Source organism: Brevibacillus sp. NSP2.1 (genome assembly GCF_000470975.2).
In the GTDB taxonomy this organism is placed as follows: Bacteria; Bacillota; Bacilli; order Brevibacillales; family Brevibacillaceae; genus Brevibacillus; species Brevibacillus agri.
Map to the genome: position 1 here is coordinate 1,855,043 of NZ_CP048274.1, position 57,671 is coordinate 1,912,713.

Annotated in this window: 64 protein-coding genes and 4 pseudogenes (2 of these 68 running past the window's edge); 66 read left to right on the forward strand and 2 right to left on the reverse strand. The window is 49.0% G+C overall.

Going from position 1 to position 57,671, the window contains the following annotated elements:
- The 54 genes from M655_RS09230 to M655_RS09490 all read left to right on the forward strand — a co-directional run.
- Positions 1-384: the final stretch of a hypothetical protein gene (locus tag M655_RS09230; RefSeq protein WP_026557479.1), read on the forward strand. 552 nt of this gene lie to the left of the window's left edge; only the last 384 of its 936 coding nucleotides appear in the window; its start codon lies beyond the left edge, outside the window; its stop codon occupies positions 382-384.
- The gene (locus M655_RS09235) at positions 384-2,531 is read left to right on the forward strand and encodes an AAA family ATPase (RefSeq protein ID WP_035422763.1); all 2,148 of its coding nucleotides are present in this window, start codon (positions 384-386) and stop codon (positions 2,529-2,531) included. Before M655_RS09230 ends, M655_RS09235 begins: the two co-directional genes overlap by 1 nt.
- Positions 2,521-4,395, forward strand: a complete 1,875-nt coding sequence (locus M655_RS09240; protein WP_051353896.1) for an ATP-dependent helicase — start codon at positions 2,521-2,523, stop codon at positions 4,393-4,395. The genes M655_RS09235 and M655_RS09240 overlap by 11 nt, the downstream gene beginning before the upstream one ends.
- Positions 4,392-4,556 (forward strand): DUF6906 family protein, encoded by a 165-nt coding sequence (locus M655_RS09245; RefSeq protein WP_286085992.1) that lies wholly within the window; start codon positions 4,392-4,394, stop codon positions 4,554-4,556. Before M655_RS09240 ends, M655_RS09245 begins: the two co-directional genes overlap by 4 nt.
- Before the next feature lie 208 nt (positions 4,557-4,764).
- The gene (locus M655_RS09250) at positions 4,765-5,613 is read left to right on the forward strand and encodes a DnaD domain-containing protein (RefSeq protein WP_051353895.1); all 849 of its coding nucleotides are present in this window, start codon (positions 4,765-4,767) and stop codon (positions 5,611-5,613) included.
- Entirely contained in the window at positions 5,498-6,247 is a 750-nt protein-coding gene (locus M655_RS09255; RefSeq protein ID WP_035422761.1) for a DnaA ATPase domain-containing protein, read from the forward strand. The genes M655_RS09250 and M655_RS09255 overlap by 116 nt, the downstream gene beginning before the upstream one ends.
- Positions 6,248-6,252: 5 nt before the next feature.
- Positions 6,253-7,632 (forward strand): replicative DNA helicase, encoded by a 1,380-nt coding sequence (dnaB, locus tag M655_RS09260; protein ID WP_026557475.1) that lies wholly within the window; start codon positions 6,253-6,255, stop codon positions 7,630-7,632.
- A 12-nt stretch (positions 7,633-7,644) separates the two neighbouring features.
- Complete coding sequence (locus M655_RS09265; RefSeq protein WP_157797593.1) at positions 7,645-7,794, forward strand: hypothetical protein; 150 nt, start codon at positions 7,645-7,647, stop codon at positions 7,792-7,794.
- 11 nt (positions 7,795-7,805) lie between these two features.
- Complete coding sequence (locus M655_RS09270) at positions 7,806-8,237, forward strand: RusA family crossover junction endodeoxyribonuclease (protein ID WP_005836831.1); 432 nt, start codon at positions 7,806-7,808, stop codon at positions 8,235-8,237.
- A 66-nt stretch (positions 8,238-8,303) separates the two neighbouring features.
- Positions 8,304-9,254 carry a hypothetical protein gene (locus tag M655_RS09275; protein WP_286085993.1) on the forward strand — a complete coding sequence of 317 codons (951 nt, stop codon included), beginning with the start codon at positions 8,304-8,306 and terminating at the stop codon, positions 9,252-9,254.
- A 228-nt stretch (positions 9,255-9,482) separates the two neighbouring features.
- Positions 9,483-9,713: a hypothetical protein gene (locus M655_RS09280; RefSeq protein WP_152344098.1), complete on the forward strand. Its 231-nt coding sequence runs from the start codon at positions 9,483-9,485 to the stop codon at positions 9,711-9,713.
- A gap of 36 nt (positions 9,714-9,749) precedes the next feature.
- Positions 9,750-10,223 (forward strand): DNA N-6-adenine-methyltransferase, encoded by a 474-nt coding sequence (locus M655_RS09285; RefSeq protein ID WP_081414710.1) that lies wholly within the window; start codon positions 9,750-9,752, stop codon positions 10,221-10,223.
- Between the two features lie 103 nt (positions 10,224-10,326).
- Entirely contained in the window at positions 10,327-10,713 is a 387-nt protein-coding gene (locus tag M655_RS09290) for an ArpU family phage packaging/lysis transcriptional regulator (RefSeq protein WP_005836816.1), read from the forward strand.
- A 699-nt stretch (positions 10,714-11,412) separates the two neighbouring features.
- Entirely contained in the window at positions 11,413-11,940 is a 528-nt protein-coding gene (locus tag M655_RS09295; protein WP_026557471.1) for a hypothetical protein, read from the forward strand.
- A 41-nt stretch (positions 11,941-11,981) separates the two neighbouring features.
- The gene (locus M655_RS09300) at positions 11,982-12,476 is read left to right on the forward strand and encodes a hypothetical protein (protein ID WP_026557470.1); all 495 of its coding nucleotides are present in this window, start codon (positions 11,982-11,984) and stop codon (positions 12,474-12,476) included.
- A 218-nt stretch (positions 12,477-12,694) separates the two neighbouring features.
- Entirely contained in the window at positions 12,695-13,258 is a 564-nt protein-coding gene (locus M655_RS09305; RefSeq protein WP_026557469.1) for a ParB N-terminal domain-containing protein, read from the forward strand.
- Between the two features lie 88 nt (positions 13,259-13,346).
- Positions 13,347-14,282 (forward strand): DNA cytosine methyltransferase, encoded by a 936-nt coding sequence (locus M655_RS09310; protein ID WP_026557468.1) that lies wholly within the window; start codon positions 13,347-13,349, stop codon positions 14,280-14,282.
- 135 nt (positions 14,283-14,417) lie between these two features.
- Positions 14,418-14,654 carry a hypothetical protein gene (locus tag M655_RS09315; RefSeq protein WP_026557467.1) on the forward strand — a complete coding sequence of 79 codons (237 nt, stop codon included), beginning with the start codon at positions 14,418-14,420 and terminating at the stop codon, positions 14,652-14,654.
- Positions 14,655-15,312: 658 nt separating this feature from the next.
- Entirely contained in the window at positions 15,313-16,095 is a 783-nt protein-coding gene (gene terS / locus M655_RS09320) for a phage terminase small subunit (RefSeq protein WP_035422758.1), read from the forward strand.
- On the forward strand, positions 16,076-17,479 hold the full coding sequence (locus tag M655_RS09325) for a terminase large subunit domain-containing protein (protein ID WP_026557466.1): 1,404 nt from the start codon (positions 16,076-16,078) through the stop codon (positions 17,477-17,479). Before terS ends, M655_RS09325 begins: the two co-directional genes overlap by 20 nt.
- A gap of 15 nt (positions 17,480-17,494) precedes the next feature.
- On the forward strand, positions 17,495-17,842 hold the full coding sequence (locus tag M655_RS28305) for a phage portal protein (RefSeq protein WP_502708197.1): 348 nt from the start codon (positions 17,495-17,497) through the stop codon (positions 17,840-17,842).
- Positions 17,806-19,047 (forward strand): phage portal protein, encoded by a 1,242-nt coding sequence (locus M655_RS09330; protein WP_502708198.1) that lies wholly within the window; start codon positions 17,806-17,808, stop codon positions 19,045-19,047. Before M655_RS28305 ends, M655_RS09330 begins: the two co-directional genes overlap by 37 nt.
- Positions 19,044-19,955, forward strand: a complete 912-nt coding sequence (locus M655_RS09335) for a minor capsid protein (protein WP_026557465.1) — start codon at positions 19,044-19,046, stop codon at positions 19,953-19,955. Before M655_RS09330 ends, M655_RS09335 begins: the two co-directional genes overlap by 4 nt.
- Positions 19,956-20,009: 54 nt before the next feature.
- The gene (locus M655_RS09340; protein WP_026557464.1) at positions 20,010-20,243 is read left to right on the forward strand and encodes a ribosomal-processing cysteine protease Prp; all 234 of its coding nucleotides are present in this window, start codon (positions 20,010-20,012) and stop codon (positions 20,241-20,243) included.
- Entirely contained in the window at positions 20,218-20,913 is a 696-nt protein-coding gene (locus M655_RS09345; protein WP_026557463.1) for a hypothetical protein, read from the forward strand. Before M655_RS09340 ends, M655_RS09345 begins: the two co-directional genes overlap by 26 nt.
- 14 nt (positions 20,914-20,927) lie before the next feature.
- The gene (locus M655_RS09350; protein WP_026557462.1) at positions 20,928-21,914 is read left to right on the forward strand and encodes a phage major capsid protein; all 987 of its coding nucleotides are present in this window, start codon (positions 20,928-20,930) and stop codon (positions 21,912-21,914) included.
- 30 nt (positions 21,915-21,944) lie between these two features.
- Entirely contained in the window at positions 21,945-22,118 is a 174-nt protein-coding gene (locus M655_RS09355; protein WP_005836794.1) for a hypothetical protein, read from the forward strand.
- The gene (locus M655_RS09360) at positions 22,102-22,419 is read left to right on the forward strand and encodes a head-tail connector protein (protein ID WP_026557461.1); all 318 of its coding nucleotides are present in this window, start codon (positions 22,102-22,104) and stop codon (positions 22,417-22,419) included. The genes M655_RS09355 and M655_RS09360 overlap by 17 nt, the downstream gene beginning before the upstream one ends.
- Positions 22,407-22,793 (forward strand): hypothetical protein, encoded by a 387-nt coding sequence (locus M655_RS09365; RefSeq protein ID WP_026557460.1) that lies wholly within the window; start codon positions 22,407-22,409, stop codon positions 22,791-22,793. The genes M655_RS09360 and M655_RS09365 overlap by 13 nt, the downstream gene beginning before the upstream one ends.
- Positions 22,793-23,338, forward strand: a complete 546-nt coding sequence (locus M655_RS09370) for an HK97 gp10 family phage protein (RefSeq protein ID WP_026557459.1) — start codon at positions 22,793-22,795, stop codon at positions 23,336-23,338. Before M655_RS09365 ends, M655_RS09370 begins: the two co-directional genes overlap by 1 nt.
- Positions 23,331-23,798 (forward strand): hypothetical protein, encoded by a 468-nt coding sequence (locus tag M655_RS09375; protein WP_026557458.1) that lies wholly within the window; start codon positions 23,331-23,333, stop codon positions 23,796-23,798. Before M655_RS09370 ends, M655_RS09375 begins: the two co-directional genes overlap by 8 nt.
- Positions 23,788-23,991, forward strand: coding sequence for a YqzN/YkzM domain-containing protein (locus M655_RS09380; RefSeq protein WP_026557457.1), 204 nt, complete (start codon positions 23,788-23,790; stop codon positions 23,989-23,991). The genes M655_RS09375 and M655_RS09380 overlap by 11 nt, the downstream gene beginning before the upstream one ends.
- Positions 23,992-25,404, forward strand: a complete 1,413-nt coding sequence (locus M655_RS09385; protein ID WP_026557456.1) for a phage tail sheath N-terminal beta-sandwich domain-containing protein — start codon at positions 23,992-23,994, stop codon at positions 25,402-25,404.
- Between the two features lie 11 nt (positions 25,405-25,415).
- Positions 25,416-25,829, forward strand: a complete 414-nt coding sequence (locus tag M655_RS09390) for a phage tail tube protein (protein WP_005836779.1) — start codon at positions 25,416-25,418, stop codon at positions 25,827-25,829.
- Positions 25,830-25,856: 27 nt separating this feature from the next.
- On the forward strand, positions 25,857-26,288 hold the full coding sequence (locus M655_RS09395; protein WP_026557455.1) for a phage tail assembly chaperone: 432 nt from the start codon (positions 25,857-25,859) through the stop codon (positions 26,286-26,288).
- A 203-nt stretch (positions 26,289-26,491) separates the two neighbouring features.
- Positions 26,492-28,834, forward strand: a complete 2,343-nt coding sequence (locus M655_RS09400) for a phage tail tape measure protein (RefSeq protein ID WP_026557454.1) — start codon at positions 26,492-26,494, stop codon at positions 28,832-28,834.
- A gap of 58 nt (positions 28,835-28,892) precedes the next feature.
- Complete coding sequence (locus M655_RS09405) at positions 28,893-29,174, forward strand: heavy metal-binding domain-containing protein (RefSeq protein WP_035422757.1); 282 nt, start codon at positions 28,893-28,895, stop codon at positions 29,172-29,174.
- Between the two features lie 54 nt (positions 29,175-29,228).
- Positions 29,229-29,801 carry a cupin domain-containing protein gene (locus M655_RS09410; protein ID WP_026557453.1) on the forward strand — a complete coding sequence of 191 codons (573 nt, stop codon included), beginning with the start codon at positions 29,229-29,231 and terminating at the stop codon, positions 29,799-29,801.
- 10 nt (positions 29,802-29,811) lie between these two features.
- Entirely contained in the window at positions 29,812-30,801 is a 990-nt protein-coding gene (locus M655_RS09415; protein ID WP_026557452.1) for an XkdQ/YqbQ family protein, read from the forward strand.
- Positions 30,798-31,223, forward strand: coding sequence for a DUF2577 domain-containing protein (locus tag M655_RS09420; RefSeq protein WP_026557451.1), 426 nt, complete (start codon positions 30,798-30,800; stop codon positions 31,221-31,223). The genes M655_RS09415 and M655_RS09420 overlap by 4 nt, the downstream gene beginning before the upstream one ends.
- The gene (locus M655_RS09425) at positions 31,220-31,660 is read left to right on the forward strand and encodes a DUF2634 domain-containing protein (protein ID WP_026557450.1); all 441 of its coding nucleotides are present in this window, start codon (positions 31,220-31,222) and stop codon (positions 31,658-31,660) included. Before M655_RS09420 ends, M655_RS09425 begins: the two co-directional genes overlap by 4 nt.
- Positions 31,657-32,766 carry a baseplate J/gp47 family protein gene (locus tag M655_RS09430; protein ID WP_026557449.1) on the forward strand — a complete coding sequence of 370 codons (1,110 nt, stop codon included), beginning with the start codon at positions 31,657-31,659 and terminating at the stop codon, positions 32,764-32,766. Before M655_RS09425 ends, M655_RS09430 begins: the two co-directional genes overlap by 4 nt.
- Positions 32,763-33,410, forward strand: coding sequence for a putative phage tail protein (locus M655_RS09435; RefSeq protein ID WP_051353894.1), 648 nt, complete (start codon positions 32,763-32,765; stop codon positions 33,408-33,410). Before M655_RS09430 ends, M655_RS09435 begins: the two co-directional genes overlap by 4 nt.
- A gap of 3 nt (positions 33,411-33,413) precedes the next feature.
- The gene (locus M655_RS09440) at positions 33,414-33,734 is read left to right on the forward strand and encodes a hypothetical protein (RefSeq protein ID WP_286085994.1); all 321 of its coding nucleotides are present in this window, start codon (positions 33,414-33,416) and stop codon (positions 33,732-33,734) included.
- Positions 33,731-34,726: a hypothetical protein gene (locus M655_RS09445; protein WP_051353893.1), complete on the forward strand. Its 996-nt coding sequence runs from the start codon at positions 33,731-33,733 to the stop codon at positions 34,724-34,726. Before M655_RS09440 ends, M655_RS09445 begins: the two co-directional genes overlap by 4 nt.
- A gap of 14 nt (positions 34,727-34,740) precedes the next feature.
- Positions 34,741-36,261 (forward strand): hypothetical protein, encoded by a 1,521-nt coding sequence (locus M655_RS09450; protein ID WP_026557447.1) that lies wholly within the window; start codon positions 34,741-34,743, stop codon positions 36,259-36,261.
- Positions 36,262-36,269: 8 nt separating this feature from the next.
- A complete protein-coding gene (locus tag M655_RS09455; RefSeq protein WP_026557446.1) occupies positions 36,270-37,670 on the forward strand; it encodes a hypothetical protein in 1,401 nt (466 codons plus the stop codon).
- Positions 37,671-37,683: 13 nt separating this feature from the next.
- Positions 37,684-38,361, forward strand: a complete 678-nt coding sequence (locus M655_RS09460; protein ID WP_026557445.1) for a hypothetical protein — start codon at positions 37,684-37,686, stop codon at positions 38,359-38,361.
- 12 nt (positions 38,362-38,373) lie between these two features.
- The gene (locus M655_RS09465; protein ID WP_026557444.1) at positions 38,374-38,853 is read left to right on the forward strand and encodes a C40 family peptidase; all 480 of its coding nucleotides are present in this window, start codon (positions 38,374-38,376) and stop codon (positions 38,851-38,853) included.
- Positions 38,854-38,949: 96 nt separating this feature from the next.
- On the forward strand, positions 38,950-39,414 hold the full coding sequence (locus tag M655_RS09470; protein WP_026557443.1) for a phage holin family protein: 465 nt from the start codon (positions 38,950-38,952) through the stop codon (positions 39,412-39,414).
- Position 39,415: 1 nt separating this feature from the next.
- Positions 39,416-40,276, forward strand: a complete 861-nt coding sequence (locus M655_RS09475; protein WP_026557442.1) for an N-acetylmuramoyl-L-alanine amidase — start codon at positions 39,416-39,418, stop codon at positions 40,274-40,276.
- Positions 40,273-40,590 (forward strand): hypothetical protein, encoded by a 318-nt coding sequence (locus tag M655_RS09480; RefSeq protein ID WP_286085995.1) that lies wholly within the window; start codon positions 40,273-40,275, stop codon positions 40,588-40,590. Before M655_RS09475 ends, M655_RS09480 begins: the two co-directional genes overlap by 4 nt.
- A gap of 187 nt (positions 40,591-40,777) precedes the next feature.
- The gene (locus M655_RS09485) at positions 40,778-41,827 is read left to right on the forward strand and encodes a DNA cytosine methyltransferase (RefSeq protein ID WP_026557440.1); all 1,050 of its coding nucleotides are present in this window, start codon (positions 40,778-40,780) and stop codon (positions 41,825-41,827) included.
- On the forward strand, positions 41,817-43,793 hold the full coding sequence (locus tag M655_RS09490; RefSeq protein WP_026557439.1) for a BbrUII/HgiDII family restriction enzyme: 1,977 nt from the start codon (positions 41,817-41,819) through the stop codon (positions 43,791-43,793). The genes M655_RS09485 and M655_RS09490 overlap by 11 nt, the downstream gene beginning before the upstream one ends.
- Here the strand turns inward: M655_RS09490 and M655_RS09495 are convergent.
- Positions 43,785-44,168 carry a hypothetical protein gene (locus M655_RS09495; protein ID WP_026557438.1) on the reverse strand — a complete coding sequence of 128 codons (384 nt, stop codon included), beginning with the start codon at positions 44,166-44,168 and terminating at the stop codon, positions 43,785-43,787. The genes M655_RS09490 and M655_RS09495 overlap by 9 nt on opposite strands.
- 466 nt (positions 44,169-44,634) lie before the next feature.
- On the reverse strand, positions 44,635-45,228 hold the full coding sequence (locus M655_RS09500; protein WP_242507477.1) for a site-specific integrase: 594 nt from the start codon (positions 45,226-45,228) through the stop codon (positions 44,635-44,637).
- A gap of 87 nt (positions 45,229-45,315) precedes the next feature.
- Between M655_RS09500 and M655_RS09505 the strand changes: the two are divergent.
- The 12 genes and pseudogenes from M655_RS09505 to M655_RS09560 form a co-directional block, all read left to right on the forward strand.
- Positions 45,316-45,705: pseudogene (locus M655_RS09505) on the forward strand (P-loop NTPase family protein); the annotation flags it as partial.
- A 230-nt stretch (positions 45,706-45,935) separates the two neighbouring features.
- Positions 45,936-46,637, forward strand: coding sequence for a response regulator transcription factor (locus tag M655_RS09510; protein ID WP_005829184.1), 702 nt, complete (start codon positions 45,936-45,938; stop codon positions 46,635-46,637).
- On the forward strand, positions 46,634-48,106 hold the full coding sequence (locus tag M655_RS09515; RefSeq protein WP_026557437.1) for a HAMP domain-containing sensor histidine kinase: 1,473 nt from the start codon (positions 46,634-46,636) through the stop codon (positions 48,104-48,106). The genes M655_RS09510 and M655_RS09515 overlap by 4 nt, the downstream gene beginning before the upstream one ends.
- Positions 48,103-49,215 (forward strand): LolA family protein, encoded by a 1,113-nt coding sequence (locus tag M655_RS09520; RefSeq protein WP_026557436.1) that lies wholly within the window; start codon positions 48,103-48,105, stop codon positions 49,213-49,215. Before M655_RS09515 ends, M655_RS09520 begins: the two co-directional genes overlap by 4 nt.
- Positions 49,216-49,219: 4 nt before the next feature.
- Positions 49,220-50,941 carry a M56 family metallopeptidase gene (locus M655_RS09525; RefSeq protein WP_005829177.1) on the forward strand — a complete coding sequence of 574 codons (1,722 nt, stop codon included), beginning with the start codon at positions 49,220-49,222 and terminating at the stop codon, positions 50,939-50,941.
- A 448-nt stretch (positions 50,942-51,389) separates the two neighbouring features.
- A pseudogene (locus M655_RS09530) lies at positions 51,390-52,138 on the forward strand (transposase); the annotation flags it as partial.
- A gap of 284 nt (positions 52,139-52,422) precedes the next feature.
- On the forward strand, positions 52,423-53,556 hold the full coding sequence (locus M655_RS09535; protein ID WP_005829175.1) for a DUF6155 family protein: 1,134 nt from the start codon (positions 52,423-52,425) through the stop codon (positions 53,554-53,556).
- Positions 53,557-53,569: 13 nt separating this feature from the next.
- Positions 53,570-53,662, forward strand: a pseudogene (locus M655_RS09540) (helix-turn-helix transcriptional regulator); the annotation flags it as partial.
- A gap of 235 nt (positions 53,663-53,897) precedes the next feature.
- A pseudogene (cas1c, locus tag M655_RS09545) lies at positions 53,898-54,995 on the forward strand (type I-C CRISPR-associated endonuclease Cas1c).
- Positions 54,877-55,167: a CRISPR-associated endonuclease Cas2 gene (cas2, locus tag M655_RS09550; RefSeq protein ID WP_025846424.1), complete on the forward strand. Its 291-nt coding sequence runs from the start codon at positions 54,877-54,879 to the stop codon at positions 55,165-55,167. The pseudogene cas1c and the gene cas2 overlap by 119 nt, the downstream one beginning before the upstream one ends.
- 1,051 nt (positions 55,168-56,218) lie before the next feature.
- On the forward strand, positions 56,219-56,410 hold the full coding sequence (locus tag M655_RS09555) for a hypothetical protein (protein WP_026557434.1): 192 nt from the start codon (positions 56,219-56,221) through the stop codon (positions 56,408-56,410).
- A gap of 277 nt (positions 56,411-56,687) precedes the next feature.
- On the forward strand, positions 56,688-57,671 hold the 5' portion of the coding sequence (locus M655_RS09560) for a Wadjet anti-phage system protein JetD domain-containing protein (protein WP_005829162.1). The gene runs 69 nt beyond the window's last position; only the first 984 of its 1,053 coding nucleotides appear in the window; it begins with the start codon at positions 56,688-56,690; the stop codon falls past the right edge of the window.

A 57,671-nucleotide genomic window follows, 5' to 3' on the forward strand; every position in this document is an offset into this window, starting at 1 on the left:
ACTTTCATCAATAAAAAGCAATTTGCTGAGCGGAATGCTCAAACCATTTGTGAGCGCTTGGTGATGTCCAAGCACCCCGCGCTGGCTTATCCATATGTCGAAGTAAGCGGACCGGAAAAAAATCGTGTAGCAGCCGTTACAGTGGTCGGGTACGTGAACGAGTTTGATCGCAAACAGCTGTTGGAGATTGCATCCCAAGCCGAACGTGGCGAAGAGGTCAAAGTGAACGGCCAACGTGCTGAGATCATCGAAACTACTGCCGAAGCCACTACCGAAGATATGATTATCGATCAGGAAGAAGATGAGTTTTCCGTATCCTCCGGGCATCAGGGCGATCTGTTCAGCCGCGCTGCTTCCGCTGGTGAAGGCGAGGTGAAGTTCTGATGAGCAAAATCCAAGCGATCACCATGCAGAATCTGAAAGGAACGACGGACAAGCAGCCTCTGACCGGAAAAGACATCTTCATTGGCCGGAACGGATCGGGTAAGACCACCCGCCTCCAAGCGTTGCAAATGTCCATGCTCGGTTATGTGCCAGGGAACGGCAAGCGAGCGCTGGATAATTACAAATTCTCTTCTGACGAAAATGTGATGAGCGTAGGGCTAGAGCTCGAGGGATTCAAGTTCACCCGAACATTTGAGCGAACCACCAAGCTTACAAAGGGCATACCGAACGTCACCATTTCCGAATCGATTACCGTCTCGCCAGCACGCGGGGAACGGACTGAAACCGACCGAAAGGCTCGTGTTGCCGCAGAGGTTGGAAACTTCCCAGTGATGTTGGATTTCAACGAATTTCTCACCCTTTCCGATGCTAAACGCCGTGATTTCATCTATGGCCTAAGCGCCGGCATCGAAGGTGGATGGAACAAAGAACGAGTGGCGCAGTATCTGGAGGAACGGCTGCTGACGATGGAGATTGAGGTCAATTCTCCTGATCTTCATCAGGCATTAACGGAGATCATCGCTGCAGTCTTGTCCGAATACAAGGACGGCATGTCGATTGATGAGGGTCTGCTCGCAATGCGCGGGTATGTCTCCCGAGAATGGTCCACGTGGAAAGAGAAGGCCAAGAATGCAGAAGGCGCCATTAAGCAGCTGGCTGAGCAAAAAAATAAGATGGCCGAAACGGATCGGAACATTGAGGCAAACAAGCAGGAGCTGGCCGAGATTCGTGAGCAGCTGGTGCAGGTTGAAGCTCAGTTGGCAAGGGATACGGAGAAGAAAAAGGCAATTGATCGCAGGCTCTCCAGACTGCAAGAACTGGCAACGCTGATTGAACGCCTATCTTCTCAGACGCCAGAATCTACAGACTGGATTGATCAGCAAATCGAGGCGTTGGAAGCTCAGATGACACATATTGCCGACACTACCGAATTCGATGCCCTTTCCATAGAAAGAGCCAACCTGCAAAAAGAAGTCAACAATATTCAGCAACACGAAATCACTCAATTGAATCAGGACATTGCCCGCCTTACCGCGGAAAAAGCCTCCATACAGCAAACATTGGATACCATCAACAAAACAAAAGGGGTCTGCGTGATTCAGAGTCAGATCGCTTGCAACAAAGATTTTTCAGCATACATCCAATACGCTGCTTCGGAGATTGCCCAAAAAGACGAAGCGATAAACAGGCATCATGAATACTTGAACACCGCTGAGAAAGCCATTCAGCAACGGCGTGAACGGATTATGGAGATCGAGCAGCGGTTGTCGCTCATTATGCAGCAGACAAACCGATATCAGCAGGAAAATGCGGAACGAGCCAAATCCATCAAAAACCTACAAGCACAGAAATCGGCCATACTGGGCGCGGAGCAAAATCGACTTGATGACCTGAAGCGTGCCCAGGAAGAACGGGACAAGCTGCAAAATGAGCCAGTCGAAGCCATTGCTCCCCTTGATTTGTTGGAGACCCGTCGGAACGGTCTGCGTGACCAAATCACTCAACTGCAGGCAAAGGTTGAGGAGCAGGAAAAGGTACGGAATCAGATGGCTACTCTCCGCACCTCCATGCTGGCGAACAAAGAGGCGCAATTCAAATCAGAGGCTTTCAAAATGCTGGATCAAGCGCTTGGAGCAAAAGGGATTCAGGGAGAGATCGTCAAGACAATGCTGGAGCCCATGAGGGAAGATATTGAGTCCAATCTGCGAGTGTTGGGGATCAATTACCCTGTTTTCTTCCAAACGGAATCGGACACCGGGCAGGAAATCTTCCAGTTTGGCTGGGAGGACAGCAGCCAGCGTCGTAACTTCGATGCGCTGTCTACTGGTCAGCAGATGATCTTCCTGATCGCCTTCCTGGTGGCTGTGTTGGATCGGGCGAAACCTCCGATCAAGGTGCTTGCGTTGGATAACATCGAGAACCTCGATGAAACGAACCTGAGAAACGTCCTGCACGGTTTGGACAAGCTCTCTGACAAACTGGACAACATCCTGATTGCTGGCGTGGTTGACCCGCATGATATTGTCCCAGTCGGGTGGAGGGTGCATCCCCTCGGCTTGAAGGAGGCAGCAGAAGATGTCGCTTAACCTTCTTCAGGGATTAAACGAGGAACAAGCAGCTGCTGTCACATCGAAGGAGCCGGTCATTCTATGTTTGGCTGGTGCCGGTACAGGTAAGACAAAGACGCTTACGACGCGCATTTCCTATCTGCATGAGGAGAAGAGGGTGGGGACCAGCAATATGCTGGCACTCACCTTCACCCGCCTGGCAGGGCTGGAAATGAAGGAACGGATTGCTCACCTCATCGGTGAAGAACAGGCAAAGAAACTCTTCTGCAATACCTTTCACTCCTTCTGCGTCAGCGTGCTGCGTGAATGGGGCCATCGGGTTGGACTGGAACCCAACTTCTCGATTTATGACCAGGAGGACCAAGAGGCCATCATTGCGGCCATCCTCGATGAGTTCAGATACGATGCGAAGGTGCGGCAAGTATTGGACGATATTGCCCTGCTGGTTCGTGGCGGAGAAGGGAAATTCCGCTCTTACGAATCGGAGCAAGCAGCGCGGGAATATCTTTTCAGGTTAAAACAGAGCAATGCCATCAGCTTGGATGATTTGCTTACCAAAACCTTGGAACTGATGAGACAAGACGACATCGCTACATACTATCGAAATCAGTACAAGTACGTATATGTGGACGAGTTTCAGGACACCGACAATGTGCAGATGGACATTATCCGGGCAATGGCTCCAGAGAATCTGTTCGTTGTAGGTGACGATTATCAAGCGATTTACGGATTTCGCGGGGCTAATGTGCAGAACATACTGGACTTCCCCAAACAGTATCCCAATTGTGAAGTGATCAAGCTAGAACGGAATTATCGATCAACGGCTCCAATCGTGGAAGCCGCCAACACTCTAATTAAACATAACGAGAACCGAACGGATAAAAGGCTTGTGAACGAACGAGACGGTCAACCGATCGAGCTGGTGGAAGCACCGCTTACGGTGGAGGAAGAGGCCCATTATGTGGTGTCAACAGCTTACTTCCATGTCCAGAAAGGCGGGAAGCTCTCGGATATCGCAGTGCTGGCGCGGACGAATGGACAGCTTGAAATCTTAAAGGACAAGCTTGCCGAGGCTAAGATGGCAGCGGTGGTCGTGAACAAGGACGCTGATCCGCTTAAACGGACGGACATCAAAAAACTAATCAGCTTCATGTCCCTGGTGGTCAACCCAAAGGATGAAAAGGCGCTCTGGTCCTGCATCAACTTCCCAACAAACCGGATGACGGACCTTGAACGGGCGACTTTGCTCTCCAAACCAAGTTGGTCAAGCGAGCGGCCATTGGATGTATTGCGGGCGGAAGGAAGCCCAAAAGTGCAGGATTTCGCCCGAATCGTTGATACATTACGAAACTTTGATGAGATCCGGTTCTTTGACCTCGATGCTTACGAGGCGATGAGACAAGCTGGGTACGCGATCGGCTTAAAAGCTTATTACGAAGAGAAGGGCTTGCAGAACCGCATCGACGATATGCTGGCAGCTCTTCGATACGTCAAGCGTTGGTGCGTGCAACAGGAGGCTGCCGGCGAGCGGAATAACATCGAAGCGTTTCTGAAATGGCTTCGAATCCGAGACATACAGGATTACTTCCGCAAAGACGAGGACGCCGTTCAGCTGCTCACCGTCCACGGTTCCAAAGGTCTTGAATTCGACACGGTGATCCTGGTCGGGATGAATCAGGGCACATTTCCATCCAAGAGAACGGTCGACATGGAAGAGGAACGGCGCCTGATGTATGTGGCCGTTACGCGGGCAAAAAGAAGGCTCATTCTCACCCGGCCACGCGAAATCGCTTTATACGGTAAAAAGTTCTTCCAGCCTGGTGCCAGCCAGTTCATCAGGGAAATGGGCCTCATGCCCGCTGTGGAGGAGGTGGGACTGTGAAACGGAGGAGCTTGCAGCTGAAAGAAAAGATTCTGCTCAAACAACTCGCACCGAATTTGCAACCGGACAACTGGTTGATCATTAAGAAGCTTCCAACAGCTTGGCACTTGCAGCATAAAGGATCAGGCAAGGTAAAAGTCGTTGAGCTGAGGGCCTCTTAACCGGGGTGATCGTGATGATTGGACAAGTCTATGAGCTCCGTACACTGCGCTGGAAGGTCACTAAAACCTTCTGGCGCAACGGAGAAGAGTTTGCAGTCCTAAAGTGTGTAAATAAACGCAAAAAGCAGCCATGGGAGGTGCCAATCATCTTCCTCAGCATGATGGATCATCGAAAAGTATCCTGACGAGAGAAAGCGGGTGAAAACAAGTGAACTATTTGCAAGTGCTTAACGCATTCTATGATCGGCTCGAAACAAACCCATTATCTTCATCGGCAATAGCTTTGTGGCACTCACTGGTACACACAAACTATAAGGCTGGATGGATAGACGAGTTTGCGGTGGCTGCATCGGTGCTCTGCGTTAAGTCGGGATTAAAAGACAGCATGTTTAAAAAAGCCCGCAATGAACTCGCTCAAAAAGGGTACATCACTTTTCAATCTAGGAAAGGGAATCAATCAGCAGTCTACCGTTTAAATCATTTGTGGTCACATAGTGACCGCAATGGTGTCCACAATGGTAGCCACAATGGTGTCCGCAACGGTAGCCACAACGGTGTCCCATTATTCTTCTATGATAATCTTCTTCTTCCTCAGCATGATAACGCGCGCGAAGAGATCGACCCCTTTACTGCTTATCAGCAAGAAATCGGTCCGCTTACGGAGATCATCAAGGACAACATGCTGGACTGGTTGGAAGGTGGTTACTTCGATGAGCCCGAGTTGATTGTCCTTGAAGCCATACGTGAATCTGCCATTCACGAAAAGCGCTCATGGGCCTATATAGACAGAGTCTTACGCCGTTGCCTGCAGGAAAATGTCAAAACTGTGGATCAAATGCGGCAGAAGAAGGCGGAGTTTGAAAAAGCAAAAATGGCAAAGGTAACGCCAATTAGAGGGGGGGACGCTGGTGCAGGCAATCAGCGCAGAAGAGCTCAAACAGATGTTCCAAAACCTATCACAAAAGGCGAAGCAGGACGCCTCAACAAGCCGGACAACTACAACGAGCGCATGCTCCAAGTGCATGGACAAGGGTGGCTTCCTGACGACGTCATCTGACGGCCATGAGGTGTGGCGGGTTTGCGAGTGCCAGGAGCAAGCGAAAATTGAGCGATTGTTCCGCGCAAGCCAAATCACTCCCGGCTTTCAGCATATGGGATTCAAAAACTTCGATTTGGATCGGCCACAAGTAGTACTGGATGCTTACGTGGCAGCGACGGATTATTACAAGGCATTTCACGAGATCCGGAAGACAAGACAAAACAGCATCGCACTTCTGGGGGCTGTCGGTAGCGGAAAAACACATTTGTTGATGGCGATCGCAAACAACCTCATCAAGCAGCGTATCCCTGTGATGTACTTCCCGTGGGTGGAAGGGTTCAACAACATCAAGGACGACCTGGACAGGCTGGATGAGAAGGTGACGAAGCTGCAGCAGGTCGATGTGCTCTACATCGATGATCTTTTCAAAGGCCGAACGACTCCTACTGCGTTCCAGCTCGAGCAACTATTCGCAATCGTCAATTTCCGGTACTTGAACAATCTGCCGATGCTCGTTTCCTCGGAGCGAGACATTGACGAGATATCGGATATCGACGATGCAATTGGCTCTCGGATTTACGAGATGACCAGAGACTTCAACGTGACCCTGCGCGGCGAAGGTTTGAACTATCGCTTGGAAGGGAGGGCATAGGAGCCATGTTCGATCGATTACCACCTCAGAACATTGAGGCAGAGCAGTCCGTCCTGGGCGCCATCTTCCTCAGCAAGCAAGCGATGGAAACAGCATCTGAACGGCTGACTGCCGAGGATTTCTATCCGGCCAATCATCAACGAATATTCAGCGTCATGCTGGAGCTCTACGATGCGGACAAGCCTATCGACCTGGTTACCGTGACTGCTGAGCTGCAAGACAAAAAACTGCTTGAAGAAGTCGGAGGGATCGCGTACCTGACCAATCTGGCCAGCTCGGTACCTACCGCGGCCAACGTGGGTTATTACGCGGACATCGTGGCGGAAAAAGCGTACCGCAGGCGTGTGATTGAGGCCAACACAAAGGCCATCAACCAAGCATACGAGAGCGAAACCGTTGAGGAATTGATTGCAGAGCAAGAACGCATTGCCATGGACTTGGGGGAAAAACGGAAAAGCAGCTCCGATTTCGTTCCCATCAAGGATGCCATGATGGATGCCTATGAGGAGATCGACCGCCTGAGTACCCGCAAGACGGAGATCACCGGTGTACCTTCTGGCTATCCAGACTTGGACGCAATGACCGGCGGTTTCCAGCGATCAGATTTGATTATCCTGGCTGCTCGGCCTTCCGTTGGGAAAACCGCCTTCGCATTGAATATCGCCCAAAACATCGGCATCAAGACAGGGGAAACGGTCGCCATCTTCTCGCTTGAGATGAGCACCCTGCAGCTGGTCAAGCGGATGATTTGTGCGGAAGGAAACATCGATGCTTCCAAGATGCGGAATGGCGGCTTTGAGGGCGACGATTGGGAGCGAATGACCAGAGCAATCGGAAACTTGGCGAAAGCGAAAATTTTCATTGATGACTCCCCTGGTCTGACGGTTCAGGAGATTCGGAGAAAGGCGAGAAAGCTCAAACAGCAGCATGGACTAGGAATGATCTTGATCGATTACCTGCAGCTCGTTCACTGCGTTTCTAAGGGGAACAGACAAGAGCAAGTATCCGAGGTTTCCCGCATGCTTAAAGCGATCGCCCGGGAACTGGACGTACCGGTGATTGCACTGTCGCAGCTCAGTCGCTCAGTCGAGCAGCGGCAAGACAAACGACCGATGATGTCTGATATCCGTGAATCCGGATCCATTGAGCAAGACGCCGATATCGTTGCCTTCCTGTATCGTGACGACTATTACGACAAGGAATCAGCCAACAAGAACGTCGTCGAGGTCATCATTGCCAAGCAACGGAATGGCCCGACCGGAACGGTGGAGCTCGCATTCCTGAAAGAGCATAACAAGTTCGTCAGCATCGATCACCGATACGATAGGCCAACACCTGCAGACAAGCCGGCAGATGATGATGAAAAGGACAGAACATGGAGATAGGGGAGATGACGCATGAACTTACTACGTGAAGTGCTGCTTGCCAATCTGATCAAACACGGCATTACAGAGGCATGCGGCAAACCGGTGGAAGAAGCCACGTTAGCCGAATTGCAGGATGAATGGGGACGTTTTGAACTGCAGCGCAATCGGACTCCGGCGTGAGGAGGGGTATGATGCAGACACTTGATAAGCAGTTAATTCGATTTACGGTTTACGGCGAACCAGTTGCTCAGGGACGGCCGCGCGCAGCAAATATTGCTGGTCATATCCGAATGTACGACCCGCAGAAGTCACGTGATTACAAAGATTTCGTGAAACTGGTAGCAAGCGAATATGCACCGGATAAGCTTGTCGAAGGACCATTGCGACTACAGGTGAAGGTATACCGTCCAATTCCGAAATCCTTCAGCAAGAAAAAGGCATCTTTAGCGGAAGCCGGAGGAATACGCCCCACATCCAAACCGGACGCTGACAACTATCTTAAGGGAGTAAAGGACGCTCTTAAAAATATCATCTGGAAGGACGATTCGCAGGTGGTTGAGGTAATGGTTGGCAAATGGTACAGCGATCGGCCGCGGGTCGAGATCAGCATTCAAGAAATCTAATACCAAGGGAGGGTGTGGAAGATGAGCTGTCCCCCCTCACCATTCCAAATATGGGAGGAATATAGAATGCCGTACATTGATTTCAAATCTGTTGTCAAGAAAGTGAATTTGAAACCGGGTGGCAAGAAAGAAATCGTGTTGGAGGTATCGGATAACGGCCTGGACGGAAAGCTCGACAGCCTCTCCGAGATGATCGATTGCAAGGTTGACGTGTCGATGGAATCCCTGATTGTTAACTACAACGTCACGATTAATGCGAAGACAAATGAGCCCCTGAAAACGTACAAAGTGGATGATAAGGGCGTTGTTTCGGAAGTTAAGCCACAAGGGGAACAAATTGAAGCAGAACTGGGCCTGCCCCCAGAAAAGGTACCTACCAAAGAACAAACAGAGCAGGCCGAATTGGAAGTTATTGATGACTTTATTACCAGCGGTATGTCACCTAGCTATGAAGACCTGCCATATGACTTCCAAAGCATCATCAAGCGTAAATACGATGGCGAAACCTACATGAAGATGGCAAGTGAGCTTGGTATCTCCAGCGGGAAGATTGTCGAACTGGTCGATGAGTATCGGAAGCGTGTCGCCCCACTTGCAATGAAATGGAATGAGTGGAGACAAGGGAAAGACAAAGCAGAGCCTCAAGGTGGTAAAGCCGAGGCAACTGGTAACAATCCTGAACCCGAAGCGAAGCAGGAAAACGACAGCGATTCTGAACAGGGCGACAATTCACAAACCACAGGTGGATCAGATGATTCCGAAGAGCCTGCTGCTTCCGTTGATAAAGAGGCACTTGAGCAGTTTATTTTGAGCGGACAAGCCCCTGTTTTTGCAGATATCCCCTTCGACTTCCCGAGCCTGTTAAAACGCAAGTTGGCCGGAGAAACATGGATGCAGATCGCGAACTCGATCGGTGAGTCGTCGACGAAAATGCAGAGTGCCTGGTCCAAATACAAAAAGCTGGTCGCTGAGCATATGACAAAATCCAACAACGACGGGGAACAAGGGGCAGCGTAATGCTGCTCCCTTCCTGAAAGGTGGGGAAATGTATGCCAGCAGTAAAACCGAAACCAAACCATCCCTGGAGACGATCCTGCATTCTCCGGCGGGATGTGAACGAATTTATCAAGCAATCAGGCACCAACTCATGGGTGAATAACTACAAAATTGGTGGCGGCATGCAGCCTTGGAACGGGAGGATTTAAGGGACGGTTATTCGATGAGATCAGTGCATTGAGGAAAAAGGTGAAGGAGCTGGAAGATGAGCTGAGATACGGCGGAAATAAGGGTGAACAGCTAGCTCTAATCAAAGAAGCTGCCGAAAAAGCAGGTATTAATACCAATCGCAGATGGTGGCCGGACGATGTTGTACAAATGCTTGGACAAGGCATGCACCCCGATATGAAACATGCGATTGAGCGGATCAAGAGAGAAGTTGACGTGGTGACGAAATTGGTCCAGGTATCCAGGCAGTAAGCACGTGTTAACAAAACGGTAAGGGTGAGAAGAGCAGTGATAAAAACATCCGACAATATCATTAACAAGGCGATGTTCAAATCTGAACGTGAGGAATGGGAAACCCCACAAGAGTTTTTTGACAAGCTCAATGATGAGTTTGGCTTTCAACTAGACGTGTGCGCTTTACCAACAAACGCGAAATGTGAAAGATACTTCACACCAGATGATGACGGTTTACATCAAGAGTGGACAGGTGTTTGCTGGATGAATCCACCATACGGCAGAGAGATCGGTAAATGGGTCAAGAAAGCCTACGAGTCTGCCAAGCAAGGAGCGACTGTTGTGTGCTTGCTACCAGCTCGTACTGATGTGAAGTGGTGGCATGACTACTGCATGAAGGCTGAGATCAGACTGGTACGAGGTCGTATGAAGTTTGTTGGAGCTGACAATATGGCACCTTTTCCAAACGCGGTTGTGATTTTCAGCCCAGCATCGGCTGGTTGCTCATATAAAGCGATTGATAAGTGATAAACACCAAGACGCTGATAAAAAATAGCCCCCTTCTCCGGGAGCCCAAGGTATTTCGGCCAAGAAAATTATACCATTGGAACCGGACAAGGGGGAATGGGAGATGAGCGCTCCAGAGCAATTATCCTTTCTGCAACCAGTGAACGAAAGAGAGGTCCGTAAAGCTGTTGTAAAAGAGCTGAAGGCATACAAAGCCCTCCGTGTCGCCGTACAAAACAAACAAGAGCAGACCGAGAAGGGGATTGATCAGCTGTTTCCACGGTTGCATCAGTCAGAAACAAAAAACGACCTGAAAGCGAGACAGATCGAGCGGGCACTCCAATATTCGCTGGATGAAATAGAGAGGAAGATCATCGAGGAGAAGTATCTCAGCCCGGCCAGAGTGAACGACATTAACGTATACCTGGACTTGGGACTGACGAAAGACCAATACTATATCAAAAAGCGAGAGGCGATATTCCAGCTTGCGACGGCACTCAGGATCATTTGAGTGCCGTTTTTTCATATCTCGAAAAAAAGTCCGACAAAAAGTAGGACAAAACCCGGAGAAAATTATGGACAAAATGCTGGACGTTTTTCTTTGGTCGGATCGGTACCCTTGAGTTAAGAGTTTTGCTCTTGGGAGATACCGTATCCTCCCTTATCAACGACGGTACTCGGGGCGATACGTAGGGGCGATGAGTGTTGCAGTCGAACGGGCAGAGCAACAGGAGTCCTATATGCGCGCATGACGACAAGAGCATGCACACTCCAAAAGGGTGTAAGGTGCGGCGGGCGCTACGGAGGATGCAGATTTTTATGTATCTTTTGTTCTGCGTTTTTTGTGTCTGTCGCGCTCGCGAATCACATCGACTCCCGTCTGCCTGGGTGATCGTTGAGTGATAAAAATTAGGGGGATGTAGTGGACAGGGAATATTCTTGCGAGGGTAGGCCACCGCGCTCCTCGATCCCTGTCCAGTACCTCTCATATCCGATACGCCGATCCTCCCCAAGAGTGCAGTGGACGTGTCATTGCCGGCAAGCAAGGGGCAAACTTGCTGGTTCGGGCTTGCAGGCCCAGCTGCACCACCTCCAACAGTCTGTGACCGCAGCAGGCATAAGGATCGGCTCGCGGCGGAGACCCCTGCCGTAGTAAGTGGGGGTAGACAAATTTTAATCCTATCATCAAAATAGGAATGGGAGGTATGAAATGGAGAAAAAGAAGAATTTTCCCGAAACGAAAGACTTTATTTATTGGATGCTTATATTAATAATCTTCATTGTTGTTATTTCCGTGTGGAAGACAAATGAACCCAAAGTTTTAAACGACCAATTATCATTAGGAGCAACCATCTTTTCAATTTTATTGGCGGTAGTGGCTGTCATATTACCTTATATTCAAGCAAATGAAACTGCAAGGCAGCATTCACAAGTGCTATCCGAGATGAATAAAATTTCGGAAAATATAATTGCTTTAAATAACATGAAGCATGAGCTCAGCGAAAATATTAAGCTGCAGGCAGCTATTGCCGACGATGTAGCTAAGTCTCTTGAAAAGATGAAGAGCGCAACTTCTGATGCTGAAACAAAGGAACGAGCTGATGAAGGACTTATTATTTGGAGTAAGACTAGAAATCGGATGGAAGAAATGCAAAATCAAAGTATTCTTCCATCGCAAATTATAGTCACAAATAGCAAAGACAAAGACATTTTGAAGTGGAATAAGACCGATACATAAGCACCCAAGCGGTGCTTTTTTATGGAGGTGGGTGAGATGTAGTGAGACAATTCGTTGACCCAGAAACCGGTGAAGTTTTCTACGAGGAGCAAATCCTCCGGCGCCCTGACGAGATCGTCAAAGTTTTCCGTCCAGCAGGGCGCAGCGCAAAATTCGTTAAGATCAAAGCCAGCCAGAAGGCAAAGCGACGGCTTAGGAAGCTATCACTCGCTGAGGCTGGTTTTTTGCTGAAGATCATCCCTTATGCCAGCGAGGGGACGAATCTTCTTGAAGGAGACAATGAGCGTGGCCAGAAAGGAATACCGCTCACCGTCAAGGACCTCGCCAGAGTTGCCGACTGCTCCTATCCGCAGGCACGAAAGATCGTCAAGTTATTCATCGAGCAGCGGATTCTCCGTCGCGTCGAGACTGACGGCAGGACGGCACTGGCAATCAACCCGCTATTCTCGCTTAACGGGAAAGCAGCGGAAACATCTCTCCTGCAGCTATTCAGACGGGAGATCACGGAGGCCGGGGAAGACCCGAATTCCGAATAGGGGGTCGCCGGAAGCACAAAGGCTCAGAAGCCTTGGCACTCTAAGCACGACCGTAGATTTTGGTAGTGATACAAAACGTATACTTTTTCGCTCGAAAAGTAGTCGATTCGTAGCTCTCAAAAAAACGATGTCAGCCCTTTCCTCTCAAGGCATTCAGCCGTTTTCGGGCTGGCAATATTCTTTATTCTTACTACTATTGCCAGAAGGAGCAGAAAAGCATGGATATACGAAAAATACCTGTCTCTTTGATCAACCCAGCTCCGTACAATCCAAGGATTGATCTGCAGCCTGGTGATCCCGATTACGAAAAACTGAAACGCTCTATCGAGGATTTTGGCTACGTTGAGCCGATCGTTTGGAATGAACGAACAGGCAACCTCGTAGGCGGGCATCAGCGATACAAGATTCTTGTCAACGAACAGGGCGCCACTGAGGTAGAGGTATCAGTTGTCGATTTGGACGAGACCAGGGAGAAGGCACTCAATCTCGCTTTGAACAAAATCAGTGGCGATTGGGATGACGAGAAGCTTGCTCAAGTGCTTGCAGAGCTGAGGGATGAACTTGACGTCACGCTTACCGGTTTTGACACGGAAGAAGCCGACAAGTTGATCGAACAGTATACGTTCAAGACCGATGCAGACGCGGAGTTCACCAACAAGGAGCTCGACCTGGACGATTTCGCAGAGGACAAATTTGATTGCCAGTGCCCGCGCTGCGGATTCGTCTTTAATCCCAAAGACACGATCCCTGTTGAAGAAGGGCATGACGATGATGAAGCGTGAATGGGATTGGAGCCTGGCCGATCTACCCAGCGTCCCTAAGAATGGGCGCAAAGTTTTCTCCTGCTTCTCCTGCGGTGGAGGATCGACCATGGGGTACAAGTTGGCTGGATATGAAATGCTGGGAAATGTTGAAATCGACCCGCAAATGATGGCTCTCTACAAGCGGAATCACAAACCACGTTTTCCGTTTCAGATGCCGATTCAGGAGTTTAAGGAAATTCCTGATGACCAGCTGCCGGCGGAACTGTTCGACCTCGATATCCTGGATGGCTCCCCTCCATGCAGCGTTTTCTCGACAGCAGGTAAGCGCGAGAAGAAATGGGGCAAGGAACATCATTTTCGGGAAGGTCAGGCAAAACAAAAGCTGGATGATCTGTTCTTTGATTTTCTGGATGTCGTTGAGAAGCTTCGCCCGCGGGTAGTCGTAGCGGAAAACGTCAGGGGAATGATCATTGGGCTGGCAAAGGGATATGTCTCATTGGTAAAGCGGAGATTTGAAGAGTTGGGCTATCGAGCTCAGCTTTTTTTGTTGAACTCAGCAACGATGGGTGTCCCTCAGAAGCGAGAACGCATTTTTTTCATTGCTCATCGACGGGATCTGCAGCTTCCAAAGCTTTCCCTACAATTTCAGGAACGGCCTGTGCTATACAAAGAGGTTCGATCCGGTAGAGGGCGACCGCTTGATCCAAACAGCTTGACGTACAAGAGGTGGTTAAAACGGCGACCTCGTGACGACAGCTTTGGGGATATCACGGAACGCATTGAGGGCAAGGTCAGGAATTTTAACTCGATTTTGGTTAAGGATGACCGTGTCCCCAATACGATCGCGAGCCATTCTTGCTTTATCCGCTATGATGAGCCCTATTTTATCAGCGACATGGACATCATTCGCATTCAGACATTCCCTCGTGATTATGATTTCATGGGTGCAGATGTTCAATATGTGTGCGGCATGTCTGTCCCTCCATTGATGATGAAAGGGATCGCGAGCGCAATCTACGATCAGTGGCTTTCCAGAGTGTAAATGAAAAGGGAGGACGCTCCAACGCCCTCCCAGATCCACCGAGATACCCCGGCAGAGATAGCGAAACCCTGCGGCCGCAGATTCCTGAACTCGCTATCTCGTTTTCCATTTTACAGGAAAGCTGAGGGTGTCTCAATGAAAAAAGCAAACGAATGTTCTCCTTCTGTTCCTGACGACCTGCTTCTACAGCATGAAATTGAAGTGTTGGAAAGCATCTTGGAATCAAAGGCGCAGTACAGGAAAGTCGTCAAAGCTGCCATCGGCAAATGGGTCAAAGACTTCCAATCCGGTCACATCGAGATCAAAACGGTTGACGATTTGAAGAAGCTGATTGAACTTGACATTGAGCTGCAGAAGGATGGATTTTTTTAAAGGAAATGTTTTACTCCTGTCGAAATATGCAGACAGGAGGGATTGAAAATGAATGCACAAACACTTACTTGCCCTAGCCCGAATTGTAGTTCTGCAGACTATGGTATCGTGAATTCACAAAAAGTTAGGCATCCTCAATATGGATTGCTAGTAATTGAATTAAGACAATGTTTAAAATGTGGCCGACGATATGGAATCGCAAATAACGGAGTAACTGAGTTTCATTGGCCTTTACCGTAGTACCTCATAAATACTTTCGTTTTATTAAACAAATTTATTTAAATTGTATGGAGGATGTTTCCGAAAGATATTTATTTGTTGAAGGACTTACAATGACCAAACTATTAGTATAGGGGGTAATTTTTGATGACTGGAAATGTTACCTGTTCCAATTGTAAAGCAATCAACAATATTTTTTGGGAATATAAAAGTGCGCAAAGGGATTCGTATAGTATTCCGTGCCAATGGTGTGGTTGGACATTGGAATATGTAAGTGACTCAACGGATGAATATGGGAGTAAATTGATAACTGAGGGAGTTGAAGAGAAAAAGAAACCGAATTTAAGAGGAGGAAAATCTTGGCTTCCATAGGTGGAGCCTTTTTCTTTTTTGAAAACAACACAACACAAAATCGAGTCCGGAGGTGGGGTGAGATGTAATGCCGAGGGAAAGAAATCCCAATCGTGATAAAGCATACAAGATTTGGCTTGAACACAACGGAGACATAACAAATCGCCAGATCGCGGAAATGCTTGGAGAGAATGAAAAGGTCATTGCTGTGTGGAAGCAGCGTGACAAATGGAATGTTGTACAACAATCACCTGATGAAAGTTGTACAACAAAGAAACGGGGCGCGCCGAAAGGCAACAAGAACGCCGTAGGAAACGGCGGGGGCGCTCCCCCCGGGAACAAAAATGCTGTCGGAAACAGCGGCGGGGCTCCGCCACGAAACACCAATGCGGTGAGGACAGGGGAACATCAATCAATATGGATGGACGCTCTGACTCCTGAGCAGGCGGAAGTGCTTGATCGCATCGACCTCAATCCTGTCAGCCAAGCAGATGATGAAATTCGTTTGCTGGCTTGGCGTGAACGCGAGATGATGATGCGCATTCGCAAACTGACTGAAGGACTGACCGAGAAGCAACGGCGTGTCCTCCAGGAGAGATTGACCATCAAAGAGCCGGTGCAAGTTCATGACGAGAAATCCGGGGAAACGAAAACCTTCATCCGTTCCCGCGACGAGCTGGTCACAACGGAGATCGAGGAGACCGAGTACCGAGCAATCGAGGATATTCTCGCTTTGGAAGAAGCCTTGACCCGCGTCCAGGACAAAAAATTAAAGGCCATTCAATTGAAGGCGCAGTTGGTCAACAATGGCGGTGGTCCTGAGAAGGAAATCATCGTGCGGAGGTGGTCACGTGACAAGCCTAATGCTTGATCCTTTCACGGATTGGACTCCTCATGCAAAACAGATTGAGGTCATGGAGTGCGACGCTCGAAATGTGGTCATGAACTGCGGTCGTCGTGGTGGAAAGACCAACGTAGGGGCACGCAAATTCTTCGATAACATCCTGGCTGACATTGAGTCAGGAAAGGGACTGCCGTATAAGCCTCCACGTAACCTGAAAGTCATGAAAAAGCCGAAGCCGCGGCTGGAATACTGGTGCGTATCGCCGACCTACTCCATGTCGGAAATTCAGCAGGAAGAGCTGGCAGCGGTAATCCCGGAAGAGATGATTGAGAATTGGGACGCGTCAAAAAACCGCATCTGGTTGAAAGGGTACATTCTCATTCAGTTCAAGTCCGCCGACAGACCGAAAACACTCGTTGGTAAAGGTTTGAGTGGGGTGTGGCTGGACGAGGCGTCGAAAATGAAGGCCGATACTTGGAGTGGTTATCTCTCCTATGCTCTCGCTGATAAAGGCGGATGGAGCGTTTGGACGACCACGCCGGAGGGAATGAATTGGTTCTATCATGAAATTGTCTTGAACGGTCAACACACGCCAGCTGGAGGGCATTTGGAAGAGTACCGAAACGATCCTGAGTGGCGAAATTTCTACTGGACCAGCAAAGACAATCCACTGCCTGAGCTGCAGCGGAATATACAGCGCATGATCGAGACCATGCCGAAGCGTTATGTTGACCGGGAGATTTTCGCCCGGTTCGATGTGTTTTTTGGGCAGGTGTATGAAGAGTTTGACCGCTCTGTTCACGTTGTCCCGCAATCCCTCTGCCGACAGAAGTTTGAAAACGGCGACTTTGTTTTGGTTGAGGCCGGTAAGGACTGGGGCTTTACAAATCCCGGTGTGACATTGGTTGGTGCCATGACAGCCAACGGGGAACTGTGGATCGTCGATGCCATCTATAAGCGTCAGATGGAAATCCTCATTCCGGGTGATCCGAATTGCTGGGTGGCTCAGGATAAAGAGCTGATGAAAAAGTGGAAGATCAGATTGTTTTGGTGTGACGAGGAGGACCCGAGTAACATCAAGACCTATCAGACGAACGGCCTGCCGGCTAAAGCGGCCAAGAAGCATCTAAAGCCTGGTATCCGTGCCGTTGCATCGCTGTTTACGGTGAAAACGGACAACGGACGGCCAAACATCTTTATCAGCGATCACCTGAAAGATGTGATTCAGGAGCTGACAAACTACCGGTATCCAGAAGGAGCGTCTGGGGAAAAAGCGGAGATTCCTCTCAAGGAAAACGATCACTCTATGGACGCCCTGAGGTACCTCGTATGGAACAGCAAGACATTCCATCAGTTACTGATAGCCCGGTTCAAAGTGATTCCGTGGAAAGTTGCCGACGATGCGGCGTAAAGGGGGTGAAAAAGCATGCAAACAACGCTGCTTGAGCAGTTTTACGAGGAGAACAAAGCCAACAATACTTGGCGCTGGGTATCCGATCTGATTTCCAAACACAAGCAAAAGGACTACTCCCTGATGAGGAAGTACGTGGATGGTGATCATGACATCCTGAAGCAGCCAGAGGAAAAGGGCAAGCCGAACAACCGAATTGTGATAAATTTCGCTCGCAAGATCATCGACTTTGGGACTGCCTACATCGCCAGCAATCCGATCCGTTATACGCCAACGTCGAAGAAGATGGCATCGATGAGTATACGGAAAAGCTGCAGGCGGTTCTGGTGGACAACGATGAAGAGAGTTTGTCCTACGAATTGATAGAGGACGGCTCTATCGATGGAGAAGTCTTTGAATACTATTATTTTGACGAAGATGGCCAAATTTGTATGACCGAGTTCAAAGCGGATGAGTGCATTGCTGTTTATGACACAACAGTGAAGGCCAAGCTGATCGCGGTCATCCGCTATTATTATCTGACCGACATGCAACGAAATGAAAAATCGCTTATCGTCGAGGTGTACGACGAAAACGAAATTACCTATCTTCGGCAGGAGGGCGCCGCGCTCGTACTGGATACGAGTAGAGAGGTCAATCCGGTCGCACATCAGGTGACTGTATTAGCCAAGGACCAAGACGGCAAGCTCCAGCAGAAACCGGTTGTGCCCTGGACACATTACGTGAACCGGCGGCGTAAACACCAACAATACCGTGATGATGGTTTGATTGAAGGCATGGGTGATCTGGCCGATCTGAAAAACCTCATGGATGCGATAAATAAAGCGGTAACCGGAAAGGTGAACGTCCAGGAATACTTCAAAAATCCGAAGGTGCTGTTTGAAGATCTCGATTTGGACGAGTTACTGCTTTATGACGAAGAGGGAAATCTGATCACCGACACGGAGAGGAAAAAGCAGTATCTTGCGAAAATGTGGGCAACCTCTCAAATCCTCATCGGAGGTAAGGCGGTGCCTATCACGTGGGACCTTCAAGATACCCATGAGGAAAATACCATCAACCGGCTGATTGAATCCCTTCTCGATCAATCGGGAACGCCGCATCTTCGGCCTGATCAAGTTGGCTCTGCGCCTTCTGGCATTGCCTTAAAGATCATCTTCTACCATGCTGACATCAAAGCTGGCCTGAAAATGCGTCAATACGGAAAAGGATTCAGAAACCGCATCCGCATCCTGACGGGCATGCTGAATGCCAAGTACAAGAAACAATGGGACTACCAAGACATCGATATCCGGTTCAGCAAAAACATGCCTGTCAATCTGGTAGAGATGGTAGATATCGTGACCAAGCTTGTCGGTCAGGTGTCGCATGAAGAGCGGTTGGCTCTCCTGCCATTCATTGATGATCCGAAAGCTTCCCGTGACAAGGTTCTGGCGGAACAGGAAGAGGAGTCCAAGCGTCGTATGGCGTTGCTTGATCCTATGGCTGTAGATGAAGAGGATGATGCTGACGGTGACGGCGGCGAAAATGATGATGGCGGGAATGACCCGCCGGGTGATGCTACATGAGCAGAGAGGAACGCTACCAAGAGGAGCTAGAAGCGCGGATTGCAAAGCATGGCATGCGGCTCAAAAAGCTGTTTGGGAAAGCGAACACCAGTATCGTCAAAGAGATTACAGACTTGTATGCCCGCTATAACGAAAGCGGTCAGGATCTCGTCTCGTTGATTTACAATGCCTCGCGGCTGGATCAAATCATGGACAGCATTCGCACCATTCTGTACAGCCTCCGTGACGAAGAGGAGCAGCAACTCCGCATTGTGTGGAGCGAAGAATACAAGCGAAGCGTTTACCACCACCTGTATTTTCTTGAACAAGATTTTGAAATCGGTGTGGTGCTTCCGCAAGTAAACTCGCAAATGATCTTTGCAGCCATCGAAAAGCCGTGGGAGGGCAGGCACTTCTCGAAGCGGATTCGATTGCGCACTGATTTATTGGCGGCGTCGATGGAAGATGTCATCACGCAAGCCGCGGTTCAGGGATGGGGCGTTACGAGGGCAGCCAAAGAAATCACGCTGCGGACGTCAGAGAGCTGGTCAAATGCTCTCCGGCTGGCACGCACCGAGTTGAACAGAGCAGCAGCACAGGGGCAGTCCACCGCCTATCAAGCGAATTCAGACATCATTGGCGAGAAAGAATTTTGTGCCACACTGGATAAGAGGACTTCCTCCCAATGTCGAAAGGCTGACGGGAAAAGATATCCGCTTGATTACGACACGCCAGAGAACCCCGGACGTGAGGGCGAGCGCATCCCCAATCATCCAAACTGCCGATCGTACTGGAGACCTGTCATCAAGTCGGCTGTGCTTGAGAAGCTGCAGCGCGAGCGATCCTATCGTATTGGCAAGGAAGAGCGAGGCTATACACCAGCTCGCAACTACGAAGAATGGGCAAAAGCAAAGGGAATAGCAACCTAAACGCACCTATTTATCAGGTGTTTTTTTGTTGCTTGGAAAGGAGGGGGCATCGATGTGATCAAGGTCAAAGCGTACCTGGATAATGGCGAAATGAAGATTCATGCCGTGGGCCATGCGGGTTATGCAGAGCATGGGAAAGACATCGTCTGTGCTGCAATCTCCACAATCATGCAGACAGCATTGCTGGGCATCCAAGCTGTAGCACAGCAATACCCCGAATACGTTTCTTTGGAAATTCAATCTGAGGAAGGAGATAGTCAAAATGAAAAAGACGCAATGGAGTTTTAAATTTCAACGATTCAACGAAGGAGGTGGTGCTACCGGCGGTGACGGCGGGAATGGAGGTGGTCAAGGTGGACAGGCCGGGAACAATGGTGGTGGTGGTACCGGAGCAGCTGCTGGTTCCAATGGAGGAGGCGGTCAAGCTGCTGCAGGAGGCGATAAGGGAGGGGAAGGCAGTAAACCTGCGGTAGCCTTTTCCTCAAAAGAGGAATACGATTCCGCTCTGCAAGGAGCAGTCAGCGATTTCCTGAAAGGCTTGGGCATTGAGAAAGCGGATGATCTGAAAGGGATTGTTGATGCCCATAAACAACAGCTGGAAGCACAAAAAACGGCGGAGCAAAAGCTGACAGAACGGGAAACCGACCTGAAAAATGCCAACAGTACCATTCAATCCCTCCGCATTGAAAATTCCTTTATCGTGGAAGCCATTAAACAAGGCGTCGATCCTGACAAACTGGCTGATGCGATTCGCTTGGCTGATCTGTCTAAAATCGAAGTCACCGATGGCGGAAAGATCAAGAACATCGACAAGCATGTGTCTGAGTTGATCACGTCAAAACCTTGGCTCAAATCAGATGGTACGCCGCGGGGCACCACGCCACAGACCAAACCGTCAACGCAACAAAAACCAACGATTCCAAACATTACTGACCTGCGAAAAATGCAGCGTATCTAAGGAGGAACCTATCCATGATGAAAAAACAAATGAGCGTAATGCCGGTAATGGCTATGGCCGCAGCCTTTTCGTTTGACATTCAAAAATTTGCAGAAGGGGCTACCCTCAGCACGGAACTGACCGGCTTGATTCCTGATGAAACCGCAGCGGACATCGTCAAGGACGTGGTTCGCGGCTCTGCGATCATGAAGCTTGCAGATTTGGAACCAATGACCACAGCCACAAAGAAGATTCCCGTCCTGCTCGATGGCCCGGGTGCCTACTGGGTCGGTGAAGGAGAGCGGATCAAAACATCCAAAGCAACCTGGGCACAAGTAACACTGCAGGCGAAAAAATTGGGTGTCATCATTCCGATGTCGAAGGAAGCACTCAACCGCCCGCGTATTGACGTTTTCGAGGAATTGAAGCCTTACATCGCCGAAGCGTTCTACACCAAGTTGGATGCAGCTGCCTTCATCGGTACGGAATCGCCGTTTGCAACCAACATCCTGACTGCGGCGGTCAACTCCGGCAACACCTTTACCCGCGGATCGGTAGCAGGACAAAACCTTGCAGATGATGTGAACAGCGTTATGGCCTTGATTGAAGCTGATGATCAAGAGCCACGCGCCTTCGCTGCCCACTTCGGGTTGAAATCTTCTCTGCGCGGTCTGAAAAACAGCCAGGGCGATCCGCTCTATCTGACTTCCGTCCGCGAAGGGGTTGCTGAAGATTCTCTGTACGCTCTTCCGATCGAATACTGCCGCAATGGTGCATGGGACAAAACAAAAGCCGATCTCATTGCTGGCGACTACAAAAAGTCCAAGGTCGGGATTCTGCAACAAATTGAATACGAAATCCTGAAAGAGGCTACCTTGCAAAGCGTCAATGCTGCAGATGGTAAGCCTCTTTCTCTTGCTGAACAGGACATGGTTGCGTTGAAAGCTACGTTCCAAGTGGCATTCCTGGTAGTCAAGGAAGCTGCATTTGGCGTGCTGCGTCCTGCCGGCTTCGTAGGTTAATCAATTCAGTGAGAAAGGAGTTGCCCCACAATGAAAAAGCCAAATGACATCCTTGTGATCAGCAAGGGTAAAGAAAAACTGAAAGTCAGTCGCAAGGCATATGAGGTCATCTACTCCCAGCATGAATACAAGATTGTGGATGACCCATCCGGGGATGACGAAGGCGGCAGTCAGGCTGTGACGACCGATGACAATCCTCAGTAACGAGCAGCTGCTGGCTCATTTTCCTGAACTGGCTTTTTTGTCGCCTGACAAGCTGAGCTCCGTTGTTCTGAATGCAAACATCTATGTGCTGGGTCAGGTGAATCTTCCTGACCCGGTGCCTGACGAATTGCGATTGGCTACGGCCATGGTTGCGAAGGATATGGCGCAGGAAAAGCGTGTAACCAGCGTGAAACAAGGGGACTATCAGGAGTCTATTTCCTACTCGTCAAACGATCCGAAGGTGCAGGATATTCTCTTGAAATACAGTAAGAAACGGGGGCAGAAGCTGTGGATGATTTGACCGAATACAAACGGCTTCTGTGCCACTCATTTACCCTTCTGGATGTCGGGGGGGAGACTGACCCCTTCACCGGAGGAAAAGACCGCTCGGAATGGCGCACAGTGGCCCAGAACGTGCCTTGCAGGGTATCTGGTTCCCCCGGTCGCATTCAGCAGCTTACAGGGCGGCAGGCAACGTCGCAGGACTTCCTCCTTCATACCCTTCATGGTGGGATCAAAGCTGGCATGCGAATTCAACTTGAACAGCCTGAATTTTCGGGACTTGTCTATCAAGTCGGATTACCTTATCCCGTTTACGGAGCTGCTGGCCTGCATCACTACGAGGTTGTGGTCAGCCTGATCGATGCAGCAACGGGAGAGGAGCCTGAAATCTAATGGCTACCGTCAACAAAAAGGACTTGGAGCGCCAGTATCGCCGCCTGAAAAAGCAAAGCAAACGGGAAATCGAAGCTGCAATGGATCGGATAGCCAGAAAGGCAGGGTTTCAAGTTTTGAGGGGCGCGCAGGATCGTGCTCCGGTTCGGGACGGTGTCCTCCGTGAATCGCTTATGATCGGGAATCCAGACAACATTTTCGACCTGATTCTTCGGGGGACGAAAGCGGAAATCACTGTCGGGACACATCTTGAATACGCCCGATACGTGGAAGAAGGCTTTACACAGCGGAAAGGGCAATTCGTCCCCGGGCATTGGGATAACGAAAAATTCATCTACGATCCGAAAGCCTATGTGCAGTTTCTTTATGATCAGGCAGCAGGCAAGAACCCAAACATCTGGGATTACGGCATGATATTAACGGGCAAACGCATTCCTGGCGTTCATTATTTGGCTCGGTCGGAAGCTGAGGTTGAATCCATCATGGATGAACTGGTGCAAGAAGAGCTCGATGAGTTGGCAAGGAGGTTGTTCCCCAATGGCTGATGATGTGCTTTCCATTCGGCACTGGCTGTATTCCTTGACCAACATCGGAGCAGAGGAACTTCCGACGCCCAAGGACTTTACACGGCCAACATGGTTTGTGGAAGAGCCTATGCGTGTTCCAGATCCAAGAAGGCCCGATGCTTACCGCGAAAGAGTCACGCTGAATGCGGTATTTCTGGCAAAGGACGTCGGCCAACGGAAGGATATTGTGCAACGAGTGAGGCAGGACCTCGCTGATAGACGTTGGATTCTTCCGCTTTACGATACGAACCGCCAGCAGGTTGGATTCATCAGGGAGTGTCGGCTGACTTTTAGCAAACCAGACGGCCTTGATCAATCAATGGAGCTGAAATATCTGGTTTATATCCCGTACACGCCGATCGAATACGACCCGTTGGAAGTGATTCATAATCGATATGATCCTACCTTGAAGAAAGGAGGGAAACCAAGTGGCACGTAGAACAGGCGCTGACCAAGATGGAGACCAACAAGCAGTGAAATATGCGAAGGAACAAATCATGAAGGTGGCAGAGCAGAAGTTCGGCTTGAATCGGACGGAAGCAATCGCTGCCTTTTTTGATGCCCTTGACGAGATGACAGTCGAGGAGGCGGAAGAGTTTGTAAAGCAGTTCAAGGAAAGGACGGTGGAATAGATGTCTGGTAAATACCAACCGGGGGAAGAGAAGGTGCTTTCCGGCGCCTACTCTTTTCTCAAATCGTTTATTGAGGAGCAGACCACAGCCGGGTTGCGTGGAAAATTCGCGCTGCCGATCGTTGCTGATTGGGGCCCGATCGGAGAGTTTATCACGGTCCGAAATAAAACCGCCGCGGAGAAGAAGTTCGGCCAGGTCGATGATTTCGACTTGGTATGGGCGGCAGACCCGCAGCCGACTGAGGTGCTCCTTTATCGTGTGGCGGGAGAAAGCGCGAAGGTTGCGAGTGCTACGTTGAAAAGCGGCGCGACTGACGTCCTGAAAATCGAGGCCAAGTATAAAGGCGCGCTTGGCAACAGCCTGAAAGTCGTAGTGCAGCCCAACCTTTTGGACAATACCAAGCGCGATTTGTTGGTTTATAAAGACGCGGAACTGGTTGACAGTCAGACAGGCGGTACAGTGGATGAACTGGTCGCTGCGTATGCTTTCAGCGATTACATCGTTCTGACCAAACTGGCGGATCAGCTGCCCGATTCAACCGCGGGGACGAATTTAACCGGTGGAGACAGCGGGAAGATTGTGGAAGCCACCAAATATACCGCTTATCAAAACGCTCTGGCTACCCAAAAAGGAAAGTTTGGCGTCTTCACATTGGGGATTGCCGATGCGGCATTGAATGCTGCCGCTCAGGATTGGGCGGATCAGCAGAACGTGCTCGGGAATTACATCAAGTTTGTTTTCGGCGGAGACTCTACGCGTGATCAGGACAAAGCGGCAATCAAAAAGGCCTCCACAGATGCAAACAACATGGTTGTGGTGAATGTCGGTAGCGGCTTCAAGTGGAAGGGCAAAACCTACCCAAGTGCCAAAACAGCGGTGTTTATTGGCTCGCTTATGGCTGCTATGCCTCTTAACTACACAATGGCCCTCTATGTGACCAAGTTTGAAGCACTCACCAAAGAGTGGGATGAAACTGATCTGATCGAACTGGTACAGTCCGGCACGCTGATGCTCAACATGGACAATGGCAAGGTAATCATTCAGGAGCCGGTAAATACGCTCACCACTCCGGGACCCGATCAATCCAAGGACTTCGGGAAAATCCGCGTGGTGGATACCTTCCATTCGATCATGTATGCGGAAGAAGAGGCGGGCAAGGAGTGGGTACGCCAGCAGCCGAACAGCAACAGTCCGGCGCGCCGCGCGGCATTCTGCCAGATGATCAAGAAGGAAGTATTGCGACCTCTTGCAGCACTGGAGGTTATTGCAGCTGACTATGAATACATCGAAGACCCTGAGTATCACGGACCAGATCCGATTTACACGCCGGCAAGAAACGCAGGGCACTTCATCGCTGGCTTCCGTCATCAGGATGCACTCGAGAAGATTTACACCTACAACAAAGCGAAATGAGGTGACTGATAATGTCAAAGGACGCACAAACCTACTCCGGTACCCACGGACATTTCTACGACCAGAACGGGAACGAATTGACCGAGTGCATTGGTTTTGAATTGACCGAGGAGTTTGACAAGGCCGAAAGCAAGCGAGCTGGTAAGCTGCGAAAGGGGCACCGTGTCGTTTCGTCATCCGTGAGCATGACGGCCACATTTGAAAGGACATCCAATGTCCAAAAGCTCATCATGGAGCTCGCCAAAAACCCTGAGGGGAAAGTGAATTTCATTGGTGAGCTTGATGACCCGATCGCCGGTAAATACCGCGTTGCGGTTATCGGATTCTCTCCTGACTCGTTGTCCATTGCCAAATGGAGTCACGGTGAGCTGGACGAGGATACATCGCTTGAAGGAACTGTGGACGATTACGATCCAATCGATTAATCCCAATTTGACTAGGAGGCGTTATACATGAGCGAATTTCTCACGATGGAAGAATTTCTGGGCATGAACACCCAGGTCGATGCAAAAGGGGAATGGGAGTGGAAGAGAAAAGGCGTGAAGCTCCCAATCCGTGCTGTCCCGGGAGACGTGTACTACAAAGCCCGCAAAGCAGCATTGAAGGTTTCTGTCTCCGGTAAAAAGAGCAAGGCAGAGCGGAAGGTTGAATTCGATGATCTGCGATTCAAGGCAGAAATCATCATTGCCGGCATTGATACCGATCGTACAAATTTCCGAATCGATTCCCAACAGGTACTGGCTAAGTATGGGAAACTGGCAGCTCACGAGGTGGTGCCTTGCATCTTTCCTTCACCGAAAGAGATCGATTCGTTGTATGAAGAGATCGCTGCAATCAGTGATTTTGCAGACGATGAGGAGGCCGAGGAAGAGGTAAAAAACTAATTAAGGAGAGCCCGGAACTGGCTCTCTATTCTTATATCTGGCAAGAAAAAAACCGCCTTCCTTCGGAAATTCTGAATCTCCCTGAACGGGAAAAGCAATTCGTCATGGTTTCCACAGTCATGGAGATGGAGCGCAAATCCGAGCAGGCAAAGAAAATGGAGCGGATTAAAAGCCGCAGGCGAAGAGGAAGGGGGAGATAGGTAATGGCTTTAACGACAACGCTTGTGTTTCAAGAGAAGATGTCCAAGCAGCTCTCCTCCCTTCTGAAACACCTTGGTGATGTTCTGGACATTTTCGACGATGTTGAAGATGCTGCAACCGATGTGGAAGATGCGTTGGATAGTATCGATCATGCTGGAATAACCCAATTGGACAATGCGATGGACGACGCCCATCGGCAAGCTACAAAGCTGGCTCGCGAAATAGCCGATGTGGATCACGAAGCGGATTCGGTCGATGATAAGCATATCACTCGATTGGAAAGAGCACTTCGGGCTGCTTCCAAGGCCGGGGATGAGGCGGCAGAATCACTCGAGTATGTTGATAAAGCAGCCGGGCACATGGAGGAAGTAGCAGGTCTTGCTGCTGCAGGTGGAGCTGTTGTAACGGCTGGCTTGTCAGCTGCAGCAGTCTCTGCCTACAACATGGATCAGGCGCTTGGAATTCTTCAAGCGAATGTTGGTGCGACAGATGAAGAGATGACAAGCATTTCGGGAACAGTGAAGGACTTGTTTACATCGGGTTTCGTGGAAACCCCATTAGAGGCAGCGGAGGCGTATGGTCGACTGCGCCAGTTGCTTGATGGAACAGATGAAGAGATTGGAAAGGTTGCTGAAGGTGCTCTGGCGCTTGAAAAGGCATCGTTTGGGAAGCTGGATCAGGAAGGGATCGCTAAGGCAATCGACATGATGCAGGGGCAATGGGCCACAGACCCCATTAAAGGGCTGGACATGATCACGGCAGCCTACCAAAGGGTCGGTGACAAAGCAGATGACTTGCTTGATACCATTTGGGAATATTCCCCTCAGTTCAAAGAAGCCGGAATCAGTGCTGAAAGAATGTTAGGAATGTTTGTGGCTGGGGCTAAGGCAGGAGCATTCAACTTTGACAAGTTAGGGGATGCATTCAAGGAAGGCTTTGGTATAAACCTGAATAAAGCTCTGGATGAGTCAGCTCTTGCTGCGCTTGAGCCTCTATTTGGCAAAGATAAGCTATTTAAGTTGATTGATCAGCTCAAGGCAGGTGGGAAAGAAGCTGAAAGTGCTATTGCAACAATCATGACTGGAATAGCTTCTGTTCAGGACAAAGCAAATCAAGACGAAGCAATGGCTGCTATTTTTAAGGGGCCCTACGAAGATGTTGGACGGCAAGCTTTGGACGCCATGCTTAATGCTGGACCCCTTGAAGACTTTGCGGGCACGACAAGCGAAATAGTAGGTCAGGTAACAAATGAGTGGCAGGCTATGGCTAACGAAATGCAACTTGCCATCGAACCAGTAGGTGAATCGGTACTGGATGTAGTAAAGCCGATTGTAAGCTCCCTTGCTTGGATCGCTAAAGGAATTGGCAATTTTACCAAGGAGCATCCCTTTATCACGAAAGTTGCGGTGTCATTTCTGATGCTTGTAACTGCGGTAACTTTACTGGTAGCCCCCTTAATATTATTGATGGGGATATATCCCACTTTGGTAGCTGGAGTCACGACTTTAAGTGGTGTCATGAGTGGATTCGGATTGGCGTCCCTAAGTGCATTATGGCCGATCCTATTGGTAATAGCAGCGGTCATTGCATTGATTGCTGTCGGCTGGTGGCTTTACGAGAACTGGGACATGGTTAGCGCCTATCTGGTAGCTGGGTGGGAATGGGTAAAGAACGCAGGAGTTGCAGTGTGGGAAGGCATATCAGCCTACCTCAATACCGTGATTGCTTTCTGGAAAGGCATCTTTACTGCTTTCACTCAGTTCATTACGGGTAACTGGTCTGGGGCATGGGAGACCATCAAGACCACCTTCTTGAACGCATTCACAACGATCGACGGTTGGTTTGGTGGATGGATCAGCGGCTTATTTGAGAGCGGACAGAAAATCATCACCACGATTGTGGATGGGATATTGTCCGTGAAGGATAAAGTCGCCGACGCCATCTCCAAAGTGTTTGAATGGGCTGACCAGTTCCTCCCTCACTCAGACGCAGATTTGGGACCGTTCTCCAGACTCACAGACAGCGGTATGGCTATTCCCGAGACGATGGCGATCGGTGTTGAGGCTTCGGGCGATTCCCTTGCGACTGCTATGGAAGATTCATTTAGCAAGGTGCCAAGCTATACACCTTCTCTCGCAAATACAGGAGTTGCTCAGGCAGCAGTTGGAGAGCAAAATGCCGGTTCAACATACGTTGATTTCCGACCGACTATTCAAGTTACATTACAAACCTCCAACATAAACAGTAAAGAGGATCTGGATGCTCTTTCCGAGAAAATTGCGGATACTCTTGCCGAAAAGGTACAGCATGTGTTGGTCGGAATCGGTACGGTTGTACTCGAGTAGAAGGGTTTTATTCCCATCAAGTAGAATATTTCTCCAGACACATTTGGAGGTGTTTTGCTTGGGTATTTTTGGGGGCAAAAAGGAAGCGGTAGATCAGGCCATAGACATGTTGATAACCACGATCGAAACAATTGACAAGCCTTTTGAGCCGATCGGGCTGGTGACCGCAACGATAATCAAGGCTCATGATCCTAACCCCGAGGTAATTGCCAAGGAACTTGCAAAGAAAGCCAAAGAAATGGGCGCCGATGCAATTCTCGGATTCCGATATGACGTTAGGATAAACGCAATAAACTGGACTGATCAGGTTGGTTACGGCACCGCAGTAAAATTCAAATAATCAGGAGGACGCTCTACACAATGTAGGGCGTCTTTTCTATTGGGGGTAGGTGAGATGAAATCCAAACATCTTGAGTTCTGGTTGACCTGGAACAATAACGCAGAGAAACTCCGTTTGCCTGTCCTGCCGCCAAAGATATCCGTGAAGATTGGTCATTCCTATACCGACATCGAGCTGGTCACGGTTGGCGAAGCGACGATCATCGGCGACCCGCAACTGGACGAGTATTCTTTCTCTACCATCTGGCCGGAAACATACGACCCTGGGATATGTGACTATGATGGATTCCCTTCCCCGGAGGAGTTTGTCGAGACGATCAAACGATGGAAGAACTCAGGCTATCCGATCCGCTTTACAGTCACCGGAAGCTCCATTAACACTCCGGCCACCATACGAGACTTTTCTCACGAGTGGGATGGGTTTGACATAGAATTCAGTCTGACGTTGAAGGAATACCGCTTTATTACGTTGGAAAGCACCAATGTGAATATTTCCTTCCAGACAGTGAACGGTGGGAAAATACGCCCCGATACTCGGTCAGCGAAGGTATCGTCCACAAAGGATAAAGAAAAAGAGAGCTTGGTTGACCAATACCTTTCCCGTGGGAAGCCAAAGCTGAAGAAGTGAGGTGTCCGCCATGCAGCCCAATTATCGATACGAGATTCGCATTCAAAAGCCCGGTAAAACGGCTCAACGAATTCCTTTCACTGAAGCCACATGGTCGGGCAGTCGGCAAGAAGCAAAGCGGACATTGGCGGTGAAAACAAACAGGGGAAGGGATAGGTTCTGGCCGAAGATTGATGTTGAAGAAGGCGACTTGATGGAACTGATCTCCTATTTTTCTGGCGCGCCTCGCTCACTTTTTGCTGGCATGATTGTAGATCTCGGGAAAACATCAAAGGGTGATATCAATCCCGTCGCGTATGATCTCGGCTTTTACCTTCTGAATAACGACGTGGTGGAGGTCACAACCGGGGAAAGATCCGATGTGCTGCTGACAAGGATGTTCCAGCAAGTGGGCATCCCAATCGGTCAAATCGGCCAGATGCCATACGTTGAGAAACAGGTCATCCGAAAAAGCCTTTGGGATGCGGTGGTGGACATCTTAAATCAGGTGTATCGCAGCAGCGGAATTCGCTACTGGTGCTGGCTTGAGCAAGGGAAAGTGTTCGTGGGAACCCAAAGGGGCCAGACAAAGCAGTGGAAGATCAGTCAGGGCACCAGCCTACTTGATGCTAGCCGTAAACGCTCCATCAGCGAAATGAGAACGGCGGTCAGGGTGGTGGGCAGTGACAACGAGAGCAGCGCGATTTTGTATGAGCTGGTGGATCAGACCAACGCCAAGCGGTACGGCAAAATGGTTAAAGTGATCGAGGTTCAGGATGAGAAAAAGGGGACAGCCTCCTCTCTTGCAAAGCAGGAATTGAGCAACCTGAACAAGATAAAAGACGAAGCTTCCATCAGTTCGCTGGGAATCGACGATATCATTGCTGGTACAAAGATCGAGGTGTTTGAGGAAATCACGCAGTTGAACGGGATTTATACTGTTTGGGGCGATAGCCATACGATTCGCCCAGGCTATCATGAAATGAAGTTGCAGCTGCAGATGGAGGTGAGTGGTGCGTGAACGGGTTTCAAAAACTTGCCCGTGTGCTTGGAGGGCCGAACAAGACAGATGCAAATTCAGTCCCGAAAGAAATGCGCCTTGAATTGGCTACCGTGCAGACCCCGCCCCCCAACCTGTCAATCCTTATCGATGGCATAAACAAACCATTCGGTAAGGATTTTCTTATGATCGCTGAGCACCTTACAAGGCATTCGCGGATCGTCACCATCATTCATGAAGAGCAGAAAGAGCGTAATCTGGGGGACAAGACGGAAAAGGACCTTCTGGATACGGATGACGATTCGCCATCACCTGAGCTCACAAAATTCTCCTACAACTTTGTGGAGTTGAAGTTTGAGGATGTCCTTAAAAAAGGGGACAGGGTGCTTGTTGCATCGGTCGGTTCGCGTTATTACATCATTGATAGGGTGGTGCGGCCATGAGCATTTTCCCTGAAATTATCGATCAGGTTGTACAACCGCAAGCAACAGAAGCTAAGCAGCAACCCTCTCTACGTACTTACGCATTTGACATTGAGCAGGGAGAATTTCTCTTACACCCGAACGGTAAACCGATCATTATCGATGGAGTAGAGGCTCTCAAACAAAATGCACAGAAGGCGCTGAGCACAGATCGCTACACCTATCCTATTTATACTTCCGCTTACGGCCATGAATTAAAGGAGTTGATCAGGGGCGAAGGTACTCGGGAATGGAAACAGGTAGAAGCAAAGCGCCTTGTTCGGGAAGCCGTGGAGTTTCTGTATGGTATCGATCGATGTGAGGGCTTCTCATTTGAATGGATTGGAGCTGGCCTGAAAATCGGCTATTTGCTTGTCACAGATCAGGGGGCGATCCCGCAGGAGGTGATAATCGAATGATGACAATTCCAACCGAAGACGAAATTTTTAACAGGCTTGTGGCAAAGTACTTGTCTATCGCTGGGCCTATGAATGTGGAGGAAGGGAGCATCCCGTATGACTTCCTCAAAGTAGACGCCATGGAACACGCCGAAGGTTATCGATTTATTCGAGCGCTGTATTACGCGCTTTGGGTGGAATATGCAGAGGGCGAGAACCTTGACCTTGCGGTAAGCACGCAAGGCATTACACGGAAGCTCGCAACAAAGGCAAGGCTCCCCACGCCACAATTAAAACTGACGGGGATTCCCGGAGATAAGATTTCTTCCGGATCTCGTTTCATGACAGAGGGAGCCGCCCCTCTGTTTTTTGTTGTCCTGGAGGATATAAATCTGGATGGCTCGGGCGTTGGAATGGGATTGCTGCAGGCAGAGGAAACAGGCCAGAAAGGCAATTTGAAAGCTGGAACGAAGCTCCTGCCTGTACAAACCATTAACGGATTGCAATCGGTTGAGCTCCTCGCTGATTTGGAAGGCGGTGCGGATGACGAGTCCGATCCAGACCTTAGGAGCCGATACTGGCAAAAGGTGCGGCGCCGGGCGACATCAGGGAATGCGGCTCACTACATTGAATGGGCTTTGGAGGTTCCGGGGGTTGCCGGAGCGCGGGTTTTTGAAAACCTCGATGGTCCAAACACCGTTCGCGTGGTGCTGCTCGGCCAGAATGGTACCTCTCCGGACGATACGATTGTGGAAGCAGCTCGAGCACATATCCAAGCGAATCGTCCGCTTGGTCCTGGTGATGATGGAATCTTCGTGGTTGCTGCAACGCCCAAAACATTCAATTTCTACGCCAAGGCTAAGCTTGCAAAGAATTTCGACCTTGCTACCGTGACTACGGCTTATCAAGCTACACTGGCCGAGTATCTGTTGGACCTTCTTGAATCGACAGATGCCGAGGAAACAATACGTCCGGTCGTTTGGACAAAAACAGGCGCTCTCCTCTTAGGGATTAAGGGTGTCGATGACTATGACGGGTTGACAATAAATGGAGTGGCAGGGAACAGCACTTTCGGGCCCGATGAGGTGCCTGTTCTTGGTTCCGTGACGCTTGAGGTGATGGCATGAGTCAGCGGCTCATTTTCCTCATTCCGCCTTATTACAGGAAGTCGAAAATTACCAATGGCATTTTGGGTGCGATCGAGAGTGAGTCGGATCGATGTGTTGACTTTGCACTGGACGTCATCAAGCAAGGGAATCCCACCCTTGCTACGTGGGGGCTGTCGAATTGGGAGAATCAATTAAAACTCCCTCCGGTACCCGAAGGAACTGCCATTGAGACTCGACGGGCAAGGGTTTTGTCTCGGCTGAATATACCTCCGCTTATCACACCAAAGGAAATGGAGAAGATAGCAGGGGAATTCACGAAATCAAAGCAAGCAACTGTTGTGGAGTATGGACGTGAGAAGCGTTTCGACGTGGTCGTTGATATCGACGATCTTCTCGATTATGAACGGCTTGCTGAGTCTGTTTTCGAAATGCGGCCAAAGCATTTGAGTTTTTCGGTTTTGGCTAAGACAAAGCCTGAAGCGATCACTGTATCAGTTTCATCTCGTTCCTTCGAAGTTGAATATCCGATTTGCGGGCAGTTTTATGCCGAGGATGACCTGGAAGGGCGCATTTATAAAGAGAGCGTAATGGTGGGAGAAGCAGCCCGGACGAATACTGTGGACTACCCTCTGACCAACACGTTCTACTCTGTTCCTGAATAGGGGGTGAGAGCATTGGCAATTGTTCAAAATCGGCTGTTGGAGCTTCTGCGAGACGATCTTAGCAATCATGTTGCGAATGCGCTGATCAATGTCGATGGTCAACTGAAGACCTATCCAATCTTTAAAACAAGCATCAGCGGCATGAAGGTCACCAAATATATCTATTTGGACGATGTGCAATCTCAAGGACAGATTCAAGCTGCATCATTGGTTGACAGCAGCGGCAATGCATTGGCAGTAAAGCCATTAAGCATCACAAAGGGCGACAGCGGACTGCTGATTGCCTTTGAATTTGAGGTCAAAGTTGAGGTGAGCACTACATGAGCTACCAAAAAAACACTTGGGTCGATCATATTGTAGATCCCGGTACCGGAGAAATCGTTCAACAAGGGACCAAGTTTACGGCCACCCGGGCAAATAACATGGAATCAGGAATCGAAAAAGCTCATCAGCTAGTCGAAGGGTTGGCTCAAAATATTCTGGGAAGTTCCGTGATTTCGGGACTGAATTTCACGACCAATGGGTTAACGGCCAACTATACTGCTGGGTCTGCTTATGTCAACGGGGTCAAATTTGATGTTGCTGCAGGTAGCATTCAATTGAACCCTACTCAGGGCCAATATATTTATCTGGACTCGGATGGTTCGGTGAAAAAAACGACAAGCCAGGCAACTGCAGATGCTAAATGTAGGCTTTGGTACTATGCCACCGATGCTATTACAGTCATAACTTCAACTGACAACAGAAACATCGTGTCTAAAGATAGTTTTGTTAAACAAACGGAAGTGGCAGCAAATGGGGCGAACAAAATCCCTCGGCTGGATGCGCAAGGAAAGGGTGCCTTTAGCATCACTGGAGATGCTGCAACGATTGGAGGAAAAGCCACGAGCGATATTGTTCTTCAGACGGAAGTCGCAGCAAGCGGAGCCAATAAGGTTCCTCGACTGGATGGCACCGGCAAGGGGGCGTTCAGTATCACTGGCGACGCTGCCACAGTCGATGGGAAATCGGTAGGAACAGGCGCAAATCAGATTCCTACCCGCGATGCCAACGGCAAACTGGTGGCGGATCAACTCGCCCGGCTGAAGATCACAAAGAGCGGGAAGGACGCTAACGGCAAATTCACACAGGTTGACTATAAGCGGGAGTCTGATAACAGCCTGTTCATGCGCTCTGTCCTCTCAAATCCTGACGCAAATGGCAACTATCAAACGGACACCTGGACGTATTACAAGGCGGATGGGACGACGGTCGCTGAAACGAAAATATGGACGATCACATATGACGCAGATGGAGACGTCACCGGCGTTGCATAGGGAGGGATGAGAGCATGGATGTAATGCAAGTCTTGGGAGCGCATGGCATTGGTGCAGGAGGCAAAGTGAACGCCGAAAAAGCCGACGAAGTGACGTTTAACTATACGGTCGCAGCCAATTCCGGCCCGATCAATTACGGGACGCTAGTAGATCTGGTAAACGGGTCTCAAGTAAGGGATTCCGTCATATCCGGAAATGGTATCGTTACGCCACTAGCTGTACTTATTGGTCAAACACCAGCGCAGACGGGGAGAGACAATGGGCAGATCAGATTAAAGGAGATCAGCCCGAATAAGTGGCTTATGTCCTTTTATGACGCTACTGCGGGCGTAGGTAAAGTAACTTTGGTTGTCTTACAAGAGGTAAACGGCGTCCTTACCCTGGGTACGCCATTTGTGACGGCAGCTTCGTCCTACAGGTACGCAATAGACCTTCTTTCCCCTACGCAGGGTCTGATTATGTATAACGGCGGGTCGGGAGTTATCCGGGCAGTAGAGATCCTTATCAATGGGACGACGATTACGACGGGTCGTACTAGTGATTCTCCTGCCCAATCGAACAACCAGGCTGACCCTGTAGCTCTGCTGCATATGGGTAACGGCTTATTCATTTGGACTTCGACGGGCGGGACGTATTCATTTGGCTATTACGGCACTCTGCTAATGACCGACACAAGCTTTACCTGGGGAAGCCCTGGTACATTCTCCAGCGAACAAGGAACTACCCAGTCTGGACTTTACAAGTTGAATAGTACCGACTTCGCGCTGCTGGGGTCTTGGAACGTAAACGGTGTCGGGGAGACTTTCCGCCTGCTGATCGGGCAAATCGACTGGTCCCAGAACAAGATTATAAACACTGTACAGAAAGACCTATTATCCGCTGCGCTTAACCGAATGTCGTTCGACCTGCATCCAGTAGACGATTCGACACTGGTAATTATGTCGGGGAGCATGTACGGAGGTAACGGGCTGACGGGGCATGTCGTTACAGTAAATCGAGATAGTACGGGAAAAGCGACCAGCATTACCGTTGTACTTAATGGGCAGCAGTTTACTGGCGACCCTGGGTACGGCATCCGAATCGTCCCATATACATCCACTCGTTTGGCGGTCTTATGTGCAACTGGAACCGGAGGCCAAATCAAAGCATACGGTTTCAACGTAAAAAGCGACGGAACGCTGGCGGCAGATGCCCCAGTAGTTTTGGGAGCTTCGGATACCAGTACAGTAGCCGCGGCAAAATCCGGTAGCGGGCATATTGTCCTTTTCGGCGACAGCGCCGATTCTTACAAGATTAAAGGGCTTGTACACCGAATTACGAACGTCGTGGGCGTAGCAATGACAGCGGCAGCTCCTGGGCAGCCTGTAAAAGTTCTACTTCGGGGATTCGTAAAAGGCCTAACCGGATTACTGCCAAATCGAACCTATTATGCAGATGCAAATGGCAATCTATCCACAACAGCAAGCGCTACCAAGCTTGGCGTAGCGATCAGCGCTACGGAATTACTTATTAAGAAAGCCTTCTGGGAAAGGTAGGTGACAATATGGCAGGGGAAAACATTAAACGGATTTACCCCATACGAGGTACAGCGACTCCAGGTCGCGCCGTTCAGTTGCTGGACACCGGAGAAATTACAAACTTACCGCTGCGAGCAATTGGACCACAGTACAACTCGCAAAAACGCCTGGTATCTAGCAGCAGCGGAAACACGCTGTACTATCCGCGCGCGCTCAAAGTAGACGATAACCGTATCTTGTACGTCTGGAACCAGGTAAGCAGTACGTATTACGTCTACGCTTCAGTCGTAACCATCGACGCTAACGAAAACTTCGTAGCGACGACGCCCGTACTGATTACTTCGGGGTCGGGAGCCGCCTACGCCGTCCAACACATGGCCGATATGGGAAACGGAAAAGCCGCCCTGTTACTAAGCACGATGCTTATTATCCTCCAAGTAAACGCGGATAACACGATTACCGTAGGTACGGGGGTAGGCATTTCCGCAGGCCAGGGCTGGGGGACTCATTCCATAATTGCGATCGACAGCAATACGGTTATGGCGGCATACACGGGGACCAACGGGAATGGAATCGCCCAACTTTTCACCGTAACAGGCGTAACCATTACCGCCGGTACACCTATTACCCATTCGACGAGTACAGCGACGTCCTATACGGCCCTGGTCCAGCTAGACGCTACCAGAGTATTTATTTCCTACTACGATAACAACGCATACCGCTTTAAGGTGTTTACCGTAAACGCCGCAGCCCGGACGTTCACGCAGGGGGCCGATTTTCTGAAATCGACGACGGGCCTGGGTCGCTGCGCGGCTACGAAAACGGCGACCGACCGGGTACTGGTCGTAATCACGAATAGCGCGAACTCAGCTTCGGCTTTCCTGTTCAAGATTACAGGCAGTACCGTATCCATCGTCCAGGATACGACCACCTTTTCGACTAGCGTAACCTTTATGCACCATGACCTTATCACGCTGGCCGAACAAGGGAAGGCCGTCTGCGCCTGGCAGAATGGAACGAACGGTGCGACTATGTATGTAACGACGATTTCTCTTGGGCTGGATTCGTTTACCGTCGATACGCCAAACGGCACTAATGTCGGAGCGATCGAGAGTTACCAATGGGTGGATTTGCTTCTCATGGATGGTGCAAACGTCGATAACCAACGGTACATTCTGATTCCTGCAGGCGGTAACGCCGTCATGGGTAAATATGGGTATCGAACAGGAAAGCTACTGGGCTACCTGGAGAACGCTCAAGGAAGCGTCGTATTGAAAGGACGAGTTAAAGGTCTGTCAAATCTGGAAGTAGGCCGACGCTACGGCGCAGACGCACAAACCGGACAGATAAACACAGTAGCCGGGTATAAGCTGGGGGTAGCTATATCTGATACCGAACTGCTCATACCTGATTACTTAATAGACTAAGGGGGTAAAACGCATGTATATCATTGCACGAAAAGAAGATAGTGCAGTCCTTTTTGTAAGCGAGAAGGCAGATTTAACGCCAGTTGGGCTAGTCCTGGACGACGTTATCGTAGCAGACGCCAACGCCGTGGAAGTTATCCCGTTTGATGGGACGCTTCCGGTAGACTTCGAAAGCGGAAAATATAAGTGCGAGGACGGGGCGCTTGTACCAAACCCAGACTTTTCGGTGTTTCTGCCAGCGGAAGAACAGCTTAAATTGCTCCAATTGGAAACAAAAGTGGATGTGGCGCAAGCGAAAAGAGAACAGGACATCAGGGATAGGATTGCTGCCGGTGAAATCACCGCAACCACTTATACATCTCTCTCAGCCGAAGAGCAGGAGTTGGTGACGCTGGTCCTGTTCAAAGATTACTCACCAGCGAAAGAAGAAGTCCCGAAAGCACTGTCAGCCGTTGAATTCGGTCTGGTGGTGCTTTTTAAATTGCTGGGCAAGGCGATCGATCGCAGCAAGCTTTCCACCGAAGAACAGCAATATCTGGACGCGATGCTCACGACCATCAACCTGAACGACATGCCGATCGACGATATCACAGATTGGCGCTATCAATACTTCCATCAGCAGTTTGAAAAGACACAGCAAAACCGCCAGGATTATTACAACGCAAAGATGGCTGTAACTGGCACCTGGTAGGGGGCGGGGCGTGTGAAACTTCAACGCTTCGATCTCCTTTTTTACAAGGGGGATTCATGGATAGGAAAGATCATCAGGGGGGTCACCGACTCCCCTTATTCTCATGTTGCAATCGTCTTGGACGAGCTCCACCTCGCGGAGACCGATTGGCGATATCCTTTTCAGATTCGTCATATGGAATACCGGCCAGACGAATATGATGTTTTCCGTCTCAAAGAGACCTTATCTGATTTGCAAAAACAGCGGATGCAGCAATTTATCAATGAGCATTTGCGGACGCCTTATGACCTGATGCAATCGCTCAGCAATGGCTTGTTTATTCTTTCACAAGGCAGAATTCATGTCATGGATGCCGCAAACAAGATGAATTGCTGCGAGTCGGCTTACAAGATGTATCAGACAGCGTGTATTGAGCTTCTTTCAGAGAGACCAAAAAATTTTCTGCCGCCTGGACTACTGGCTTCATCAGAGAAACTTTCCAAGGTTGCATAGGGGTAGCTGCCCCTCTTCATCACGACTGATAGCCTGCCCCGAACCGATCGGAGCTTTATTTTTTTGCCCCGAGGGGGTGAGGAGGAAGATGAATACATGAAATTTATCCAGAGCCTAGAGAATGTAGCGACCCCATCAAACGGCATCGCGGCTGCTATTGGGGCGGTGCTGGCACCTATTTTTCAATATTTTTACGGCACTGGCCGAACAGATATCATGGTTGTGCTTTTGCTATGTATCGCATTGGATTGGATCACTGGTATCCAAGCAGCAAAGAAAAAGGACAAAACCTATTCATCCGAGTATGGGCTGAGTCGAATTCCTCGGACATTGTTTCTCTTGACCCTTCCAGCGGTCGCCAATTTGCTTGATCGGGTCATGGCGACGCCTGGGTTCCTCTTTTACGGTGTCACATTTGGGCTAATTTATCATACATGGAACAGCCTGACGGCAAATGCTCATCGAGCAGGATGGCCGGTACCAAAGGCTATTGTCAATATGGTGGCTACTGAGATCAAAGCCAAGTCTGAACGTGCAATTAAGCAGAAGGAAGGGAAGTAACATGCAAATTACGGATATGCTTTTGACCAATAGAAATGCGCGCCCCGGGACCAGAATCACACCCCGGGGCCTTGTTATTCACTGGACGGCCAACGAAGGAAAAGGAGCCAACGCCGTGGCCAACCGCAACTACTTCAACAAACCTACTACCGAAGCCAGCGCCCACTATATTGTTGATGACAAGCAAATTGTACGCTGCCTTCCAGAAACAGAGATGGGCTACCACGTCGGTGCGAAATCGTACAAGCCCGATGCCCTGAAGCAGTTGAGTAGCTATCCGAACAACTGCACGATTGGGATCGAGATGTGTGTCAACTCGGATGGCGACTTCAAAGCGATGTACCAGCGAACGGTGGAGCTGGCAGCCGACATCCTGAAGCGGTATTGCTGGGGAGTGGATCGCCTGTGGAGGCATTTCGACATCACAGGAAAAAACTGCCCAGCCTATTTTGTTTCTGACGACTTCGCCCGCCGATTTACCTGCCTGACAGCGGCGCAGGCGTGGGGCAAATTTAAAGCAGATGTGCAGAAGTTACTCACATCAAATCCACAGCCAACCCCAAAGCCTGTGGACAAGGTTTTCATTGAGATCAACGGCGTTCACTTGAAAGCCGATGGCTACCTTAAGGATGAGGTTTCCATGCTCCCAGTCAGAGCGGTTGCAGAAGCGTTGGGGATGACACCGGTGTACGATCCTGCCACCAAACAGGTGACGGTCAACGGCCACGACTTGACGGAGACCATCGAGGTCGGCGTATCCTACGCCCCGGCCCGGGAGTTGGCCGCAGCGCTCGGCCTGCAAGTCGAATGGGATGGAACGACCAAAACAGTAAAACTGTCGAAAGGATGTGTTTGCAAATGATGTTTGATCAAGTGATAGGGTTTGTTCAGGAGTGGGGCGCGCTGATCGCTTTGCTCCTATTTATTTTGCTCTTTATGGCAGCCGATCTTTTCCCGCGCATCTTCGGGTTTATTGCTCAAATCGAGAGCCTCTATCCTGGATTCGAGTTGTACGTGCTGACCAAGGAACAAGAGCTCATCGATCGATACGAATATCTGCCTGTTCGCATACAGTATGGGTTCAAACTTTTCGGCGGGAAGATAGCGTGGGCGTGGTTGGTGACTTGGATGTATCGGTATTTGCGTACCCGAATGAAAAAGCTGAATAGCGAATGAATTGAGTAACATGGGCCCTCTGGTGGAGCAATCCATCGGAGGGTTGTTGGTTTCCCGAAATGTAAAAAATGCTTGACTAATCTCTTAGATATCAATAAAATACCCTATTCATGATATTATTCTTAAGTTATTATCTCATTATACGAGATCGAATTTAGTAAGTATTTCTAGAATTGTGGTGAAAAAAGTGAGCATTTCAGCAATAGATTTATTCTGTGGAATCGGTGGATTGACACATGGTGCAATTAGATCGGGAATAAGAGTAATTGCAGGTATTGATATTGACGAAACCTGTAGATTTGCGTATGAGAAAAATAACAACTCGATTTTTATTAACAAGAACATAAATGAAGTTTCTGGAGAAGAAATAAATGCAATGTATCCACCAGATGACATAAGAGTACTTTTGGGTTGCGCTCCGTGCCAACCTTTCTCAAACTATACTAATAAATTAAAAAATCGAACAGAAGATGAGAAATGGGGGTTACTCTACTCATTCTCAAGGATTATTAAGGAGAGCATGCCCGAGATCATATCTATGGAAAATGTGCCTCAACTACAGTCGAAACAAATCTTTTCGGATTTTGTCAAGACGTTAGAGGAACTAGGTTATTTCGTTTCATGGAAAAGTGTATACTGCCCTGATTATGGGATTCCTCAAAGTAGAAGAAGGCTGGTTCTACTGGCATCAAAATTCGGGAATATCCAAATCATCCCCCCAACTCATACACCAGAAAATTACGTAACCGTGCGTGATGTAATAGGGAACTTAGAAAAAATAGTAGACGGGGAAGTTTCTGTAAAAGATACTATTCATAGAGCAAGAAAATTTACCGAGATCAATAAGAAAAGGATTAAACAATCAAAACCTGGTGGTACGTGGATGGATTGGGATCCGGAATTATTGGCAGCCTGCCATAGAAAAGATTCCGGTAAATCTTTTAAATCGGTTTATGCAAGAATGGAATGGGATAAACCCTCCCCCACAATAACAACCCAGTTTTATGGTTACGGAAACGGGCGTTTTGGTCATCCAGAACAAGATAGAGCATTGTCATTGAGAGAGGGGGCGCTTCTACAAACCTTTCCAATTGATTATGATTTTGCTGACCCGAATCGAGTTATTTCTTTTGATGTTCTTGGTAGACATATTGGTAATGCTGTTCCAGTGAAGCTTGGGGAAGTAATAGGGATAAGTATCCAAAAGCATTTGGAGGAGATAAATCGTGGACAATAAATTTGAAATGACAATGAGTCTTAACGTCCTTCAACATTTGGGGATTAATTTATACAGTAATATACCAGCTGTTCTGTCGGAAGTAGTTGCAAATGCTTGGGATGCAGACGCAGAAGAAGTACACATTCATATAGCTGATGATAAAATAACCATCCAGGATAATGGCTCCGGGATGACTGTTGATGACATTAACCAAAAATTTCTTAATGTTGGATACCAAAAAAGAGAACACGGAAACTCAATAACACCAAAATTTAAACGCAAAGTAATGGGCAGAAAGGGAATTGGCAAGCTTTCATTATTTTCGATTGCTCATAATATTGAGGTTCATACTTGCAAATATGGTGTAAAGAGTGGTTTTAAAATTTCAACAGACGCATTGGAGAAAAAAATTAAAGAGGGTGAATCTACTTATTTTCCTGATGAAATCGAGTTAGATAAGATTCAAATAGAGAAAGATGGCACGCTGATTATACTTACAGATTTGAAAAAGAGGACTAGCAACGCGGCTTCTTTTTTACGGAAAAGACTCGCTCGGAGGTTTAGTATTGTTGGTGCAGAGTACAATTTCCAAATTTATATTGATAACTCTCCAATTGAGGTCACCGATAGAGAGTATTTTCATAAAATAAAGCACTTATGGACTTATACCGATGAAGAGCATGATGTAGATTATAAAAAGTATTGTAGAGAAAAGCTTGCTTTTTGTGATGATCAAAGACCGACAGTGATAGAAGGGACCCCTTATAAAGTTCATGGATGGATTGGGGCAGTGGAGTTTTCAGGCGACTTAAAGGACGAGAATGACAATTTAAATAAAATCGTTGTAATGGTCCGGGGGAAATTGGCACAGGAGGATATATTAGAAGACTTTTCTGAAGGTGGGTTATACACTAAGTATCTTATCGGAGAACTTCATGCTGACTTTTTGGATTTAGATGAGGAAGCCGATATTGCAACTAGCAACAGACAGAGAATTATCGAAGACGACCCTAGGTACATCTATTTGAAAGAATTTCTGAAAAAAGAATTAAGACATATCGCTAATCACTGGACAAAACTTAGGAACGAAGAGGGGAAGGATCAAGCATTAAAAATTCCAGCAATAAAAAACTGGTTTAGTGAGCTTGGGAGTGATCATAGAAAAAAAGCAGAATCTTTGTTTGGTAAAATTAACCAACTGACTTTAGATCCTGATGCAAAGAAAGATTTGTTCAAACATAGCGTGTTGGCTTTTGAAAGTTTTAGATATAAAGAGAATCTGGAGCAGTTTGACAAAATATCACCTGAAAACATTCAACTGATAGCCAAGGTAATTGATAACTTTGATGATATTGAAGCAACCTTGTATCATCAAATTGTAAATGAAAGATTAAAAGTAATAGAGTTACTTCAAGAAAAAGTTGATGATGATGCTCTTGAAAGAGTGTTGCAAGAACATTTATATACCCACCTATGGCTACTTGATCCATCATGGGATCGTGCAACCGAAACACCATATATGGAACAGTCAATTGCCAAGGAATTTGAAAAAGTGAATGCTGATTTTTCTGAGGAAGAGCGAAAAGCGCGATACGATATAAGATATAAAAAAGTTTCTGGAAAACATGTAATTATTGAATTGAAAAGAGCTAGCGTAACAACTAATACTTTCAAACTAATGGAGCAGGTTACTAAATATCGTGACGCTCTTAGAAAGGTACTAATTGAAACTGGTAAAGAATATGAACCGATTGAGATTATCTGTATAGTCGGCAAACAATTATCTGATTGGACAAATGAATCAAAGAGAGAAGAGTCTGCTCGAGCATTAGCTTCCTATAACGCCAGGGTGGTGTTGTACAAACAACTTATTGATGATTCCTATAATTCATATCAAAGTTTCTTGGAAGTCAACAAGGAAGCTGGAAGAGTATCTAGGTTGATCCAAGAAATTGATAATGACATGAGTCATTTATTAAGTTGATTTAACTTCTATGAGGTTATGATTGTCGACTATCCAGCTATCATTTTCCTCGTAAGTTAAGCCATCGCATCTAACGATCACTGGTCGACCACCACAAGCAGGTGCGTAACATTTGATATAATATTCCGCACTTAAATCAATCTTTGGAGGCTTCCCTGTTAAAATTGGATAGCCAAGACTACGGTTTGTTCTGAATTTTTTTCGATTTTCCATTTGCCCATTGAATGAGTGATATGGAAAATCTTTTTTATTTATTACAAGCCAAGCACTGATGTTCGTGTTTATACCGAGATCTTCCATCGCAGACTCATCAATTTTAATATATAATTCCTCATTTCCTGTTTCGGGACGATGACTTGCTATAAGGATTCTCATATTAAACCCTCCCCGTAACGATGAGTAACCAGAATGATACACTTTATTTTAGTGTCTGAGAGAATATGCCTTCTTGTAACGAGTATATCTATATTTTAATCAAATTAGGCATTCCCTAAACACCATTTGTTCTCACCATTTATCGACAGGAGAATAATTGCAAACAAAACTGCAAACGCACTGTTTGCAAAAGGCGGAAATGTAATGAAGTGTTAAGGCGATATATTAGATAAGAATCCGCATAAGAGGAAGCATATTGCACCATTTAGAAAAGGATGGAAATACAGGACTTCTTGTTGACAGGGTGGGGGTCGCTGGTTCGAACCCAGTCCGGATCACCATATAATGAATGCTGAAACCCTTGGTAATCAAGGGTTTTTCTTATGTCCTCGACCATCCACCCTGACAACATAGTGCCTCCACGTTGTCGCTTGACAACATTTTGACAACCTTTATTCGACTAAAGTCATTTTGAGCGTTTCTGCTTCATCATTTTTTCGAAGTTGTCAGCCGCATCTTTTTGCATGTCCGGCATGACATGACTGTACACGTCCATTGTGATCCCCACACGGCTGTGGCCCAGGCGTTCTGATACGACCTTGGGATGCTCCCCCATCTGCAGCAACATGGTTGCATGCGTATGGCGCAGATCGTGGAAGCGGATGGGAGGCAGGCCGCTTTTCTTGGTGATCCGCTCGTAATGCCTGAGCAGGTTTCGCGGGTCTTGTGGGCGCCCGTCATCGTAACAGACAACCAGATCGTGGTCCTGATAGCCCTCACCGTACTCGAAACGTAATTTGTTCTGTCGAGCTTTATGCCGCTTCAACTCCTGGAGCACAAATTGCGGAATAGCAATCCGTCGCTTCGCGCTTTTTGTTTTGGGCTCCTGAAAGATAATTCCCTGGTTGGACGGGCGGTAAAGCGTCTGCTGCACGCTGATTTTCGCTTGGTCAAAGTCAATGTCCTTCCAACGTAAACCAAGGATCTCTCCGCGACGCATCCCTGTATAAATGGCGAGTACAAAAGCGATGTAATACTTGTCCTTTTCAGCGACAGACAAGAAGTGATTCGCCTGATCTGCTTACGCTTGCCAGTCTCTGGATCAGTTCCTAACGTGATAGCAAAGGACCAGGTTGATCCCCGCTTTGTATGGGAGGCGGCCAGACGAGCCCGGTTTGATGGGTTCATCCGCGAGCAGGAGCAGGGCATGGACACGGTAATCGGAGAGAGAGGGATGAAGCTGTCCGGCGAGAAGAACTAGTGGCTGGCGTGCCTGCATGTTCTTGAAGAACTCGCAGGTTCTGATTCTGGACGAAGCGACCTCGACGCTCAATATCAAGACGGAGTGGTCGATCCAACAGTAGCTGGCCGAACTCGCGGCGGGTCACATCATGCTGGTCATTGCCCATCGTTTGGCGATGATCAAGGACGCTGACTGGATCGTAGTGGTGACGTAGGGGGAATCGCTGAACAGGGGGAGCATGAGGAGCAACTGGCGCTAGGCGGCGTTTACAGTCGCAATTTGTATAAGCCCTGAAAATGAAAAGTAGTCCTCCCGCCAGATGTTTGCCCATAACTTGCTGAAAAAGGCGGCGGTGGATTAAAAATAATGGTGTTAAAAACGCGCACGACATCAAACGGAGGCCGCTTGTATACATTTTACGCGGTTAGGGAAATTTCGGACATACGGATTAATTATAAAGAAAGTATATAATTTGCGATGATCAAAACCTGATATGTTACATTGGGACACAGGAGGGAGCATTCATGAAGGGCAGCCTGCTGCTGGTAGAAGACGATCCGGAAATCGCCCGCGTTGTTCGCGATACGTTAAGGAGGGAAAACTATCATGTGACGTGGTCGACTAGCGGTCTGGAAGGGTGGGAAGATTTTTTAAAGCAATCTTACGATCTTGTGCTCGTCGATCTGATGCTGCCGGAGATGGACGGCTTTGACCTTTGCAAAAATATTCGCTGGAAAAGCGACGTCCCGATCCTGATCATCAGCGCACGCAAAGAAGACGAAGTCAAGGTGAAGGGCCTTCATCTCGGCGCAGACGACTATTTGACGAAACCGTTTAGCCTGGCGGAACTTAAAGCCCGCGTGGAGTCGCTGCTTCGCCGGTGGCGGCGTTACAAAGGGCAACCGGTGCCGGAGAACGAAACCGAATACATGGGCGGCCTGACCTTGTATTGGGATCGGCAGAAGGCTGAACTGGACGGCTTCGAAATTGCTTTGACGGCCAAAGAATTCGATTTGCTGAGCGTGCTGGCGCAGCATCCCGAAACGGTCTTTTCCAAAAGAGAATTGTACCAGCACGTTTGGCAGCAAGCGGACGCGGCAGGATTGCATACCGTCACGGTCCACATTAAATCGCTTCGGGAAAAGCTTGCCGACCCGGTGAAAAATCCGCGGTTTATCCAGACCGTGTGGGGAAAAGGCTACCGGTTTATCGGTGAACCGCTATGAAAATCAAAACGTGGCTGTTGCTGTCCTATTTTATCGTCATGATTCTCCCTTTGACCGCCGCGTATGTCCTGTTCGTCTGGGTTCAGGCCTATCATAAAGATTTGAATGTGGAAGAATACGTGCAAAAACAGGCTCATTTGCAATACTTGATCTCCGTTTTGGACGACCCGAAATGGTATGAAATAAACGCGGAACGTGCGCAAGTTGAAAAGCTGATTCAACCGCAGGTTTCGATCGTTCTCTATAATCGCGACGGTGTTGTGCTTTACACTTCGGATCGTTTGCGCGTTTCGCCGCAATTTTCACTTGGCAGGAAACAATTGTACGAAAATCTGTATTCCCTGCAACAAGGCTACCGCGCATACGGCTACAAGCAGCCAGTTTTTTCAGGCCCCGAACTGGTCGGGTTTTTCGACATCCAATTGAGCCGCGACGAATGGGTTTCGGGCGTATCGCAGCGCGGTTGGCTCTTGATCGGCGTTTTTATAGGCTTGTTTACGCTGATCTACTTGGCCGTCGTGAGGGGGGTCAATCGCAAGTTAAACAGCAGATTGACTCATTTGATGCAGCAAATGACCGCTTTCGCCAAAGGGGAAACCGTCCAGGAATTGCCCGAGGGGAAAGACGAGATCGGACAATTAACCGGACACTTTCACAAAATGCGCAGGCAAATCGAGGCTGCAAGAAAAAAGCTCGCGCAAGAGCAGCGGGAAAAAGAATTCATGATTGCGGCCATTTCCCATGACTTGAAAACGCCGCTGATGTCGATTTGCGCTTATGCCGAGTCGCTGGCTTCGGAGCAGGAGTTGTCCGCGAGCGAGCGGGAAGAGTACCGCGGAATTATCGTCGAGAAAGCCAACCACATGAAACAGATGCTGGACGATTTATTGATGCATACCTTGCTGCAGTCGCCTACCTATGAGATCGAACTGGTGGAAGTGGACGGCGGTGAATTTTTCGACATGCTGGTTTCCGATTATGAGCTGTTGTGCAAAGAAAAACATATCCAGCTCCTCGTTCGCAGCGATGTGAGTGGAAATGTCCGGGTGAACCCGAATCAAATGATCCGCGTCGCGAACAATCTGATGAGCAATGCGCTGCGGCATACGAAAACGGGAATGCGGATCTGGCTTGCGGCCGCTTCGTCGGATCGCCTCCCCATGGAGTGGCTGTTCAATTTCGTGAAAGAAGAGACCCGGTTGGATACGCCGGACAGCGTATTTTTTATCGTTCAAAATGAAGGAGAGGGCATTGCGCCAGACAAGCTTCCGCACGTGTTTGATCCGCTTTATCAGGCAGATCCGGCTCGAGGAAAACAAGCTGCCCGCGGGGCCGGCCTTGGACTTAGCATTACGAGGCGAATTTTGGAGAAGCATGGCGGCGACGTTGCGATTTACTCCAAGGAGAATATCGGAACCTGCGTAATCTGCCGCCTGCCCTTAATGAACGAAGAAGGTGAACGGACATGACAAAGATAAAGAGAAAAGGATGTTTGGGCTTGATCGGGCTGATGATGGTCGGACTTTTCGGCTGTTCGTCCAACCCGGACTTTTTACCGGAACAAGTTCTTCAACATGCGCTGGATCGATCGCATGAACCTAGCGCGCATTACGTCGAAGTTGAAATGAAAACTACCGATGGGACAGGAAAAGAGCCGGAGCTGATCCTCATGAAAGAATGGGTGAGCAAGGACGGCAAAAGGCGGACCGAGGCGGAGGCTCAGGACGGAAGCGCGAAGACGGTTACCATCCATGACGGCGCCCGGCTGATCATCTATCAGCCTGAGCTCAAGCAGGCGATGGTCAGCGATGATCCGGAACTGCTCCAAATCGGACAAACGTCGCCGAAAAAGCAAGTCGAGCAACTGCTGCAAATGATTCAGCAAACCCATGAGATTTCCGCCCGCGGGGAAGAAGAAATTGCCGACCGAACAACGTACCGGGTCATGGCCAAGGCGAAAGACAGCACCACGTTGTTAGGGGATCAGGAACTGTGGATCGACAAGGAAAATTGGATGGTTTTAAAATCGGTTTCGACATCCGGCAACATTCGAACGGAAACAACATACACCAAAGTGGAGCTGAATCCGGATATTCCGGCCGATACGTTTGCGCTTGAACTTCCCGAAGACGTTGAAATTCAAGATTTGAACGAAATGAATTCAACCCGCGAAATCACCATGGAGGAAGCGGTTGAGAGCATTGGAAAAACGTTTCTCCATATTCCCGAAAAGGACGGACTCGCCATTTCCCGCATCGAATTGACGGAATTGCAAGGCGTGCTGAAACGAAATGAGGTGAATCTGGATTACCGGAAGGACGGGGTTCCTTATTTCACGATGTCCGTATTTCCGTCTCAGGAAGATTCCGAAGGGGAAGAGCAATCCGCGGCCCTTCCCGGCGAGAAACCTGTCAAGATTCGCGGCCAAGCAGGGGTATGGATGAAAATGAATGATTTCCGTTCGCTCGTTTGGCAGGAACAGAGGCTGAGCTACTCTGTCCTGTTTATCGATCCTAATTTGTCGCTGGATGAGTTCAAAGCGCTGGCGGATACGATGATTCCTGTTCAAAGGGGGTGAAGGGATGAACATTTTGCCCAATAATCTGGTCATGATATCGGTCGTTGCGCTGGCCGTCATCATGAACGTCGTTTCGGTCTGGCTGCCGAAAAAAGCCGCAACCGCTGCGAAAATTTTGTTGGCGGCAGCGGCGCTGACCGGGTTGTTCGTCCGCTTGCCGGTTGGACAGGCGATACTGCTGACGGCCATCGGCGCCCATGCATATGCCGCTTTTTCGGAGTTGATTGATCGAAACAAACGGGAGATGCGAATGGCGCTCCGGCAAAAACTGCAGGAAGTCCGGGCGGTCGAAATCGTTCAGCGCAAAGATGCGAGGCGATTGGCGGCGGATGTCGCGTTGACCGGCTTGGTCAGTCTGGGGGCGGTGCTGTTTTTTGGGCTGGCGCCTGAAACCTATGCGGCATTGAAGGTGTTTATCGTCTTTATGATGATTTCCGTATCGATACAGACGATAGAACGGGCGGCGAATTTTTATTCCGTCCGCCTGTATTGGCTTCCGGAGGAGGAACATCTTGTCGTGCTGTCCCGGTTTCAGCCGAGGGATTTTCCGCTCCGGGAATTGAAAGAGGCAAGCGTCTGGTCGTCTCCCGACCTGCTCAGGCTGCATCCGTTTTTTACGTTCATGTCTTCACATCAGGATTATACCCGTTCGTTCGGACAAGTGCTGAAGCTTTCGTTTCCCGGGGAAACGATTTACTTGTCGCCGGATAACGCCGTTCATTGGCACCGGCTCCTTGCTCCTTTCGCTTCCGCTTCGGACAGAACCGGCGGGAAAGAGAAAAAGGTGCTGCCTTTGTGGCACCCTGCCGTACTGAAACGGTTGTTTTGGAAAGGTTATTATGCCTCAACCGTTAAAGGCGTTTCCGCATATACCGGACTTTTGGCGATATTGCTTTGGCTTAAAGCGCCGGCATGGGCTGTCGGCCTGTTCGTCTTGTTATGGTGGGGTTTGAATTTTTACGTTTCGGATCGGGTGTTAATCGCTGCGACGGATGCCGAACCGATCACGGAAGGGGAAATTTTTGAGCGGGCGCAAACGATTTTCAGAAAAGCCGGCATTCCCCATACCCGCCTGTTTTCCGTCGATTCGCCGGATTATAACGGCTTTGCCGTCGGGATGAATATCGGACGCGGCGCGATTATGCTGACGACAGCTACATTGCAATTGCCGTCCCCGTCCGTCGAAGCGATATTGGCCCACGAAGCGGCCCATATCCGCAAGCGCGATGTGTTGACGAATCAGCTGGCGCGGTTTCTTTTTATCGGCTTGCTGGCCGGCATGGCGTATCTGTTTTTCGATCAACTGAAGTGGCTCGCGGAAAATTTCAAAATCGCGATGTTTCTGTTGGTTTACGTTTTCGCGTTCGTCTTCCCCATGTATCTTTCCTTTATCGCTCAGTGGACGGAAGTGAGAGCGGATTTTACCGGCGCAACCTGGCTTTCCGGGGGAACTGCGCAGATGGGGCAAGGATTGACGGAATTGGCGGCCGCCCTGGATCGCGATCTCGAGAAATCCATGGCGCACCGCATGGCCGACGGCCGTTCGTCGACGGGCCGCGCTTCGAGTCTGGAACGGGATTCGTGGCTCTGGAGATTTCTCGAATTTCAATTCATGGCCCACCCGCCGTTGTATTGGCGGATCAACAGTCTCGCTCGCAGCGGAAATTGGCGCGAAGCGAGAAGGCGCTGGCTGAAGGACCGATTCAAGGAATCGCTGCCCAGCTAACCGGTCGGCGATTCCCCGCCGGCACCCATGATCCGATATCGACGGCGGGGTGACTTATCCGCATGAATGATAGCCGGGAGGCGAATTGGGCGACCGTATCCATTCGCTTGCGTTAATTTGGGGCGTTGCGACAAATGGACTCATCCATTTTTCGAAAATGGTTTGGGTTTAGTTGTGGTGCGCCTTTTTTTGGTTTGGGCAGCCTGTCCAACTAAAAACCATCCTGAAAAAGGAGCTATTCCTGTAATGAATTAATTTGCGGTTTGAAAAGAAAAAGCGCCTCCTGTATGCTGGGTCTCGGAATGGTCACATTCACTGCCCTGATTAGGGGCTGCTGAACAGATAAAAAATACTGTAGCCACAAGGGTTTTGCCTCGTTTTCATCGAAATCATGTGCAAGGAAATCGGCGATTTTCCTTCAAATTCCTTGCACATGGAGCGGATCTGAATGTACGAATTTCTCTCTCACCGTGAAAATCAACTGCTTCTCCCCGATGATTTTTTCTTGCCGTTTGGCGGCAAGTTGAGTAAAGAAAATCGCTGGGTCAAGTTGGCTCGGTTGGTACCGTGGGCACATGCAGAGAAAAAGTATGCCAAGTCCTTCCGCAAATCGTTTCGTGGACAAAAGGCCGTTTCCATCCGTGTCGCCCTCGGGGCACTCATCATTCAGGAACGTTTGCAACTGTCGGACCGGGAAACGGTCCAGCAGATTGTCGAAAACCCGTATCTGCAATACTTCATCGGGCTGGAAGGCTATCAGGATCATCCACCGTTCCACCCGTCGCTCATGACGCATTTTCGCAAGTTCTCCGCGAAATCAACGAGATCATCGCGGTCGAGGCCGCCAAATTGACACCAGATTCCGACCGTGACGATGAACCGAAATCCGGTAGAAAATCCAAAGGTAAACGTACGACCAAGCGTCACTCAACATCCGAGGAAGATCCGAACCAGGGTGTCTTGTTGCTGGATGCCACATGTGCCCCGGCGGATGTGGCGTACCCAACCGATTTGAACTTGCTGAATGAGGCGCGTGAGAAACTGGAGGAGATCATCGACACGTTACATGCTCCATAGATTGGTCGTGCCCGCAAACCACGGACTTATCGGGATAAAGCGCGAAAGGAGTACCTGGCCGTGGCCAAACAGCGTCGTGCAAACGGCAAGGTGATTCGTCGAGCGATCGGCAAGCAACTCCTGGTGATGAACCTCGAGCGCAGGCTGCGGGATCTTTTTGCCTTCTGGTTAAACCCCCCTTCTTTCGTATAGAATTCCTGGTTTTGGAAACATTTTTGTAGTTTGAAAACCGTTCAGCAAACCCTAAGTACAAACCTTTTCGTTAATGACTGAATTTTCATTCAATAACTATCTGTTAGAGTGAAAATTGATTTGTTTGTTGTCTGTTGTCTGTTGACGATTTCTATCAACTATAATAGGGTTAAAACATAAAGCGTCTTATTTTTTACTAAGGAGTAGAACGAATGATCTATCAATTTAAAGTGGCATTAAAAGATATATACCCGACAATCTGGAGAAGATTCCAAGTGAATGGCTTAATCACTTTTCACCAATTGCATAAGACGCTACAGATTGTCATGGGGTGGGAAGAGTATCATCTCTATCTGTTTGATTTTGGGTCTTTCACGATTACCCGTCCAGATCCGACATTTCCACCAGGAAACACACCAGAGCTGAATGCACGAAGGGAAAAAATCGTTGACCATATCACCAAAGAAGGGCAGCAGGTGCTATATGTCTACGACTTTGGCGATGATTGGCAACATGATTTAATACTTGAGAAAATCTTGCCTGTCCAGCCTGAGAAGCAGTATCCTGTATGTCTCGAAGGTGAACGTCATTGTCCGCCAGAGGATTGCGGCGGTGTCTTGGGGTATCAAAGGATTTTGGAGATTTTAGCAACGAAGTCACATCCTGAATATGAAGATACGATTGCCTGGTTGAAAAAGGGGTTTGATCCCGAGCATTTTGACCTTGAAGGAGTAAATGAACAGCTTCTGCAAAAGAAAAAGCAACTAAATCCAAAAGAATTTATAAAAGTTGAAGAATCGAAGAAACCCATTAAGCTAACGACGGCAAAGCTGAAAAAACAACTGCAATCCCTTTCGCAGCAAGAACTTATTGAATTGCTTGTTGATACCTTTAAATCGAGCAAACAAGCCGAGCTATTTCTAACCGTAAAGTTGATTGGGGAGGAAGCCATAGAGGCATTGCTTCCCGTATATCAGAAAAAGGTGAAAGATGAGTTCTTTCCAGACCGAGGATTCGCAAAACTGAGGCTGGCAGATGCAAAAAAGGCAATTGATGAGTTTGAAAAGATCACCCAAAGCCCAAACCATACGTTGGAATTAATGCTCTTTTACGTTGAAATGGGTGTGGAATTTACCAATGCTTATGGCGATATAGATTCACGATTTTACGAAAGTATTCTGAAGATGTTTGCATCGGTCATCGACAGGATAAACGCGGACGACGGATACGATTTGTTTGAGGAGTTTGAGGAAAGAATCGCCGCTGTCGTTGAAAAAACGGAAGGAATCGGTTGGGGGTTCCACGAAAATATGCAGTATATTCATGAGGCAATTAGATGGTTATAGATTGTGTGCTTCAAACCACATCACGAATGTCATGCAAAAATTAGGTGTCAAAGGTCGATCTCAGGCAGTAGTCGAACTCGTTCGACTTGGTGAACTAGAGATTTGAACCCAGTCCACCCAGCCTCCCTTTTCTTCCCATGGTCGGAAGGGAGGGTTTTTTTATTTTGGGGGGAGCGGGGGGAAGAGATGCCATACATAATATTGATTCATCACCATAACCCGTGCTAGACATTGAGGGAATGTAAATTTTTTTGTGTAAATGGGTTTTTAACAGGCAGATGGTTACGTGGGCGGCTTTACATGGAGGGGAGGGCATGATAGGCTCGTTTGCCATGCGATGCATGGTTGACTGGCATCGCGCTGATGGTGCCAAAGAATTGCAGGTGCCGCGCATTCAGTTAGAGTCGATTGTTATTTTCGGTTACGTCGGCGTCAGTCCGGAAGCGATGAACTTATGTGTGGACAACGGAATTTCACTGGTGTTTCTGACGCCCACAGGCCGGTTCAAGGCACGGGTGACGGGAGAGGTATCCGGCAATATTCATCTGCGGCGCACGCAGTACCGCTGGTGTGACAGGGAGGAGCAGTCGCTGCTGCTGGCAAAACGGTTCGTTTATTCCAAGCTTGTCAATGCAAGAGTATCCGTTAAGCGTACGCTGCGTGATTACGCAGAACGGATTCAAGCGGAGCAATGTCAATCCGTTGTGACGTGGCTGGATCGACAAATGCGGGAAGTCGTCAAGGCAAAGTCGCTGGATGAACTGAGGGGAATCGAAGGACTGGCGGCGCGGCATTACTTTTCAGTGTTGCCGGAGCAAATTTTGGCAAATAAAGAGGACTTCGCGTTTAGGGGCAGAGTGAAACGGCCTCCTCGGGACCGCGTGAATGCGCTCCTGTCTTTTCTGTACACGCTGCTCGCGAATGATGTTACGCATGCACTGGAGACGGTCGGCCTTGATCCACAAGCCTGATATTTGCATCGGGATCGCCCGGGGCGGAACGGTCTGGCGCTGGACTTGATGGAGGAGTTTCGGGTCTATATGGCGGATAGAACGGCGCTGACGCTCATTAACCGGAAACAGGTGACCAAGGATGACTTTGTAGAGAAGGAGTCTGGGGCGTTTATTTTGAACGATGAGGCCAGAAAGCTTGTTTTGACGGAGTGGCAGCAGCGCAAGCGGGACGAGATTTATCATCCATTTTTTGAGGAGAAGATAGCCGTCGGACTTCTTCCTTACGCGCAAGCGATGCTGTTGGCGAGATACATGCGCGGCGATCTGGATGATTATCCGCCATTTTTTGGAAGTAGGATGATGTGGGATGATGGTGTTGATTACTTACGATGTAAATACAACCTCTGCCGACGGGCAAAGACGGTTGAGGCAGGTTGCCAAAACATGCGAAAATTACGGCCAGCGAGTGCAGAATTCGGTGTTTGAATGTTTGCTTGATCCGCAGCAACTGAAGGAATTGCATATCAAACTGAAAAGGATGATAGAGCCGGAGACAGACAGCTTGCGCTTCTATCGGCTGGGTGCTAATTGGAAGGGGAAGGTCGAACACGTCGGTGCCAAACAAGGGTATGATCCGGAAGGGTTTTTGATGATTTAGCAGTGGATTTTGCATTTGCGAACCCAAGGCTCACAGCGATTTTCAGGGAGGTTCGCAAATGCCTGCCGTTGCTGGGATTTGGGGGAGTTTGGGCATACGTCGCTGCGTATTATACGACCGTACAAACGAGGTTCGCGGAAATCGCGTGAAATCCCCAGTCGGGACAAGGCTTTCTAGGTAGTACAGTCGCCTGTCGCAGGCAGGCGTGAATGGAAACATCTCATGAAGAGCCAAGTATACGAAAAACAAGAAGAATGCCTTCCTGGTCAGGAGTTGGCGATCACAGGAACTTCAATAGGCTGGGGTAGATAGGGTTTGACTACCGTCTATCCCGGTGCTAACCAATGAATGTCGACCCCGTGCCCGCTTCTGGGTTTTTGCGGATCTGAAAGCTGCGGGAGTTGTTGGAACAAATGCGTCAGGAAGTCGTTCAGCGGCAGATAGCTGCGCTGGCCTTTGCTTCACGAGCCATATTGACACACCCCGATCGTGGTCTTGGTTCCTCGACGATTTCAACTACACCCGCAGGCCATCGTTCCATCTAGGGCAGCCAGCTTTTCCCTGGCGCTCTGGTGCTCCGCACTATAGCGCTTCGTCATCTCTTCCTGTTGCAAAAATTCACCGAACCTGGTGACCAGTGACGGCCAGTCCGACCAGACGGCGTGCTCCTCACGAGGTCCCGGACCCGTTCTGCATAGAAATTCGCCCATCATCATTCACCGCCATTCTTTATTGGATCGGCCTTGAGCCGGCGACTTCAACTATACTGTCCGCAATGCTCCCGCAAAGGCTTCCTCATCTCAAGACCGTTCCCTAACCTCTGAGTATAGCATTTTCAAAATTTCACGCGTGTCCAATATCGAGATAACGCAGCAATTTTTTACAGAGAGAATGTCGGAACAACCCAAATTGTAAACGAGATTCTTGAACGGTTTGGGGGCGTTGATATTTGGAGGGTTTTGAAAATGGCTCTCCTTGGAGGTTCATGGTACAATGGCACAGGCAGCGATATGAGAAGACGCCGTAAACGATAAGGAAATGAGGAAACAGCGTGTCTTTTGTACTGTTATTGCCAATTGGGTTCATTGCCGTTTTCATTGCGATTGTGATGGCGTTCGTAGGGATGCGAAAGGATGCCCAGCAGAAGAAGGATGAAGCCAAACGCATTTTTAAGCGCATGAACATCATTGCCGCGATTGGATTTGCTTGCATTGCACTTGGCCTTTTTGGCCCGAGCGGGTAAAAGGAATCGATGGACAGGTCGGATTCGGGCAAAGAGGCGGGAGAGATCACGGCTTTTATCGCTAAAAATTAGGCTGAACGGAAAAAACGATTATGTTCGAGCAGTTCTGCGAGAGAGCGTAAAAAGTTTTGTGTATGAACCTCACCGCTGTAAAAAGACTTTTCCCTCACTCAAACGCTCTTTTCCCCTAGAAGCAAAAGAAAAACACCCCCCCCAAAAAAAATCCTGCCTCTCCTTGTTCCCTTGCCCTATAATATAAAAAGGGTGATTTCATTCTATGTACGATACATTTATCAAGCATCTAAAGTCCTATAAAAGCACAAAAATATCCCTCGGCCAGTTTGAAACATGGGCTGATCCGCAGACAACGTACCCGCAATTTCACCGAGCCATGCAAACATTGCTCGACAACCAGATCCTCATCCCCGTTCGAAGTTCCGGGACGAACGCCAAAAATCCGCCACTCCCTATGGCTTACCGCATCCAGAAATCCGTCCTTTCTCAGCCGATCAAGCAAGCAATAAAACAAGCACAGTTGTGCTTTCATCCGAGTATCAGGCTGGACGTCTATTTTCGGCTTGCTGAATCCAGATGGAGCAAAGATTTGCCGTACATCCAGCAAGTGCATGACTACCTCACGCAACGGGGATTTCCGCAGAGCGAAGCGACGGCACCTGAGCGTTCCTTTCACTTGGTCGGGGACGAAAAGTGGATCGATGAGAAAGGAGGGCGCAAGCTGCTGGAGGCGATCGGCGTGTGGGAGCAGTTGAAGGTTACAGCTATGCCCGATCCGCTTATGTTTGCGGTCCATCTGCAACAGGTAGGAGAACAACAGGGTATCTATCGGCACTTGATCGTCGAGAATAAAACCACTTACTATGCGATATTGCCCATCCTGTCTTCGCTTCCCTATGCGACTTTGATTTATGGAGCCGGTTGGAAGGTTGTTTCCGGAATTGACGGCCTTTCAGAGCAGTTGGGAGTGGGGCGGGATGCGCGTCATCAGTTTGAATATTTTGGCGACCTCGATCATGAAGGTTTGGCGATCTGGCACGCGCTTTCTCAAAAATGCGGGGCCGTGCCGGCAGTTGAACTGTATCGGGCATTGTTGCGACAGCAAGCATCCACCGGAAAAGGAGGGCAGCGGGTGAACGGAAACGCGATTGAACAGTTCATCTCGTTCTTTTCGGAAGAAGAAAGAACGCAGGTTTCGGCCTTGTTGAAAAACAAAGAGTATGTGCCGCAAGAAGCGATCCCGGCA

Bases quoted from the DNA above. Each gene is read 5' to 3' on its own strand.
- M655_RS09235 (WP_035422763.1), top strand. From the start codon at position 384: ATGAGCAAAATCCAAGCGATCACCATGCAGAATCTGAAAGGAACGACG.
- M655_RS09240 (WP_051353896.1), top strand. From the start codon at position 2,521: ATGTCGCTTAACCTTCTTCAGGGATTAAACGAGGAACAAGCAGCTGCT.
- M655_RS09255 (WP_035422761.1), top strand. From the start codon at position 5,498: ATGTTCCAAAACCTATCACAAAAGGCGAAGCAGGACGCCTCAACAAGC.
- dnaB (WP_026557475.1), top strand. From the start codon at position 6,253: ATGTTCGATCGATTACCACCTCAGAACATTGAGGCAGAGCAGTCCGTC.
- M655_RS09265 (WP_157797593.1), top strand. From the start codon at position 7,645: ATGAACTTACTACGTGAAGTGCTGCTTGCCAATCTGATCAAACACGGC.
- M655_RS09270 (WP_005836831.1), top strand. From the start codon at position 7,806: ATGCAGACACTTGATAAGCAGTTAATTCGATTTACGGTTTACGGCGAA.
- M655_RS09275 (WP_286085993.1), top strand. From the start codon at position 8,304: ATGCCGTACATTGATTTCAAATCTGTTGTCAAGAAAGTGAATTTGAAA.
- M655_RS09290 (WP_005836816.1), top strand. From the start codon at position 10,327: ATGAGCGCTCCAGAGCAATTATCCTTTCTGCAACCAGTGAACGAAAGA.
- M655_RS09295 (WP_026557471.1), top strand. From the start codon at position 11,413: ATGGAGAAAAAGAAGAATTTTCCCGAAACGAAAGACTTTATTTATTGG.
- M655_RS09305 (WP_026557469.1), top strand. From the start codon at position 12,695: ATGGATATACGAAAAATACCTGTCTCTTTGATCAACCCAGCTCCGTAC.
- M655_RS09310 (WP_026557468.1), top strand. From the start codon at position 13,347: ATGGGGTACAAGTTGGCTGGATATGAAATGCTGGGAAATGTTGAAATC.
- M655_RS09315 (WP_026557467.1), top strand. From the start codon at position 14,418: ATGAAAAAAGCAAACGAATGTTCTCCTTCTGTTCCTGACGACCTGCTT.
- terS (WP_035422758.1), top strand. From the start codon at position 15,313: ATGCCGAGGGAAAGAAATCCCAATCGTGATAAAGCATACAAGATTTGG.
- M655_RS28305 (WP_502708197.1), top strand. From the start codon at position 17,495: ATGCAAACAACGCTGCTTGAGCAGTTTTACGAGGAGAACAAAGCCAAC.
- M655_RS09335 (WP_026557465.1), top strand. From the start codon at position 19,044: ATGAGCAGAGAGGAACGCTACCAAGAGGAGCTAGAAGCGCGGATTGCA.
- M655_RS09345 (WP_026557463.1), top strand. From the start codon at position 20,218: ATGAAAAAGACGCAATGGAGTTTTAAATTTCAACGATTCAACGAAGGA.
- M655_RS09350 (WP_026557462.1), top strand. From the start codon at position 20,928: ATGATGAAAAAACAAATGAGCGTAATGCCGGTAATGGCTATGGCCGCA.
- M655_RS09355 (WP_005836794.1), top strand. From the start codon at position 21,945: ATGAAAAAGCCAAATGACATCCTTGTGATCAGCAAGGGTAAAGAAAAA.
- M655_RS09360 (WP_026557461.1), top strand. From the start codon at position 22,102: ATGACAATCCTCAGTAACGAGCAGCTGCTGGCTCATTTTCCTGAACTG.
- M655_RS09370 (WP_026557459.1), top strand. From the start codon at position 22,793: ATGGCTACCGTCAACAAAAAGGACTTGGAGCGCCAGTATCGCCGCCTG.
- M655_RS09375 (WP_026557458.1), top strand. From the start codon at position 23,331: ATGGCTGATGATGTGCTTTCCATTCGGCACTGGCTGTATTCCTTGACC.
- M655_RS09385 (WP_026557456.1), top strand. From the start codon at position 23,992: ATGTCTGGTAAATACCAACCGGGGGAAGAGAAGGTGCTTTCCGGCGCC.
- M655_RS09390 (WP_005836779.1), top strand. From the start codon at position 25,416: ATGTCAAAGGACGCACAAACCTACTCCGGTACCCACGGACATTTCTAC.
- M655_RS09395 (WP_026557455.1), top strand. From the start codon at position 25,857: ATGAGCGAATTTCTCACGATGGAAGAATTTCTGGGCATGAACACCCAG.
- M655_RS09400 (WP_026557454.1), top strand. From the start codon at position 26,492: ATGGCTTTAACGACAACGCTTGTGTTTCAAGAGAAGATGTCCAAGCAG.
- M655_RS09410 (WP_026557453.1), top strand. From the start codon at position 29,229: ATGAAATCCAAACATCTTGAGTTCTGGTTGACCTGGAACAATAACGCA.
- M655_RS09415 (WP_026557452.1), top strand. From the start codon at position 29,812: ATGCAGCCCAATTATCGATACGAGATTCGCATTCAAAAGCCCGGTAAA.
- M655_RS09425 (WP_026557450.1), top strand. From the start codon at position 31,220: ATGAGCATTTTCCCTGAAATTATCGATCAGGTTGTACAACCGCAAGCA.
- M655_RS09430 (WP_026557449.1), top strand. From the start codon at position 31,657: ATGATGACAATTCCAACCGAAGACGAAATTTTTAACAGGCTTGTGGCA.
- M655_RS09435 (WP_051353894.1), top strand. From the start codon at position 32,763: ATGAGTCAGCGGCTCATTTTCCTCATTCCGCCTTATTACAGGAAGTCG.
- M655_RS09445 (WP_051353893.1), top strand. From the start codon at position 33,731: ATGAGCTACCAAAAAAACACTTGGGTCGATCATATTGTAGATCCCGGT.
- M655_RS09450 (WP_026557447.1), top strand. From the start codon at position 34,741: ATGGATGTAATGCAAGTCTTGGGAGCGCATGGCATTGGTGCAGGAGGC.
- M655_RS09455 (WP_026557446.1), top strand. From the start codon at position 36,270: ATGGCAGGGGAAAACATTAAACGGATTTACCCCATACGAGGTACAGCG.
- M655_RS09460 (WP_026557445.1), top strand. From the start codon at position 37,684: ATGTATATCATTGCACGAAAAGAAGATAGTGCAGTCCTTTTTGTAAGC.
- M655_RS09470 (WP_026557443.1), top strand. From the start codon at position 38,950: ATGAAATTTATCCAGAGCCTAGAGAATGTAGCGACCCCATCAAACGGC.
- M655_RS09475 (WP_026557442.1), top strand. From the start codon at position 39,416: ATGCAAATTACGGATATGCTTTTGACCAATAGAAATGCGCGCCCCGGG.
- M655_RS09480 (WP_286085995.1), top strand. From the start codon at position 40,273: ATGATGTTTGATCAAGTGATAGGGTTTGTTCAGGAGTGGGGCGCGCTG.
- M655_RS09495 (WP_026557438.1), bottom strand. From the start codon at position 44,168: ATGAGAATCCTTATAGCAAGTCATCGTCCCGAAACAGGAAATGAGGAA.
- M655_RS09510 (WP_005829184.1), top strand. From the start codon at position 45,936: ATGAAGGGCAGCCTGCTGCTGGTAGAAGACGATCCGGAAATCGCCCGC.
- M655_RS09515 (WP_026557437.1), top strand. From the start codon at position 46,634: ATGAAAATCAAAACGTGGCTGTTGCTGTCCTATTTTATCGTCATGATT.
- M655_RS09520 (WP_026557436.1), top strand. From the start codon at position 48,103: ATGACAAAGATAAAGAGAAAAGGATGTTTGGGCTTGATCGGGCTGATG.
- M655_RS09525 (WP_005829177.1), top strand. From the start codon at position 49,220: ATGAACATTTTGCCCAATAATCTGGTCATGATATCGGTCGTTGCGCTG.
- M655_RS09535 (WP_005829175.1), top strand. From the start codon at position 52,423: ATGATCTATCAATTTAAAGTGGCATTAAAAGATATATACCCGACAATC.
- cas2 (WP_025846424.1), top strand. From the start codon at position 54,877: ATGATGGTGTTGATTACTTACGATGTAAATACAACCTCTGCCGACGGG.